This window comes from Streptomyces sp. NPDC043854, assembly GCF_056436005.1.
Genome location: NZ_JBWKDK010000031.1, coordinates 1 through 56,458, shown reverse-complemented (window position 1 = coordinate 56,458; position 56,458 = coordinate 1). Strand labels below are relative to the sequence as shown.

General features: G+C 71.1%; 50 protein-coding genes and 7 pseudogenes (1 of these 57 cut by a window edge). 24 read left to right on the top strand and 33 right to left on the bottom strand.

The window, feature by feature from the left end; genetic code table 11:
• Together AC068A_RS25420 and AC068A_RS25415 are read right to left on the bottom strand one after the other, a co-directional pair.
• Window positions 1-706 carry the 5' portion of a hypothetical protein gene (locus AC068A_RS25420; RefSeq protein WP_478588507.1) on the bottom strand. Its footprint begins 101 nt before the window's first position, so the window shows 706 of its 807 coding nt (coding positions 1-706); it begins with the start codon at window positions 704-706; the stop codon falls past the left edge of the window.
• Window positions 707-813: 107 nt separating this feature from the next.
• Window positions 814-1,032, bottom strand: a complete 219-nt coding sequence (locus AC068A_RS25415; RefSeq protein WP_478588505.1) for a hypothetical protein — start codon at window positions 1,030-1,032, stop codon at window positions 814-816.
• A 676-nt stretch (window positions 1,033-1,708) separates the two neighbouring features.
• Between AC068A_RS25415 and AC068A_RS25410 the strand changes: the two genes are divergently transcribed.
• A complete protein-coding gene (locus AC068A_RS25410) occupies window positions 1,709-2,488 on the top strand; it encodes a class I SAM-dependent methyltransferase (protein ID WP_478588503.1) in 780 nt (259 codons plus the stop codon).
• Between the two features lie 136 nt (window positions 2,489-2,624).
• A complete protein-coding gene (locus tag AC068A_RS25405; RefSeq protein WP_478588501.1) occupies window positions 2,625-3,242 on the top strand; it encodes a DUF7691 family protein in 618 nt (205 codons plus the stop codon).
• Window positions 3,243-3,394: 152 nt separating this feature from the next.
• Here AC068A_RS25405 and AC068A_RS25400 read toward each other — a convergent pair whose 3' ends face one another.
• The 3 genes from AC068A_RS25400 to AC068A_RS25390 all read right to left on the bottom strand — a co-directional run bounded on the left by AC068A_RS25400 (window position 3,395) and on the right by AC068A_RS25390 (window position 5,184).
• Window positions 3,395-3,769, bottom strand: coding sequence for a PIN domain-containing protein (locus tag AC068A_RS25400; protein ID WP_478588499.1), 375 nt, complete (start codon window positions 3,767-3,769; stop codon window positions 3,395-3,397).
• A complete protein-coding gene (locus AC068A_RS25395) occupies window positions 3,766-4,026 on the bottom strand; it encodes a hypothetical protein (RefSeq protein WP_478588497.1) in 261 nt (86 codons plus the stop codon). Before AC068A_RS25395 ends, AC068A_RS25400 begins: the two co-directional genes overlap by 4 nt.
• Window positions 4,027-4,221: 195 nt before the next feature.
• Window positions 4,222-5,184, bottom strand: coding sequence for a TetR/AcrR family transcriptional regulator C-terminal domain-containing protein (locus tag AC068A_RS25390; protein WP_478588495.1), 963 nt, complete (start codon window positions 5,182-5,184; stop codon window positions 4,222-4,224).
• A gap of 166 nt (window positions 5,185-5,350) precedes the next feature.
• Here AC068A_RS25390 and AC068A_RS25385 point away from each other — a divergent pair, with 166 nt between their 5' ends.
• On the top strand, window positions 5,351-6,460 hold the full coding sequence (locus AC068A_RS25385; RefSeq protein WP_478588493.1) for an FAD-dependent monooxygenase: 1,110 nt from the start codon (window positions 5,351-5,353) through the stop codon (window positions 6,458-6,460).
• Window positions 6,461-6,668: 208 nt separating this feature from the next.
• Window positions 6,669-7,289: a hypothetical protein gene (locus tag AC068A_RS25380; RefSeq protein ID WP_478588491.1), complete on the top strand. Its 621-nt coding sequence runs from the start codon at window positions 6,669-6,671 to the stop codon at window positions 7,287-7,289.
• A 258-nt stretch (window positions 7,290-7,547) separates the two neighbouring features.
• Here the strand turns inward: AC068A_RS25380 and AC068A_RS25375 are convergent, their stop codons facing one another.
• The gene (locus AC068A_RS25375; RefSeq protein ID WP_478588489.1) at window positions 7,548-8,921 is read right to left on the bottom strand and encodes an FAD-dependent oxidoreductase; all 1,374 of its coding nucleotides are present in this window, start codon (window positions 8,919-8,921) and stop codon (window positions 7,548-7,550) included.
• Between the two features lie 180 nt (window positions 8,922-9,101).
• On the opposite strand from AC068A_RS25375, the gene AC068A_RS25370 reads away from it, so the two are divergent.
• On the top strand, window positions 9,102-9,572 hold the full coding sequence (locus AC068A_RS25370; protein ID WP_478588487.1) for a hypothetical protein: 471 nt from the start codon (window positions 9,102-9,104) through the stop codon (window positions 9,570-9,572).
• Window positions 9,573-9,746: 174 nt separating this feature from the next.
• Here AC068A_RS25370 and AC068A_RS25365 read toward each other — a convergent pair whose 3' ends face one another.
• From AC068A_RS25365 to AC068A_RS25350, 4 genes and pseudogenes are all read right to left on the bottom strand, one after another.
• Entirely contained in the window at window positions 9,747-12,440 is a 2,694-nt protein-coding gene (locus AC068A_RS25365) for an ATP-binding protein (RefSeq protein WP_478588485.1), read from the bottom strand.
• Window positions 12,441-12,799: 359 nt separating this feature from the next.
• Window positions 12,800-13,609, bottom strand: coding sequence for a maleylpyruvate isomerase family mycothiol-dependent enzyme (locus AC068A_RS25360; RefSeq protein WP_478588483.1), 810 nt, complete (start codon window positions 13,607-13,609; stop codon window positions 12,800-12,802).
• Window positions 13,610-13,873: 264 nt separating this feature from the next.
• Complete coding sequence (locus AC068A_RS25355; RefSeq protein ID WP_478588481.1) at window positions 13,874-14,620, bottom strand: nucleotidyltransferase domain-containing protein; 747 nt, start codon at window positions 14,618-14,620, stop codon at window positions 13,874-13,876.
• Window positions 14,621-14,699: 79 nt separating this feature from the next.
• Window positions 14,700-14,852, bottom strand: a pseudogene (locus AC068A_RS25350) (FAD-dependent monooxygenase); the annotation flags it as partial.
• A gap of 93 nt (window positions 14,853-14,945) precedes the next feature.
• Here AC068A_RS25350 and AC068A_RS25345 point away from each other — a divergent pair.
• From AC068A_RS25345 to AC068A_RS25335, 3 genes and pseudogenes are all read left to right on the top strand, one after another.
• Complete coding sequence (locus AC068A_RS25345) at window positions 14,946-15,548, top strand: hypothetical protein (RefSeq protein WP_478588480.1); 603 nt, start codon at window positions 14,946-14,948, stop codon at window positions 15,546-15,548.
• Between the two features lie 58 nt (window positions 15,549-15,606).
• Window positions 15,607-15,777 (top strand): annotated as a pseudogene (locus AC068A_RS25340) (IS1380 family transposase); the annotation flags it as partial.
• A gap of 949 nt (window positions 15,778-16,726) precedes the next feature.
• Window positions 16,727-17,014: pseudogene (locus AC068A_RS25335) on the top strand (amidase); the annotation flags it as partial.
• Between the two features lie 225 nt (window positions 17,015-17,239).
• Here the strand turns inward: AC068A_RS25335 and AC068A_RS25330 are convergent.
• Entirely contained in the window at window positions 17,240-17,512 is a 273-nt protein-coding gene (locus AC068A_RS25330) for a hypothetical protein (RefSeq protein WP_478588478.1), read from the bottom strand.
• Entirely contained in the window at window positions 17,512-17,739 is a 228-nt protein-coding gene (locus AC068A_RS25325) for a hypothetical protein (RefSeq protein WP_478588476.1), read from the bottom strand. Before AC068A_RS25325 ends, AC068A_RS25330 begins: the two co-directional genes overlap by 1 nt.
• 234 nt (window positions 17,740-17,973) lie before the next feature.
• Between AC068A_RS25325 and AC068A_RS25320 the strand changes: the two genes are divergently transcribed.
• Window positions 17,974-18,402 (top strand): hypothetical protein, encoded by a 429-nt coding sequence (locus tag AC068A_RS25320; protein ID WP_478588474.1) that lies wholly within the window; start codon window positions 17,974-17,976, stop codon window positions 18,400-18,402.
• Window positions 18,403-19,032: 630 nt separating this feature from the next.
• Window positions 19,033-20,436, top strand: coding sequence for a UDP-N-acetylmuramoyl-tripeptide--D-alanyl-D-alanine ligase (locus AC068A_RS25315; protein WP_478588472.1), 1,404 nt, complete (start codon window positions 19,033-19,035; stop codon window positions 20,434-20,436).
• Here AC068A_RS25315 and AC068A_RS25310 read toward each other — a convergent pair.
• Both AC068A_RS25310 and AC068A_RS25305 read right to left on the bottom strand, forming a co-directional pair.
• The gene (locus AC068A_RS25310) at window positions 20,433-21,749 is read right to left on the bottom strand and encodes an MFS transporter (protein ID WP_478588470.1); all 1,317 of its coding nucleotides are present in this window, start codon (window positions 21,747-21,749) and stop codon (window positions 20,433-20,435) included. The two genes, AC068A_RS25315 and AC068A_RS25310, sit on opposite strands and share 4 nt — an antisense overlap.
• Entirely contained in the window at window positions 21,746-22,285 is a 540-nt protein-coding gene (locus AC068A_RS25305; protein WP_478588468.1) for an ArsR/SmtB family transcription factor, read from the bottom strand. The genes AC068A_RS25310 and AC068A_RS25305 overlap by 4 nt, the downstream gene beginning before the upstream one ends.
• A 98-nt stretch (window positions 22,286-22,383) precedes the next feature.
• On the opposite strand from AC068A_RS25305, the gene AC068A_RS25300 reads away from it, so the two are divergent.
• Complete coding sequence (locus tag AC068A_RS25300) at window positions 22,384-23,928, top strand: hypothetical protein (RefSeq protein WP_478588466.1); 1,545 nt, start codon at window positions 22,384-22,386, stop codon at window positions 23,926-23,928.
• A gap of 364 nt (window positions 23,929-24,292) precedes the next feature.
• The gene (locus AC068A_RS25295; RefSeq protein ID WP_478588464.1) at window positions 24,293-24,733 is read left to right on the top strand and encodes a VOC family protein; all 441 of its coding nucleotides are present in this window, start codon (window positions 24,293-24,295) and stop codon (window positions 24,731-24,733) included.
• On the opposite strand, the gene AC068A_RS25290 is transcribed toward AC068A_RS25295, so the two are convergent.
• Window positions 24,715-24,915, bottom strand: a complete 201-nt coding sequence (locus AC068A_RS25290; protein WP_478588462.1) for a transposase — start codon at window positions 24,913-24,915, stop codon at window positions 24,715-24,717. The genes AC068A_RS25295 and AC068A_RS25290 overlap by 19 nt on opposite strands.
• Before the next feature lie 51 nt (window positions 24,916-24,966).
• Here AC068A_RS25290 and AC068A_RS25285 point away from each other — a divergent pair.
• Window positions 24,967-25,161: pseudogene (locus AC068A_RS25285) on the top strand (IS110 family transposase); the annotation flags it as partial.
• Between the two features lie 193 nt (window positions 25,162-25,354).
• Window positions 25,355-26,413, top strand: a complete 1,059-nt coding sequence (gene tsaD / locus AC068A_RS25280; protein WP_478588554.1) for a tRNA (adenosine(37)-N6)-threonylcarbamoyltransferase complex transferase subunit TsaD — start codon at window positions 25,355-25,357, stop codon at window positions 26,411-26,413.
• A 114-nt stretch (window positions 26,414-26,527) separates the two neighbouring features.
• On the opposite strand, the pseudogene AC068A_RS25275 reads toward tsaD, so the two are convergent.
• The 3 genes and pseudogenes from AC068A_RS25275 to AC068A_RS25265 form a co-directional block, all read right to left on the bottom strand.
• A pseudogene (locus tag AC068A_RS25275) lies at window positions 26,528-26,662 on the bottom strand (IS630 family transposase); the annotation flags it as partial.
• A gap of 27 nt (window positions 26,663-26,689) precedes the next feature.
• Window positions 26,690-27,460 carry a hypothetical protein gene (locus tag AC068A_RS25270; RefSeq protein ID WP_478588460.1) on the bottom strand — a complete coding sequence of 257 codons (771 nt, stop codon included), beginning with the start codon at window positions 27,458-27,460 and terminating at the stop codon, window positions 26,690-26,692.
• Window positions 27,461-27,619: 159 nt separating this feature from the next.
• Window positions 27,620-27,844, bottom strand: coding sequence for a DoxX family protein (locus AC068A_RS25265; RefSeq protein ID WP_478588458.1), 225 nt, complete (start codon window positions 27,842-27,844; stop codon window positions 27,620-27,622).
• A gap of 96 nt (window positions 27,845-27,940) precedes the next feature.
• On the opposite strand from AC068A_RS25265, the gene AC068A_RS25260 reads away from it, so the two are divergent.
• Window positions 27,941-28,315: a TetR-like C-terminal domain-containing protein gene (locus AC068A_RS25260; protein ID WP_478588456.1), complete on the top strand. Its 375-nt coding sequence runs from the start codon at window positions 27,941-27,943 to the stop codon at window positions 28,313-28,315.
• Window positions 28,316-28,456: 141 nt separating this feature from the next.
• Here the strand turns inward: AC068A_RS25260 and AC068A_RS25255 are convergent, their stop codons facing one another.
• Window positions 28,457-29,968, bottom strand: coding sequence for an alpha/beta hydrolase family protein (locus AC068A_RS25255; RefSeq protein ID WP_478588454.1), 1,512 nt, complete (start codon window positions 29,966-29,968; stop codon window positions 28,457-28,459).
• Window positions 29,969-30,227: 259 nt separating this feature from the next.
• Here AC068A_RS25255 and AC068A_RS25250 point away from each other — a divergent pair, with 259 nt between their 5' ends.
• Both AC068A_RS25250 and AC068A_RS25245 read left to right on the top strand, forming a co-directional pair.
• A complete protein-coding gene (locus AC068A_RS25250) occupies window positions 30,228-31,382 on the top strand; it encodes a sensor histidine kinase (RefSeq protein ID WP_478588452.1) in 1,155 nt (384 codons plus the stop codon).
• Window positions 31,379-32,041 carry a response regulator gene (locus AC068A_RS25245; protein ID WP_478588450.1) on the top strand — a complete coding sequence of 221 codons (663 nt, stop codon included), beginning with the start codon at window positions 31,379-31,381 and terminating at the stop codon, window positions 32,039-32,041. The genes AC068A_RS25250 and AC068A_RS25245 overlap by 4 nt, the downstream gene beginning before the upstream one ends.
• A 24-nt stretch (window positions 32,042-32,065) precedes the next feature.
• Here the strand turns inward: AC068A_RS25245 and AC068A_RS25240 are convergent.
• Window positions 32,066-32,326, bottom strand: a pseudogene (locus AC068A_RS25240) (transposase); the annotation flags it as partial.
• Window positions 32,327-33,067: 741 nt separating this feature from the next.
• Here AC068A_RS25240 and AC068A_RS25235 point away from each other — a divergent pair.
• On the top strand, window positions 33,068-37,996 hold the full coding sequence (locus AC068A_RS25235; protein ID WP_478588448.1) for a tetratricopeptide repeat protein: 4,929 nt from the start codon (window positions 33,068-33,070) through the stop codon (window positions 37,994-37,996).
• A gap of 109 nt (window positions 37,997-38,105) precedes the next feature.
• Here the strand turns inward: AC068A_RS25235 and AC068A_RS25230 are convergent, their stop codons facing one another.
• Window positions 38,106-38,795: a DUF6338 family protein gene (locus AC068A_RS25230; RefSeq protein ID WP_478588447.1), complete on the bottom strand. Its 690-nt coding sequence runs from the start codon at window positions 38,793-38,795 to the stop codon at window positions 38,106-38,108.
• 521 nt (window positions 38,796-39,316) lie between these two features.
• Window positions 39,317-40,984 carry a putative glycoside hydrolase gene (locus tag AC068A_RS25225; RefSeq protein WP_478588445.1) on the bottom strand — a complete coding sequence of 556 codons (1,668 nt, stop codon included), beginning with the start codon at window positions 40,982-40,984 and terminating at the stop codon, window positions 39,317-39,319.
• A gap of 163 nt (window positions 40,985-41,147) precedes the next feature.
• Between AC068A_RS25225 and AC068A_RS25220 the strand changes: the two genes are divergently transcribed.
• Window positions 41,148-42,167, top strand: a complete 1,020-nt coding sequence (locus AC068A_RS25220) for a polysaccharide deacetylase family protein (protein WP_478588443.1) — start codon at window positions 41,148-41,150, stop codon at window positions 42,165-42,167.
• Window positions 42,168-42,787: 620 nt separating this feature from the next.
• On the opposite strand, the gene AC068A_RS25215 is transcribed toward AC068A_RS25220, so the two are convergent.
• A complete protein-coding gene (locus AC068A_RS25215) occupies window positions 42,788-43,081 on the bottom strand; it encodes a hypothetical protein (RefSeq protein ID WP_478588441.1) in 294 nt (97 codons plus the stop codon).
• Between the two features lie 194 nt (window positions 43,082-43,275).
• On the opposite strand from AC068A_RS25215, the gene AC068A_RS25210 reads away from it, so the two are divergent.
• Both AC068A_RS25210 and AC068A_RS25205 read left to right on the top strand, forming a co-directional pair.
• Complete coding sequence (locus AC068A_RS25210) at window positions 43,276-43,761, top strand: hypothetical protein (RefSeq protein ID WP_478588439.1); 486 nt, start codon at window positions 43,276-43,278, stop codon at window positions 43,759-43,761.
• A 98-nt stretch (window positions 43,762-43,859) separates the two neighbouring features.
• Window positions 43,860-47,030 (top strand): NACHT domain-containing protein, encoded by a 3,171-nt coding sequence (locus tag AC068A_RS25205; RefSeq protein ID WP_478588437.1) that lies wholly within the window; start codon window positions 43,860-43,862, stop codon window positions 47,028-47,030.
• 66 nt (window positions 47,031-47,096) lie between these two features.
• Here AC068A_RS25205 and AC068A_RS25200 read toward each other — a convergent pair whose 3' ends face one another.
• Window positions 47,097-47,585 carry a zinc finger domain-containing protein gene (locus tag AC068A_RS25200; protein WP_478588435.1) on the bottom strand — a complete coding sequence of 163 codons (489 nt, stop codon included), beginning with the start codon at window positions 47,583-47,585 and terminating at the stop codon, window positions 47,097-47,099.
• A 114-nt stretch (window positions 47,586-47,699) separates the two neighbouring features.
• On the opposite strand from AC068A_RS25200, the gene AC068A_RS25195 reads away from it, so the two are divergent.
• Complete coding sequence (locus AC068A_RS25195; protein ID WP_478588433.1) at window positions 47,700-48,668, top strand: ankyrin repeat domain-containing protein; 969 nt, start codon at window positions 47,700-47,702, stop codon at window positions 48,666-48,668.
• A 155-nt stretch (window positions 48,669-48,823) separates the two neighbouring features.
• On the opposite strand, the gene AC068A_RS25190 is transcribed toward AC068A_RS25195, so the two are convergent.
• Complete coding sequence (locus AC068A_RS25190; protein WP_478588431.1) at window positions 48,824-48,955, bottom strand: hypothetical protein; 132 nt, start codon at window positions 48,953-48,955, stop codon at window positions 48,824-48,826.
• On the opposite strand from AC068A_RS25190, the gene AC068A_RS25185 reads away from it, so the two are divergent.
• Together AC068A_RS25185 and AC068A_RS25180 are read left to right on the top strand one after the other, a co-directional pair.
• Window positions 48,924-50,549, top strand: coding sequence for an alpha/beta fold hydrolase (locus tag AC068A_RS25185; RefSeq protein WP_478588429.1), 1,626 nt, complete (start codon window positions 48,924-48,926; stop codon window positions 50,547-50,549). The two genes, AC068A_RS25190 and AC068A_RS25185, sit on opposite strands and share 32 nt — an antisense overlap.
• A 127-nt stretch (window positions 50,550-50,676) precedes the next feature.
• Window positions 50,677-50,844: pseudogene (locus AC068A_RS25180) on the top strand (recombinase family protein); the annotation flags it as partial.
• Window positions 50,845-51,020: 176 nt separating this feature from the next.
• On the opposite strand, the gene AC068A_RS25175 reads toward AC068A_RS25180, so the two are convergent.
• The 8 genes from AC068A_RS25175 to AC068A_RS25140 all read right to left on the bottom strand — a co-directional run bounded on the left by AC068A_RS25175 (window position 51,021) and on the right by AC068A_RS25140 (window position 56,260).
• A complete protein-coding gene (locus AC068A_RS25175; RefSeq protein WP_478588427.1) occupies window positions 51,021-51,215 on the bottom strand; it encodes a hypothetical protein in 195 nt (64 codons plus the stop codon).
• Between the two features lie 324 nt (window positions 51,216-51,539).
• Window positions 51,540-51,872 (bottom strand): DUF3703 domain-containing protein, encoded by a 333-nt coding sequence (locus tag AC068A_RS25170; protein WP_478588425.1) that lies wholly within the window; start codon window positions 51,870-51,872, stop codon window positions 51,540-51,542.
• Between the two features lie 29 nt (window positions 51,873-51,901).
• On the bottom strand, window positions 51,902-52,612 hold the full coding sequence (locus AC068A_RS25165; protein WP_478588423.1) for a cation efflux transmembrane domain-containing protein: 711 nt from the start codon (window positions 52,610-52,612) through the stop codon (window positions 51,902-51,904).
• Window positions 52,612-52,947 (bottom strand): ArsR/SmtB family transcription factor, encoded by a 336-nt coding sequence (locus AC068A_RS25160; RefSeq protein ID WP_478588421.1) that lies wholly within the window; start codon window positions 52,945-52,947, stop codon window positions 52,612-52,614. The genes AC068A_RS25165 and AC068A_RS25160 overlap by 1 nt, the downstream gene beginning before the upstream one ends.
• A 1,048-nt stretch (window positions 52,948-53,995) precedes the next feature.
• Window positions 53,996-54,295 (bottom strand): hypothetical protein, encoded by a 300-nt coding sequence (locus AC068A_RS25155; protein ID WP_478588419.1) that lies wholly within the window; start codon window positions 54,293-54,295, stop codon window positions 53,996-53,998.
• Between the two features lie 12 nt (window positions 54,296-54,307).
• The gene (locus tag AC068A_RS25150) at window positions 54,308-55,111 is read right to left on the bottom strand and encodes a DUF6042 family protein (RefSeq protein ID WP_478588417.1); all 804 of its coding nucleotides are present in this window, start codon (window positions 55,109-55,111) and stop codon (window positions 54,308-54,310) included.
• A 259-nt stretch (window positions 55,112-55,370) separates the two neighbouring features.
• Window positions 55,371-55,811 carry a DUF2267 domain-containing protein gene (locus AC068A_RS25145; protein WP_478588416.1) on the bottom strand — a complete coding sequence of 147 codons (441 nt, stop codon included), beginning with the start codon at window positions 55,809-55,811 and terminating at the stop codon, window positions 55,371-55,373.
• 53 nt (window positions 55,812-55,864) lie between these two features.
• Entirely contained in the window at window positions 55,865-56,260 is a 396-nt protein-coding gene (locus tag AC068A_RS25140; protein ID WP_478588414.1) for a DUF2267 domain-containing protein, read from the bottom strand.
• Window positions 56,261-56,458 lie beyond the last annotated feature (198 nt).

The following is a 56,458-nucleotide window of genomic DNA, read 5'->3' as shown; positions in this document are numbered from 1 at the left end:
ACCACCGGTAGCCGGACGCGGTGGTGGAGGAGCTCTCCAGCTGTACGAGCACGGCGACGGGATTGCCCTGCCGGGTGAACTGTGCGGCGAGTCGGCTGTCGCCGAGGAAGCCGCTGATCTGCGCCTGTGTCTGGGGGACCCGGCCCACCGCCTTGACGCGGCCGCGCAGCACGCCGAACCGCTGCTGGGGTACGGACTGGACGCCCAGATCGACCGGGGCGCCCACGGGGATGGCCCCGCCGCTCCCGCCCGGCACGTAGAGCACGGCCACCAAGGGGTCGTCGGGGTTCTTCACGCGTTCCACCGTGGCCACGTCCGCGCCGGTGGTGACGACCGAACCGGTCTTGGCGAGGAGTGCCGTCACCCGGCCTCCGGCCACCATGCGGATGACCTGGCTGCCGCGTTCCGTGCCGACTTCGAGCAGCGGCGCGCCCGGAGACAGCAACTGGCCTTCTTCGGCGAGGACTCCGGTGACCTGTCCGGCAACCGGGCTCTGCAGGAGATAACTGCCTTCGGCGTGCGTGAGGATACCGGGTGCGCTCAGCTTGGAGGACACGGATCCGGTGAATGCCCAGAAGCTCGCGGCGGCCATGACGAGGACCGTGACGCCGAGGACGAGCCGGCCCTGCGGTCGTGCGAGGCGTACGGGCAGATCGAGTTCTTCGGGCGATTGCAGCTTGGAAAGCGCCTTTTGGCGAAACTGCACGGACTATTCCTTCGACTGCATTCGTTCGTACGGCTGCATTCGCAGCATGGGCAGCCATGAACCCCGGAACGAAGGCGTTCCGGGGCCATGGGCGACAGAGGTCGTGCTCAGATGCCGGCGACGCCGACCTGCACGCCGACGATGCCGGTGACCTGGCCGGGCAGGGCCGTCGCGGCCTGGACGGTGTCCAGGGAGGTCGCCGTTCCCAGCACGGTGCTGACGTCGCCGAGCAGGGCGCCGGCGAGGCCACCGCGGATGCTGACGCCGCCGGAAACGGCGTCCAGCTCGGCGTCGGCGATCTCACGGGTCTCGATGTCGTTACGCATTATGTGCGCACACCCTTCATTGTTCTGACTGTTCCTCATACGGAATGGCCCGACGCGGTCCGGGAACCGTGGCGGTGGGCAAATGTAAGCACGCGAACGCGTGGCCCAGCCAACCGTGTTGACGCCTCGTGACGTGGGAGGAAGCCCATTCAATGGACAGTCCTTCAGGATCATCCACCGGATCAATCCGAATCCTTCACGAGATCGAGTAACAGAAATGGGGGGTCCGCCGGACTCGCGGAACATAGTCGGACACATACGGACCGAGCGCACGGCGTGCGACCGGCCTGCCGGGGGGCAGCGCGAGCCCGGCGCGCCCGCCACTCGCGCATGTGAAGATTCACTGAACCCTTGGCCTCCCTGTTTCGCTTCGGGTCGCCGAGCTGGTCGGATCTCGGTGAAGCGGTGGTTCGATTGCTCGTCGCTGGGTGGGCATGGCGTGACCCGACGCGCGGGTCGGGTCCTGCGCCGGGACCGTCAGGTCGTCCGGGACGTTCGGTTGAACGGACGCCCCGTCGGCCGGCTCCGGGGCCGGTGGCGACGTACCGCTGAACGTTGCTGGCACCGCCCCTGCCGAGGTGGCGGGGTACTGGGCAGCCCAGCCAGCCGTCCAGTAGGCGCTGGCACGCCTGGCGGCGGGGTAGCCGGCCGCCGGCAGCGCCGGTAGCGTCACCGCATGGACCAGGATGAACGGCTCCTTCACGCCTCGTCGTTCGGCACAGCGGCCGTCGCCTACGCCGAGCACCGTCCGGACTACGCGCAGACCGCGGTGCGCTGGGCACTTGAGCCCGCGCCCGGCCCGCGCGTGCTCGACCTCGGCGCCGGAACCGGCAAGCTGACCGCCACGCTGGCCGCGCTGGGTGCCGAGGTCATTGCGGTCGAGCCCGACCCGGCGATGCTGACCGAGCTGCGCCGCTCGCTGCCGGCTGTCCGTGCCCTGTCGGGTAGCGCGGAGGCGATACCGCTGCCGGACGCGTCCGTCGATGCCGTGCTGGCCGGAAACGCCATGCACTGGTTCGACATGTCCGTCGCGGGGCCCGAGATCGCGAGGGTCCTCGCACCCGGCGGCATCCTGGCCGGCCTGTGGAACGTCATGGACGACCAGGTCGAGTGGGTTGCCGGGCTCGCGCGGGTCGGCGGGAGCGCGGCCATCGGCCCGCGTGACACACCCGCCGGCTGGCGCGCCGAGACGGCGGACATGCACGTTCCAAAGACCGGTGTGGCCGCCCGGTTCGGCTCGCCGGAGCAGGCCGAGTTCCCGCACGGGCAGCGCCGCACCGCCGACTCTCTCGTCGCCACCATCGCGACGCGCGCGGGGGTGCTGGTCATGCCGGAACAGGAACGAGAGGCCACGCTGGGCCGGATCCGCGCATTCCTTGCGAGCAGGCCGGAGACCGCCCGCGGCGAGTTCACTCTCCCGATGCTGACCGGCGTGCTGCGCGTCCGGCGACTGTGAAGCACCACGTCCACACCCGAGCCTGACGACGCACGGCCGCCCCGCCGTGGTGACCGCGGCTGAGTGCCGCCCCCGCGCTGTTCGCCGCCGGAGTAGGCGATCATGAACTTCGATATACATACGGAGGAATGGGGCCATGGGGAACCTGGAGATGAGCACCGGCGACATGCGGGCCGTGATCCGGCTGCTGACGGCGGTGGAGCGGACGCCCGAGCAGGACCGCGTCCTCGGCATCGCGCGGGAGCGGTGTGCGCAGGTCGACGCCCGCTTCGAAGACGAGGGCATCACGCTGGGTGTGCCGGTCACCCGGGCACTGGAGGAACTGCTGGAAGGCAGTCCCAGCGCGGACCTGGAGCCCGGCTACACGTATGCCTTCCAGGCGCTGGTGGCGGTGAACTTCTCCGACACCTATGACCTCGGCTACTGGCGGCGGCCGTCCTGGTTCCACACCGTCGACGAGGAGATGACCCGCAACGGGGTCCCGGCCGACCTCGCGCCCGCCGCGCTGTTGTTCGGCGGCCCGCCGATCCGGCTCCCGCATCCGGGCGACGCGGTCCCGTGGATGGGCACCTTCCCGGCTTCCCGGGCCGCCGAGGTGGTCGAGGCGTACGAGGCGGTCCTCGACCGGCTCGACCCTGAAGTACGCGAGACGGCGGAAGTGCTGCTGGAGCCCATGCGGGTCGAGGCCGATGAGTGGGAGGCGACGAAGAAGGCGGGCCGGACCGAGGACACCGTCTTCTTCTGGCTCCACTGAGCGGCAGGGGCTGCCTTTCCCCGCCTCTCACCCCCGGCGGCCGTGCCGGCAGGTCGTCCTCCGGGTCGTGCATGCCCGCACCCGGGCCCGGGGAAAGGACCCCTCCCTGACTTCCAGCCTCAACCACGAAGAAGGGTGGAGGAGGAAGGACGTCAGGTGGGGTTGAGCGGGTAGACGCCGGTCCCCTCGTATACCTCGGGAGCCAACGAGAGCACGGTGACGGGCTCCCCCGACTTTGCGGCCTGCCAGGCGATGGCCGCAGGGTGCGTGACCGGCCAGTCCGTGCCGGGCCAGGATGCGGCGTCCAGGGCGTGCGCCGCGGTGAAGGGCACGGTCTCGGCGAAGCGCAGGCGCGCGGCGTGAGAGCCGGCACCGGGTGTCACCCGCTCGGCAGCGAGGATGGACAGGGCCGGGATCAGGACCCTGCCGGTGCCTCGGGAAGACTCGATGTAGAGGCCGGTGAAGAACGGGTCGGCCTGGTGGAGGGCGATAAGCGCGGTGTGGTCGAAGACGGCTGTCAGGTTCACGCGGCGGCGCCGCCCTGATGGGCACGGACCTTGTCCCAGGCGGACTGCCCCGCCTGCTGCACCTGCTCGGTGTACTCCAGCCCGAGCTCCGCTGCGGCCTGCAGCGCTCGCTGCTCCTGCTCGGCCTGGGTCAGCCGGCTCTGCGCGAGCTCCTCCAGGAGCTCGGTGATCGTCGTACCGCGCTCCTGCGCGAGGAGGCGCAGCCGGTCCCGGGTCGCCTCGGTCGCCTTGATGCTCGTGGGCTTGCTCCTGTCCATGGAGCCGATTCTACCGCCGGTAGAACAGTTCTGTCAGGGTTCCGGTCGGCTGCACTGCCGTCGGCCGGAGCGGCCGGAGCGGCCGGAGCGGTTGGATCCGGGCAACCGGTCCGATGATCTTGCTGTCGTCGGCCGGCTCCAGCCGCACGTGACGCAGTGAGGAGGCAGGCTGCGTACTCCGGGGCGTGAGCGTGTCTACGTGACGGCTTCCCGGCCTTCGACGATGGAGGTCAGGCCGTCGAGGAGGGCCGTGAGGCCGAATTCGAAGAGGGCGTCGAGGCGCAGGTCATAGCCGTTCTCGAAGGCTCCGACCACCTTGGTGAAGGTCGGGAAGCGGCCGGATTCCACCAGTTCCCGGAGGGCGGGGGCGCGGCTGTCCATCCACTGGTCCTCCGACTGGCCCGTGGCCGCCTCGGCGTGCGCTTCCCTCTCCAGGTGCGCGGCCAGGCCCTGGACATGGCTGTAGAGCAGGACGTGGATGTCGAACAGCCTGGTGGGATCGAGTCCGTGGCCGTCGAGGGCCCGCAGCACCCACTCGCCGTGGACCATCAGGTTGGGCACGAGCAGAGGGCGGGCGAGAGAGCCGATCTGGGCCAGCCAGGGGTGCTTGCGGTAGAGAGTCCACAGGGTCCGAGCACCCAGTTCGATGCGGGAACGCCACTCTTCGGGGGCGTTGGCGGGGTAGGACTCCTCGCCGAATGCGGTGTCGGCCATGAGCAGGATGAGGTCGTCCTTGCTGGGCACGTACCGGTAGGGCGACATGGCGGCGACGCCGAGCCGTGCCGCAACGCCGCGCATGGAGAGCGCCGACAGTCCTTCGGTGTCGGCGATGTCGATGGCCGTGCGGACGATCCGGTCGAGGCTCAGTTCCTGCTCGGGGTCCGGGACGGGTGACGGGCGCCTGCGGGCCGGCGCGGCGGGGGCCGTTCCGGCGACGACCGTGCCGATCCGGGGCCGGGCCTCGACAAGCCCCTCCAGACGCAGGGTGGTCAGGGCCTTGGTGGCGGTGGCGAGCGCGACGCCCCATTCCCCGGCGATCTGCCGGGTCGAGGGAACCCGGTCTCCGGGGGCAAGTTCACCGTCCGCGATGCGCCGCCGGATCGCGGCGACGATGCGCAGATAGGGCGGATCGCCGACTGCACCTGTGGTCTTCGTCACGTGCTGCCGCCTTCCTGTCCTGTACTAGTGCAGAGGGTAGCAGCGCAAACGCTGGACGGAAGCCGTCTGGCCTAGTACAGATCCGGTATTTGGCCAGTTGGAGGGAGTGCGCGTACGTCGTACGTTCAGTGCGCGTACACCGTAAAAAGCACTGGGGGAACTTCTCATGCAGACCGTACTCATCTCCGGCGGCGGAATCGCCGGGCCCGTCCTCGCCTACTGGCTGCGCCGCCACGGCTTCGCGCCCACCGTCGTCGAACGCGCCCCGGGCCGACGCCCCGGCGGCCAGGCGGTGGACATCCGCGGCGTCGCGCTCGAAGTCGTGGAGCGGATGGGCCTGCTGGAGCAGGCAAGCCGCGTACGGACCCGGATGCGCGGCATGTCGATCCTCGACCCCGACGGCCACGAGGTCGACCGCTCCACCGAGGCGACCTTCAGCAGCGGCCGGCTCGACAGCGAAGACATCGAGGTGCTGCGCGAGGACCTGGTACGGATGGTGTACGAGCACACGCGCGCCGGTGTCGAGTACCTCTTCGGCGACAGCATCACCGCACTCGACGAGGACGAGACCGGCGTGCGCGTCGACTTCGCGCAAGGGCCGTCCCGCACCTTCGACCTCGTGGTCGGGGCCGACGGCCTCCACTCCACCGTACGGCGCCTGGCCTTCGGTCCGGAGGAGCGTTTCGCCCACCACCTGGGCAGCTACCTCTCGGTGTTCAGCGCGGACAACTTCCTCGCCCTGGACGCCTGGCAGATGTGGCTGCGGGACGGCGACACGGGCTTCGGCATCATGCCCGTACGCGGCAACACCGAACTCAGGATCGCCTTCGGCTTCGAGTCCGCCCCCCTCGCCCACGACCTCCGCGACAGGGGCGCCCTGCGGCAGCTCGTCGTGGACAAGCTCGCGTCGATGCGGTGGGAAGGGGCCCGCCTGGCCGAGGCCGCCCGTACGGCGCCCGACTTCTACTGTGACGCCATGGCCCAGATCCGCATGGACCAGTGGTCGCGGGGCCGGGTGACCCTGCTCGGAGACGCCGGCTACTGCCCCTCCCCCCTCTCGGGGCAGGGCACCAGCCTGGCGCTCGTCGGCGCCCACGTGCTGGCCGACTGCCTCGCCCGAGCCAACGGCGACCACCGCATCGCATATGCCCGCTACGAGCGGCGGATGCGTCCCTTCGTCACCCTCAACCAGGCCCTGGCCACCGAGAATCCCGGCGGACCCGCCTCGGAGGAATCCGTCGCGCACGCCAAGGTGGCACTGTCACTGGACAGCTGATCCCCTGCCGCGCGACCCGTACGGCCGAGAAAACTCCGGGAATTCACCTGTATGCAGGCAGCTCATTCGGAGTATCCGGCGGTGATTGTTGATCTGATCGCATGATCTGCCGGAGGAATTCGGTGGGGCTACTGGAAACTGCCGATCGGTCACAAAGAATGGAGGGGCTTCCGGGGAATTCCCGGGCCGAATCGACAAGGAGCGTTGAATGCGCCCTGAAGGCAAGGTCGTATCGCCGCCCGCGCGGCGTTCATGGTGGTCCACACGGCTGGCAACCGGCGGCGTCACCGCGCTGGCCGCCGTCTCGCTGGTAGGCGCCCTGGGTGGCGTACCTGCCCAGGCGCAGGACCTCGGACCGAACTCGCACCCCGCGTCGGCCGTCCTGTCCACCGACTGGGCGGACCCCGAGCCCCACCACGACAAGGGGAAGGACAAGGAAAAGGGCAAGGACAAGGACAGTCCTCCGATCTCTGTGGGCGTGTGCTTCGAAATCGACACCGTTCGCCAGGAAGCGGCCGGCGGCGGGGCCTTCTACGGGGCGACCAGTGGCGGGAGGGCCTTCGTCGGAGACGAACTCACTCCCCTCGGAGTCATCGACTGGGACGACCTCTCCGATGAGCTAGGAGACGTGCCCGTCGGCGCCTGCGGAGTGTCCATTGACGTCGGCCCCACCGATGGCCAGGATGAGGGTGACATTGTCATCGACGTGATCACCACGTCCAGGACCGTGCACACCATCACCTGCACGCGCACTGGGTCGGAGATCATCTCCTGCGGCACCTGGGTGGAGCGCGACGCGCCGACGCCCGGCGCCACGCCGGAGCCGTAAGCCGGAGGCGGATGCCTACCGCGAGACGGTCCATCGCACCCGGCGACGCCTGCGGCACGCTGCTGATCCGTATGGCTCGCCCCGGACGCCGTGTGCCGCCTCCCGGTCGAGGGCGCCGACGCCGCACCGCTCTCCTGGGGAGAGCTGTCAAGGAAGTGTGCCAACGCGCCCTCGGGGCCCTGCCGCCCGCCGGTCTACCGGCGGGCGGCAGTTCGTTTGCCGGCACCGGGCGTCGAAGGTGAGGTACCAGGCAGACGCTCAGCCTGGAATGAGTGCATCCCACTGATCGCGAGTCGGGCCGTCCTGCTCCGGCGAGAAGTCCGGGTGGGCAGCCAGCCAGTCGGTGACGGCTCGGTCCACTTCCTCGGTGCCGTAGGCGTCGTCGGCCGGTTGCAGGAGATGGCGTACCCGGGCGCGGGCTCTCATGACGACGGGATCGTCAAAGGCGCAAGCGGCCAGGGCAGCAGCCCGCCGATCCGAGGACGGTGAGCTCTCCGCGAGGCGTTGCTCGTTGCCGCGGTCGGCCGCCACCTGGGCGTCGAACCACGGGCGGAGGGCCTCTGCCGTCCAGGTGTGGTAGCCCATGGGGTCCGCGGCGACCTGGTCGACATGGGTGGCGAGGTGCTGGGCGGCACGCAGGCCGAGGGCCACGCCATGGCCCAGGGTGGGATTGGTGTGGACGAGGCTGTCCCCGGCGTTGACCAGGCCCGTGACGACAGGTCCGTCATCGTCGGCGAAGGAAGTCCAGCGGTTGTCCAGGCCGGCCATCGCCAGGACGGCTGTCTGTGCTTCGGGGGCCAGGTCGAGCCAGGCGGCGGTCGCGGGGAAGCGGCGGGCGACGGCCTCGAACACCGCAGGGTCGGTGAGCGCGCCGCGGGTCGGATCACCCGTGGAGAGCACCAGGCTCACCGCGAAGGTGTCGTTGTCGGAAGGAAAGACGCCGGCGAGCGCGAACGGTGCGGCCGAGCCGGTCTTCACCCGTCCGGGGTCACGCGGGCCGTCGGCACGCACGCGGTACCAGCGGCACAGATACGCGATCCCGGTGCGGTGGCTGTCGACCACGGGCGGGCGGCAGCCGGCCGCGGTCAGCCAGTCGGGGACCGGCGAGCGGCGACCGGAGGCGTCGATCACGAGGTCCGCCCGGTGCGTTTCCGCGCCCACCTGTACGCCGGTGACCCGGGCAGGGCGGCCCTCCCCGAAGGTGAGGGCGCGCACCCGGCAGCCTCGCCGCGCCTCGACGGTGGGCTCCCGCCGCACGGCCGCGGTCAGGGCGGCCTCCAACACGATGCGGCGGGTGCGCAGGGTCACCAAGTCCTCATCGCCGGCCCGATGCGGCGGATGCTCACCGAACCAGTCGAAGTCGTGGTATTCCCGGGCTCCGCGTGCCAGCAGGTCCGTGTAGACATCAGGGGTCTCGGTGCGCAACACGGTGCGGACAGGCGCGAGAAACGAGTGGGGATGGTTGGCCTGCGGGACTCGGGGCCTGTCCCAGTGGAGGAAGTCCCGGTCCAGGTCCTCTCCGGCCGACCGCGCGTCCTGCTCGAACAACGTCGCCGTATGGCCCCGTCGGCCGAGCATGAGCGCCGTCCCCAGCCCGCTGATACCCCCACCGATCACCGCAACCCGCGCCATCGATCTCCCCTTCGCGTCGTGTTGCGGAATGAGCCTACTGCCAGACGATCTTCAGTTCGAAAGCAGCGTCGCGGGACCGGCGAGGCCGGGCCGCCCTCGGCTTCCTGCTGCTTGCCCCGGCCGCCGCTGCCCTAGCCTGACCACCCGCCCGACCCCAACCCGGAGAGGACCCAACGCCCCATGTCCATGTGGCCTTCGATCGTTGCCGTGATAGGCACCCTGGCCGGCGTCCTGACCGCCGGACTCCTCCAGCACCGCGCCGCCGCCACCGCCCGCGCCGAGCAGCGCGCCGACACCCACCGCCAGGACCAGCTCGGCGCCGTCACCGACTTCGCCGCCGCCCTGGACGCGCACCGATCTGCCATGTTCCACCGGGAGCGCCTGGCCCTGACCGAGGCCGGCACCGAGCACCGGCTGGAGGCCCAGACGAAGTCGCACGACACCCGTACGGCGATCACCGCGCCCCACGTCCGCCTCCAGGTCCTGGTCCCCGAGTTGGCCGGCCCCGCCCAGCAGGCCGCCGATGCCACGTACGCCCTGCGCAACGCCACCAGCGACGCCGAGCTGGCCGCCTTGCGGCGTGCGGCCAAGGAAGCGACCGTGGCCTTCATCGCCGCGGCCGCCGCACTGCTGAGCCCCGACCACCGCTGACAGCCGTGGTCGTCGAAGCACCCGCGAAGCCCGAGGGCGGCGGCCCGGTCGCCGAACAGGTCGCCGTACGCGTGCTCGGGTACGCCTTCATGGTGCACAGGCACCGGGCGGGCACCGAGGTCCTGCAGCTGGGCGGGTGTCTTCGTCGCAGGGGCGGCACCCTGCGGTGCCGGGTCAGCCGGCCGGCACGCCCGCCTGCCGGCCCGTCTGGCCCCCGCCGAGGATCGCCCGGTTGAGCGGTACGTTCCGCAGGAACCGGTCGCGGTCCGCCGGGCTGCCGATCAGGTCCGCCTTGCGGGCCACCACCTCCCGGGCCTGCTGGGCCAGCTCCTCCGCCTCGGCCGCGCCGTCCGTCGCCCGCAGGACGACCGCCGCGTGGTGGAGCACCTCCTCCGTGCGCAGCGCCGGCAGGTCGCCCACCTCCTCCAGGACCGCGATCGCCTGCCGGGCCAGCCGGGAGGCCGCCGCGGTGTCCCCTTGCATCAAGTGGATGCGGCTGCGCAGGGAGAGGGCCGCGACCTCGCTGCGGACCATCCCGGTCTGCGACGTCTCGCGGACCGTCTCGTCAGTGAGCCGCCCCGCCAGGTCCAGCTCGGCCGCGTCGCCGTCCGCCAGGGCCACCACGACCTCCGCGTACAGGTTGCGGACGATGGGGACCAGGTCCACCAGCCAGGTCTGCTCCGTCTCGCGCCAGGCCTCCTCGGCCAGCACCCGGCTGCGCGACCTCTCCGCGGGATCACGGGAGTCCCGGCTGAGGAGCAGAGCGAGGAGGGCGGTGTTGTACGCGTGCCAGCCGCTCGGCCCGCCCTGCGCCTCGTCGAAGTCGCGTGCCTCGCACAGGGCCGCGGCCGCCTCGCCCTCCGAGCCCATGGCGACGTACAGCTGGGCCAGGTAGTTGAGGGCGATCGGCAGGTTGGCGTTCAGCGGGTCGCTGCGCAGCTGTTCGACGCACCGGGTCAGCCGGCTCCGGGCCTGGTCGAGGTAGCCCGCGTCGAAGAGGTTGACGCCGAGCTGCAACTCGCTGCTCAGGTTGCGGACCTGCCGTACGGGGTCGTTGCCTTCGCGCAGGGCGGGATCGTCCTCGAGCAGTCTCTCTGCCTGGAGCTGCACCTGCAGGCCGGCGGCCAGATCCTGCTTGGTCAGCTGGCCTCCGTACGTGGACAGGGCGGCGAACAGGACGACGGGGTCGGCGCACTCCCGGGCGAGCTCCACGGCTTCGCGGAGCTTGTCGAGGGAGGGCCACAGCCCCCGGGTGTGGAGGAGGACCCGGCCGTGGAGCAAGGCGGTCCGGGCCGTCAGCTCCGCGTCGCCGCTGCGGCGGGCCGCTTCCTCCGCCTCGCGCGCCTGCCCCTCCAACTCCCGGGCCTGCGCCGTGCCGGGCCGGCACTGCCAGCGGGCTTCGGTGAGGGAGAGCAGCAGCTCGATGGCGCGGGCGAGCCGCAGGTCACGGTCGACGGCCGTCGGGGGCAGTCGGCGGATGCTCTCGACGGCCTGCCGGCTCAGGGCCTCCGCTTCGGAGAACGACATGCCGCTCACCGCCAGCTTTCGGGCGAGCGCGAACTGTGTCCGCGCGGCGTCGTCCCACCGCTGGGCGAGGTGGTGGTGGCGGGCGATTTCCAGCTGTACCGGTATCGGCAGGTCATCGCGGTCGGTCCCCTCTCCGGTCAGTGCGGCGGCGATCCTTGCGTGCGTTTCCCGAGCCTGGCCGGCGCTCTGCTCGTCAAGCACGGCCATGTGCAGCAGGGCGTTCTCGAAGCGGTAATAGTCGGCCGACGGGTCCTGGGCCCAGGGGAGCGGCGGCACCGCCCGGATCAGGCCCTGTCGGCGGCTCGCTTGGTGCAGCCGTCTGGCCACCAGGCCGGGCGGCTGCCCGCTCGCCCCGGCCACGACGGCGGAGTCGAAGGTCTCCCCCTGCGTGGCCCCGGTGACGAGCAGCTCCAGGGTCTCCGGGTCCAGCCCGTCCAGGCGGCGGCGGATCAGGGGACCCACCGCGTCCGGAAGCGGGCCCCGGAGGTCGCCGTCCGCGCCGAGCATGCCCAGGCACTGGGTGACGAACACCGGGTGGCCCTTGGTCAGTTCACTCAGCCGGGCCGGTAGCGACGGGGCCACCGGGCCCGGGTGGTGCTGCCGCACCAGGTCGGCGACCGCCTCCTGGGGCAGGCCCGTGAGTGTGCGCGTGCTGCACCACCCGTGGAGCTCCCACTGCGCGAGCACGTCGCAGACGGCCCCGGAGTCCGCCCCCGGATCGGTGCGGTGGCCGAGGAGCAGGCCGAGGGCGAGTTCCTGCTGCTGGAGCCGTTCCACGAGGTGCTCGAGAACCAGCAGGCTACTCGGGTCCAGCCACTGGACGTCGTCCAGGACGATGACGGTCGGGCCGCACGCGGTTGCCGCCTCCTCGAGCGCGTTGGCCACCGTGCGGGCAACGCCTTGCATCAGCGGCGCCATGCTGTCCGGCTGGGCGGCGGGAGAGTCGATGGTGGTCTGGACGATCTGGGCGGCGGCCTTCAACAGCGGCCCCAACGCCGGTACCAGGGAAACAAGTTCGGGCGCGGCCTGCCGGGTGGACCGGCCGAGGCGACGGAGCAGGGACCAGCGGGGCGGCGGCCGCAGCGCAGCCAGGACGTCGATCACCGGCCCGTAGGCGTTGTTCGTACCGATCCGGTCGATGCAGCGGGCCTGAACGAAGTGGCATTTCGGGCCCTCGTGCGGCGCCCGTCCGTTCCGTGTCACCTCCCGGAGCAGCGCGGACTTGCCCATGCCCTGCTCGCCCCGGACGACGAGCACACCGCCCTCCCCGCCGGCCACCGCCCGCAGGAACGCGTCGGACGCCTCGATGTGCTCGGTTCGGTCGACAAAGACGGCCGCCACCGCTCCCCCTCGCGTGCCGGACCGCCCGTGCAGGACGGTCATCAGCCGTTCACCCCCCAGTGCCCAACCGCATCACCTTAGCGTCGGCGCGGTCCCGGCGAGGTGCATTCCGCCGGGTCCACCGCGGGGCGCGATCGCAGGAGAGGCGGCGGTGTCCGGGGTGATCGGGGCGGTGAGCTGGGCGCGTACGAGTTGCCGAGGGCCACCACACCCCCCTGGGGCAGGCGTTCGCCGAGGGCCAGCCGCTTTGACGCCGGGGCGGTCTGTTCCCTCAGCGGCCCCACCAGGCCACAACGGCGTGGCTGTAGCCGTTGGCCGGAGGCGTGCCTCGGGCCAACGAGGTGGCGTGTCGTCACGCCTTACTCCTCCGGCTCCCAGGCGCGGAGCAGGTCGAACAGACCTGCGTCTCCGCCGATCTGCAGGGAGCCCGCCGGGATACGGTCGTACATGAAGAGGACCAGCTCACCGGCCGTGCCGCGGACGGAGACGTCGGCCGTGTCCGGGCCCTCCTCGGCAGAGGTGGCGGGCGTCGTGCCGGGCGCGGGGAGACGGGTGGAGCGTGCGCCGTCGCCGTCGACGGTGAGGCGCCAGGAGTGGCCCTCGGTGGCGTGGAAGTCGAAGGCCGCGGGCTTGTGCGGCCAGGCGCTCGGCGTCGCGACGCAGGTGGACAGGAACTCGTCCATACCGTCGAGTGCCGTCTCTTCCGGCAGCGGCTGCGGTGCGCCCAGGGTGATCTGGGTGTCGTAGGTGTGCACAGCGGTCTCCTGGACCCGGTGCCGGGCGACGCCACCCGAGTTCTGCGGTGACTGCGACGCACCCCACCACGTCCAGCAGCCGCGATCCGGGCCCGCCTCCCGAAGCGCGTTCAGCAGCAGCTGCGTCGAATCGGCCAGCCAGGTCAGCAGGGCTTCACGCTCCCGCGGCGCAGCCACGGCCGCGCGCGCGGCCGTCGCCTCGGCCGGGGGAGCGTCGGCGGGCCCCGCGCCGACGATGGCGGCCCAGAAGCGGTCCCCGCCACCCAGGTGCTGGATCAGATCGAACAGCGTCCATTCGGGGCAGGTCGGCACCTGCACGTCGAGGCTGGGCGCGGAGGCGACCGCGGCGCGGAAGGCGGTCGACCGTTCGTCGATCAGTCGCAGGAGGACGGCGAACTCAAGGGTTGTTGTCACACCGACTCTCTATCATCGCGCTCTGATGATCGGACAGTGATTTTTCACAGCTGCGGCGTCGGCCGCGTGCGGGCCCGGCCCGGGATGAGTCGCGGTGGCCGGGCTCGGCAGCGGTGATCTCCGCCGCCGCCCGGGCGTCACTGCGCGCCCCATGGACCCCGCCACCCTCGGCAAGCGACTCACCGCCGCCGGCGGCGCCGCCCTCAACGGCCGGACCGCCACACTGCGACGCCGTCGACACGGCACGGCGGCATCGACCGCCCGTCAACGCCCGCTGCCGGCGGCAACCGATTCGATGACGCCCCGCCAGGCTCTCTGATATCCCTCGCGAAGCGGGCCACCGACGAGGCAGAGGATCTGCGAGGCCGCATCGATCAAAGGCGCCGGGTCTCCCGACTCGGCCAGACGGAGGTGTCCTTCGAGCAGGGCGGCCCCACGCTCTCCATCCGCCTCCAGAAGGCGTCGTGGCAGCCACTTCCCGCCGCCGACCCACGCGCGGTGGTGATCGAAGAGCAGATCTGCGGCAGCGTTGAGAACGAACCCGGCCACGGCCAGGCGCTCAATCGGGTCGGCGGCATCGCCGAGATCGTCCAGAGCGTCCGTCAGCCCGTATCGCTTCGTCTCGACCGTCTCGGGCTCCAGCGGCGGCGCGCCTTTGCAGAGGTCCGCTTCGGCCAGCGCCCGGGCACGTCCTGCCTCCCCGTCTTTGTCGACCAGGACGAGACCGGTGGCATACATGCTCTGCAGGACCGCGCGACGCGCGGCGACGTCCGCGGCGAAGAGATCCACGAGACCGGCACGGGTATGGATGAAGAGCTCCACGACCCGCCCCTCGAACCGGAGCGTCTCCCGGCAGGTCTCGCCGCCGTCCTCGATGAGCACCGCGATGTCCAGGTCACTGCCGGCGGTCGCCCGCCCCACGGCTGTGGACCCGGCCAGGACCACGGCAAGCGCATCAGGGAAACGGTCACGCGCGAGACGTCGCGCCAGGTGAATCGGGTCCAGAGCCATGCCCGTCAGGGTTTCACGCACCTCGGTCAGTGGCGACGGACTTTCCGCGCGTACCGCCTGACCGCTACAGACCGTGACGGCGGAACTCGTCCGTCAGGTCTGCCGCCTGCAAAGCCAGTTGGCCGTTGTAGTCGTGGATGTCGAGCATCCCGCCCTGCGACCGCGCCGTCGGTGAGGCCTCCGCCTCGTAGACCGTGGCCGGGATGCCGTGGACGTGCAGGGTGCGGGCCAGGGTGAGGCCGCCAGAGCAGGCCGAAGTACGGCTTCTCGGCGTCGAGCCGTATCTCGGTCGCCGGGAAGGGGCGGGCCTGGCAGGGTGTCCGTCATGAGCTCTGAGCCCGCGCACCCCCACCCGGTCCGCCACCGCGACTACGGCACGTGGCTCGTCCGGTTCACCGGCCGGGTGCTCGTGGTCTGCCCGAGGTGCGGTGGCCGCGCGCTCATCGTGCCTCTGCCCGGCGTCGCGGCGCCGAAGTACTTCAGCACCCTGCTCTTCCAGCCCCGCCGCCTCGCCTGCGCCGGCTGCGGCGCGGTCGTCGACTGGACGGCCGAGGAGCGGGGCGCCGGCTTGGTCGGCGCGGTGCCCGGCGGCACCGAGGACCCCTTCTTCCGGCGTCCGCTCTGGCTTCAGACCCGCTGTGCGGGACGAGTTCTGTGGGCCTATGACGAGGAGCACGTGGACGCCCTCGACGCCTACGTGGGCGCCCGGCTGCGCGAGCGTCACGCCTCCCCGACGATGGCGATGTTCGCCCGGCTGCCGACCTGGATGAAGTCCGCCAAGCGTCGTGACGAGGTGCTGGCCGGCCTGGCAACCCTCCGAGCCCTTGCCCGGCTCTCGGCCCCCGCGGACCGTTCCGACGCAGCCCACGAACGTGGCGACCGGCCGCGCCACCACGGCAGCATGCTCTTCCGCGGAGGCCCGTACTAGCCTCGGGCTTTCACGCGGGCGGGTGTGTCCGAGGTGTGATCGGAAATGCGAAGAGTGCCTCGAGACCGTCCACAAGACCGGCCTGGACAGCGCGATATCGGCGGCGCTCGCGCCCTGGCGGCGTCCTCGGGCGGTGCACGATCCGGGCAAGACCCTGCTGGACGTGGCCCTGGCAGTCGCGCTCGGCGGGGACCGCCTGGCCGACACGCCTGGCCGACACGCCTGGCCGACCCCGCCCCGGGCGGTGTCGCTCAGGGGATGGCGGGAACCCTGCTCATCTCGTACAGGTCCCCTGCGTCCGGGTTGCCGATGTGCTGGTAGAGCGTGATCCGCTTGTTTGTGCCGCCGACCTTCCAGGGGTCGTCCGAGCAGCCCCGGATGTTGACCTCGACCCCTTGGTCCCAGGTGTCCCTTTCGGGCCTCAACGTCCACGTGCCCTGGCCCATGCACTTCTCGGTGGCCTTGCCCTGGTCACCGTAGAACCGGTGGTCGACTTCGGAGGCGGTCACCGTGCCGTTCGGTGTGAACGTCAGTGTCCCGCCCCGTCCGTCGGACCAGACGCCGGTCAGGGCCGCCGCGGTGAGCCGCGGCGGCCGGTACGCCTCGACCAGACCGGCGGAAAAGGCGACGCCACCGAGGACTGCGGTCGCCGCCACCGCGCCCGTACCCCACACCGCAACCGACCGGACGAGTCGCCGCCCCGGCAGCCGCGCGATCAGAACAGGCACGACGAGCACTGCCGCGGCGGGCAGCCACGCCTTGACGGCGGTGACCGGCTCCACTTCGCCGGCCAGCACGGCGATGGCAAGCGGGAGGGATGCGGCCCCGACAGTGACCGGTGGTGCCCACCACCACACCTCGCGGCTGCTGAACCGGCGCCCCAGCCTGTGGCTCAGCGAGATGGTGGGCAGCACGACGAAGAGCGCCACCATGCCTGCGACGCCGGGTGCGACCACCAGCAGTCCGGGTAGGAGGAAGAGCAGCGCGAGCCCGAAGCTGCCGTGATTGGGCCACTCCTGAGTCTGCAGGTACAGCATGTACACGACAGCGGCAAGCGCCGCCTCCTGGACCAGCACCACGATGGCGACCAAAGTCATACGGCTGTCGGGCCATTCGTGTCGCGTCTTCGTCACGGCCATCACCACCTCCCCCGGCGCATCCTGCCACCAACCTTGAACATGTTCAATCGGGGGCGGCGACGTTGTCTGCGGGCGTTCACCGAGGTCTGGGCCGAGCAGGCCCTGGCCCAGGCAGCCCACGTGGACGCGCAGATCGCCCGCGGTGCCCGGCTGCCGCTCGCAGGTGTGCCGATCGGCGTCAAGGCCGGCGAAGGCCCGGACTCCTACCAGAACACCCGCCTGGTGGCGGCCGGGTGCGTTCCGGTCGGTGCCACGTCGGTGCCGCGCACCGGCCGGGGTTGGCAGACGTACGGGCGCACCGACCGGGGACCCACCGTGAATCCGCTCAACCCGGCTTGGTCTCCGGGAGGTTCCTCCGCGGGCTCGGCGGCCGCGGTTGGGCACGGGGCACAGGAACGCGAGCCAGGCCGCGCCGGCCCCGTCTTCTGCCGTCGGCCCCTGCCGGAGTACGGACGAGTCGCCGGAGCAGGTCACTACGGTGCGCAGTGCGGTGAGCGGGCGGTTGCCGGAGAGCTGCTGGACGACGGTCGGCACCGTGGGCTCCCTCTCGGGTCAGACCTCGATGTAGGCCACGACCACCACGGTGCGCAGTGCGGTGACGAAGTACAGGACGCGTACGGCTTCGAGTTCGTCGGCGTACTGGCGCAGCCGGGGGCCGGCGGTGTCGCCGGGGATGGGGTCGCCGGCGTCGGGGTCGACGGAGATGACGACCAGGGCGCGGTCCAGGGCGTGGAGCTCGGCTTCGCTGGTGATGTTCTCCAGCTGCTTGGCGGCGGCGTCGGAGAAGGCGATGCGGGCGCGGCGGGGTCCGTGCGGGGCGGGCATCAGGCGACGGCCGGGCGCTGGGCGGCGAGGCGGGCCAGGTGGGCCTCGCGCAGCTCCTCCCACGGGGTGCAGTCCTCCACCGCGGGCAGGCCGTTGGTGGCGATGTCCTCGAGGGCGGCGGCGAACTGGTCGGCGTTGGCCCGGGTCTTGGCCGCGAAGGCGCGCAGGCCGTCGGCGGCCGCGGGCTCCAGCTGCTGCCGGGCGGCGGGGGCTGGCTGTTCGTTCATCGCAGGCTCCAGAGGGCAGAACTGGGGTGTCTCCCCACGGTATCGCCGCCGCCAGGGCCCGGGGACCACTCGCGGAAAGCCACGGTGCGTTGACGGGCAGATCGAATGTTCCGTTTGTCTGCTTGGGGCGGCTCGAACAGTCATCGTTGCCAGGCCTTTGGGTGTCCGGCTACTCAAGGGGAGGTGAGTACGTGCACTCTGCCCCGGGACCCGGGCGGCCCGGATGCTGGGGCCATGCGCCAGAAATCACTGGGACTCGCTCCCTGCCTGCTCTTCCTCATACCGGTGGCGGCATGGGCCGCCTGGCTGGGCTGGGACCAGCATCGTGACGTCCACCCCGACGGCTCGCAAACCGGCCCGTACGAGGCGTGGCAGGTGATCGGGTTGGTGCTGACCCTGCTGGCATCGGTGTACTGGGCCGCGTCGCGGGGTCGTATCGCGGATGCGGTGCTCGCCACCACGACTGGTCTGACCGCCGCCGCCTACTACGACTGGTCGGATGACGCCAGCGGCCTCTTCATGGTTGGCGTGGGCATGGTCATGATGGCAAGCCTCGTGGCGACCTCCGCCCTCTCCGTGCTGATCGCCTCCGTGACACGGGCCGAACGGCGAAGCGGCCCAAGATCGACACCGCTGCAGCCCGGCCCGGATACCGCTGCGTGAGTCAAGTCCCGTCGCCGTACACCACTGCTGCAACAACCGGCGACCCACCATTCCCGTGGTGTCGGTGAGGAATGCCGCGAGGTCGGCGGTCGCCTCGGGGGCCGCGGTGGCGAGGCGAACCGCGAACACCAGCTCGTCGAAGTCCCTGCCCGGGGCGAGGCGGGCGAGCGCGGACAGAAGCCCGGCGGCGGCAAGGACGGGCCTCGGCAAGAGGCTCGCGGCTATCTGATACGCGTTGTGATCGTCGTACCGGACCACGTCCCCCTGGTGTACGGAGTCCTTGCGGCCGTGGCCTTGGCGGCGGTGCCGCTCGGCGGGCGCGTCACCGCGCGGGCCCGCTGCTGATCCGCCGGCCTTCGGACGTGCGGTCGGCGCGGTGATGTACGCGGTGAGCAGCCAGGCGGCGCCGCCAGGGCGCAGGCGGCCTGGCGGCGGGGGTGTGGAGGAGCACGCGGAGGCGGTCAGGCGCCCGGCACCTCGCTACGACCCGGATCACCGGAGCCCGCGGCGACCCAGGCCGAGCACTGCTGGTTTCGCACGTGCCGGCCTGCGGAGGCGTTACGGTCGAAGGACTGAGCCGGGCGGCGCTCTGCCGTGCCGGGCAAGTCCTGCTGATTCGGAGTGGGTTACGTGATCCCCCTTTCGCTTGAAGCCGTCGCGGCCGCCGTCGGCGGCCGTCTGTGCGACGTGCCGGACCCGGCTGTGTTGGTGACCGCGCCGGCGGCCGTCGACTCGCGCGCGGTCGAGGCGGGTGGCCTCTTTGCTGCGCTGGCCGGTGAGCACGCCGACGGGCACGCCTTCGCAGCTGATGCGGTGGAGGCCGGGGCGGTGGCGGTCCTCGCCGCCCGCCCCGTCGGTGTTCCGGCCGTGGTCGTCGACGACGTGCTGGACGCGCTCGCCGCGCTGGCCCGCACCGTGCTGGCCGAGGTGCCGGAAGCGATGGTGATCGGGCTGACCGGCTCGGCGGGCAAGACCAGCACGAAGGATCTGATCGCGCAGGTGCTCCCCGAGCTCGGGCCGACGATCGCCACGGTGAAGTCGTTCAACGGCGAGATCGGGATGCCGCTGGCCGTCACCCGCCTGCACCGGGGCGTGAAGTACATCGTGCTGGAGATGGGCGCCCGCGGCATCGGCCACATCTCCCACCTGACACGCATCGCCCCGCCGACGGTCGGCCTGGTCCTGAACGTGGGGACCGCGCACGTCGGCGAGTTCGGCGGCCGGGAGCAGATCGCGCAGGCCAAGGGCGAGCTCGTCGAAGCCCTCCCCGCCAAGGGGCTGGCCATCCTCAACGCCGACGATCCGCTGGTGGCCGCCATGGCCCCGCGGACCCGCGCCCAGGTCCTGACGTTCGGCACCGTGCAGGACGCCGACGTACGGGCGGTGGACGTGAGGCTCGACTCGGCAGGCCGGGCCTCGTTCACCCTCGTCGCCGCCGGCCGCGACGCGCGGGTCTGCCTGACCCTTCACGGCGCGCACCATGTAGCCAACGCACTGGCCGCTGCGGCCGTCGCGATCGGGCTGGGCGCCGACGTGGAGAAGACGGCCGACGCGCTCTCCCGCGCGGTGCTGGTGGCGTCCGGACGCATGGAGGTCACCGACCGGCCCGACCGCGTACGGGTCATCAACGACGCGTTCAACGCGAACCCCGATTCGATGAAGGCAGCACTCACCGCCCTGGAGGCCATGAACAGCGGACGGCGGACCATCGCCGTCCTGGGAGAGATGAAGGAACTCGGCGCCGACGGCGGCGACGGACACCGGCAGGTCGGCCGCCTCGTCGCCGCCGCCGGCGTGAACGTGCTGATCGCAGTCGGCGGCGCCGACGCGCAGGCGATGGCCGACGCCGCCCAGGAGAACGACCCGAGCCTGAAGGCGGTCAGCGCCCGCGACCGGGACCACGCCCTGACCCTGGCCCGCGACCTGATCGAGCCGGGGGACATCGTCCTGGTGAAGGGCTCCCACAGCGTCGGGCTGGAGCACACCGCCGAACGGCTGGCCCGGCCCGACACCATGGTCAGCGACCGCTACTAGACGGCGGCGGAGACGGCCGCGTGCTCGATGTCCTCTGCGGACACCACGCCGGCCGAAGTCGGCGGGCGATCGGGATCATCAGCCGGGGCGGCGGCACGCAGCGCCGCCTCAACCCGGCGGTTGCTGGTCATGGTCGACGTGACGGCAGTCATGGTGAGGAGGAGGCCGGCGGCGGTGTAGAGCGGGGTGCGTACGTCGTAGGTGGTGGCCAGCCAACCGCCGAGGAAAGCGCCGAACGGGGCGGCGCACATGGCGAGCATGCGGGAGGTGGAGGCGACCCGGCCCATCAGGTGGGCGGGGACGATCGCCTGTCGGAGGGAGGGGCCGAGCACCATCGTGGCGCCCATGCCCGCTCCGCACACGGCGAGCGCGAGGCCGGCGACGTACGGGTTCGGGGCGACGGCAAGGCCCAGGATGGCGAGTCCCTCGACTGCGGCCGTGCAGGTGAGCGCGGCGCCGGTGCCGAGTCGTCGGCCGAGGAAGGAGGCGATGCCCGCGCCGAGCAGACCGCCGGTGGCCTCCGCCGTGAGGAGCAGGCCGAAGCCGAAGGTGTCGATGCCGAGACGATCGTGCGCGAAGAGGGCGAGTACGGTCTCCACGGCGAGGAAGGCGATGTTCCCGAGCGCCGGACGCAGCGCGAGCCCGAGCAGCAACTGATCCCGGAATACGTACGAGGCGCCGGCCCGCGCCTGCCGCAGCAGCGACTCACGGGCCTGCGGTACGGGCCGGGGTGCGGCAGGCAGCGACCGTACGAGCAGTGCGGAGAGCGCGAACGACACCGCGTCGGCGAGCAGCGGAACCGCCCGCCCGAGCGCGAGCAGGGCACTGCCCGCGGGCGGCCCCGCGAAGCCGGACGCGGCGGTCTGGGTGCCGCGCAGGCGGGAGTTGGCGCGCTCCAGGAGTACGGGGTCGCGGCCGAGCAGATCCGGCAAATAGGCCGTGGCGGCCGTGTCGAAGAAGAGTCCGCCGAGGCCGAGCAGGAAGGCGACGGCCGCGAGCAGTGGAATGCTCAAGCCGTCGAGCGCGGCCGCGGCCGCCGGTATCGCGAGCAGCACCGCACGCGCCGCGTCCGTGACCCACATCGTGCGCCGGCGGTCCCAGCGGTCCACCAGCGCACCGCCGAGCACCCCGAAGAGCAGCCACGGCAGCGTTCCGGCGGCCGTGACGACGGCGAGCGCCATCGGATCCCGCGTCAACGTCAACGCGAGCAGCGGCAGCGCGGCATGCGACACCCCGTCACCGAGCGAGGACACCGTCTGCGCAGTCCACAGCCGTCCGAACCCGGTCGGCAACTTCCGGACGCCTGAGGTCACTTGGCGTCCCCTTCGGCCTGCTCGCGCGGTGCCGGGTGGAACAGTGCGAAGACGAGTGACGCGTCCGGCAGCGACGGATCGGACAGCTCCCGGTACTCGTCCGCCAGTGCCTGCAGCCGCGCCCCCAGCTCCGCGAACTGCTCCTCGGTGAGCCGCAGATGCGCCATCCGTACGTGCCGCTCGCCATCCACCGGCGCTGCCTCCAGGTCCGCCACCGCATGCCGCATCAGCACATCCGGCCCTCCCTCGCCCGGATCCGGCAGCACGATCGCCCGCGCGGCCATGGCGTAGTACCGCTCGTTGACCCCCCGGACCTTCCGCGTTCGTACCACCTTCACCAGGCCGGCCCGTTCGAGCAGCCGTACGTGGTAGCTGGAACTCCCCTTCGCAAGGCCCACTCGCTCGGCGATCTGCGTAATCGTCGCGGGCTCGAAGCGGAGCACGGCCATGATCCGGTGACGCGTGAGATTGGAAACGGCGCGTAGCTGCTCGTCAGTAGTGACGTGGAACGTCTCGGGAAGATCATCGGTAGGCATGCCCCCAATGGTCAACACTTCTTGACCATTTGGCAAGGGGGTTGTTCGGGCTTCCGGAAACCGGCAGTTCGACGACGGTCCGGGCAGGATGTCTTCCTGTGAACCATGTGCTGTGCGGGCTCGCTGCCAATGCGGCCCTTCCCTCCGAGCTGGTCAACCGGCTGATCGCCATCGCGGACGCGGACATCGCCGAGGGCCTCGCCGGTCGTGCGGACCTCAGCCATGAGCAGGCGGTTGCCCTGGCTTCGCGGATTGGGGAGAGCGCTGTGCGGCTTGCGTACGAGGGCCTACTGACCGCCGCTGACGTCGATCCCGCCGCGCAGCCGCACGCCGCGCTCGCCTTGCTCGACGAGCGTTCCGGCGACCTGGAGTGGGCACGGCTCTTCGCGGCGGATCCGGATATCGGGCGCCGGGAGAAGCTGGCCGCCTGCCCCGGACTTCCGCCCGGTGTGAGGGAGACGCTCGCCGCCGACCCGGACGTACGGGTCGTTGCGGAGCTCGCGTTGTGGACGACGGCGGACATGGCCGCCCGGCTTGCGCGGCATCCGCATGCCGAGGTGCGCCGCGCGGTGGCGGCCAACGAGGCGACGCCACCGGATGTGCTGGCGATGCTGATCACCGGCGAGGGGCTGCCTCCGGCAGAGCGGTGCCTGGTCTGCGACGGCGAGGAGACGCCATTCGTGCACGATCCGCAGTGTCCGCGGCTCGACTGCGATCTGCGGTCCGGTGCCTCGTGTGCCGGATCCCACGAGTCCACCGTCCTCGACATGGTGGAGCTGGCGCTGCGGAACCCATGCACGCCTGTCGAAGACGTCGTCCGATTCGTCGACCACCCTTCAACGCTGTTGCGTTGCGGACTCGCTGCCCGCCCGGACCTGCCGCCGGAGGTGCGGGGAAGGCTCGCTGGTGACCCGGTGCCAGGTGTCCGGGCCGACCTCGCCGGGAATCCGGCGATCGACGACGCCCTGATCCGCACACTGGCCATCGACCGTGGCCACGACGTGCAGCGCACCCTCGCGCACAATCCCCGCGTGCCGCTCGACGTGCTGTCCCGCCTGGCCGGCGCTGTCAAGATCGGGCCAACCCTGCTGCCGCGCATTGCCGCGGCTTCTCCCGCCGAGGTCGAGGAGCTGGCCACGTCGTCGAATCCGGCTCTGCGGATGCTCTTGGCCGAGCGACGCGATCTGCCGGCCGAGATCCGTGACGCGCTGGCCGCCGACCCTGACGTGAAGGTGGTCAAGTCCATCGCGCCTCACCCGGGCCTTTCGGAGGCTCAGCTGCGCACCATGGTCGAACGGCACGGGGTTCAGGTCGTCGCCAAGGTGGCGGGCAACCCGGACGCACCGCCGGCGCTGCTGGAGGACCTGACCAGACACGTACCGCCGGCGCAGAAGGCGTTTCGCGAGGTCGCCCGGCATCGCAATGCGACGGGCCCGGCACTGCTCGCCTGCTTGGCAGACAGGCGGGCACGGCCCATAGCTGCCGGGCACCCGGCCCTGCCGCCGCCGGCCATAGTCGAGCTGCTCGCCGACGACGACTGGCAAGTGGTGGAAGCGGCGGCTGCCAACCCGTCGCTACCGTTGGCCGTGATGTCGGAGCTGGTGCCCGAGCTGGTGCCCGAGCCGAGCGGGGCATGGAAGTAGCGCAGTGCGCCGGCAAGCCATGCGGGCCACTCCACAGAAACACCGGTCCGCTGGAGCAGATCCCACAAGCCCTACCGGTGAATCCGGCCACGGAAGTCTGCAGAGCTGTACTGGGTCGAACGGCCGGGGATGCCTGACTCATTGCGGCGGCTGACGGCCGTCCAGGCGGCGTGGATGTACGCGCGCCTGCTCTCCGGAGGCAGGACCGACGGGCGGTCGCCCCGCCACGGTCCGGGTCCGGGCGACCGGACACCGGCTGCCTCTTGGCGTGTATCGAAAGGGCTGCCAGGCGCCCGAGCCGTATGCGCGGAGAGCGAGCGCAACTCGGTGGCGTCCGGAGCGGAAATCAGCAAGGCTCGCGTGCATGGTCTCGGTATTGCAGAACGTGGCGATCGACTGTGCGGATGCCTACGAGCTGGCCCGGTTCTGGAGCAGGGTGACCGGCCGTCCGCTGCATCCGGAGGACAAACCGGGTGATGCGGAGGTACAGGTGCTGCTGGCGGAGGGCCCGGTGCTGTACTTCAACCAGGTGCCCGAGGCCAAGACGATCAAGAACCGGATCCATCTGTGTTTGCGCCCAGAGACCTCGCGTGAGCAGGAGGTTGAACGGCTGCTGGGTCTCGGTGCCACCCTTGTCACCGATCGCCGGAATCCCGATGGCTCTGGCTGGGCGGTCCTTGCCGATCCCGAAGGCAACGAATTCTGCGTTCTGCGCAGCGAGTCCGACCGGGCCGCCATGACTTCCCGCCCTGCAGGCCGTGGAGTCGACATTGAGATCCCAGGTGATCAGGGAGATCCCAGGTGATCAGGCCCTTGGCCCTTGGCGTCGGCCCGGGCCTGCAGCCCGGTGAAGACCCGCTGCCAGGCGCCGTCCCGCTGCCGGCGGCGGAACAGGTCGTACACCCGGCCCCAGGGCCCGTACCGCTCCGGGACATCCCGCCACGGCGTCCCGGTCCGGGTCCGCCACCACCGTATGCCGTCGATCAACTGCCGCGGTGAGGGTCCGTACGAGCCCTTCTATGCGGGGCCGTAGTCCAGCGTCGGCTCCGGCGGGTCCTCTACACCTCCGCGCTGTTCAGCATCCGACGGTGCGAGGAATCCCGCCGGTTCTACGACCGCAAACGCGCCGGGGGCAAACGCCACACCCAGGCCGTCCTCGCCCTCGCCCGCCGCCGCGTCAACGCGGCGAGAAGGCCGCCACCGCCGCCGGGATCGAGGGCCGCTCCACCATGACCCGCGACCAGTTCGCCGACGCCCTCGCGCACATCGGCCGCAGTCGGCGCACGTCGTAGGAGGCGCATTCGTGGGCGGCAGGTCCTGGCCCGTGCGGTGCCGCGCGACGGCCGTGGTCCGCCGAGCCGGTACCTTATTGCACATCTATTGCAATAGCAGATGATGTGTGAGAGGGGTCAGTGTGGGTGCTCCGGTGGTGCTCGGGATCGAGTCGTCGTGTGACGAGACGGGCGCGGGGATCGTGTCCGGGGGCCGACTGCTGGCCCACGTGGTGGCGTCGAGCATGGACGAGCACGCCCGCTTCGGCGGCGTGGTGCCGGAGATCGCCGCCCGCGCCCACCTGCAGGCGTTCAACCCCGTCGTGCGCGAGGCACTCGACCAGGCGGGCCTGCGGCTCTCCCAGATCGACGCGGTGGCGGTGACCACCGGGCCGGGGCTATCGGGTGCACTGCAGGTGGGTCTGGCCGGGGCGAAGACGCTGGCGTACGCGGCCGGGGTGCCGCTGTACGGGGTGCACCACCTGGCCGGGCACGTGGCGGCCGACACCCTGGAGCACGGGCCGCTGCCCAACCCGTGCATGGTGCTGATCGTCTCGGGCGGGCACACCTCGCTGCTGCTCGTACGGGACCTGGTGCGCGATCCGATCCTGCACCTGGGCGACACCGTCGACGACGCGGCCGGCGAGTGCTTCGACAAGGTCGCCCGCGTCTTCGGCCTGCCGTATCCGGGCGGGCCGGCCATCGACCGCGCCGCCCGCGCCGGCAACCCGTGCGCAGTGGCCTTCCCGCGTCCGCTGACAGGTGCGAAGGACGATCCGTACGCGTTCTCCTTCTCCGGCATGAAGACCGCCGCCGCGCGCTGGGCCGAGCGGCACCGCCTGGACGGGGAGGAGATCCCGGTGGCCGACGGCGCCGCCTCGCTCCAGGAGGCCGTCGCGGACGTGCTGACCCGCAAGGCGCTGGCGGCCTGCCGCGCGTACGAGGTGCGCACGCTCGTCGTGGTCGGCGGGGTCGCGGCGAACTCGCGGGTGCGGGCCCTGGCCGAGGAGCGCTGCGCGGCCGCCGGGGTGGAGCTGCGGGTGCCGCCGCTGACGCTGTGCACGGACAACGGAGCGATGATCGCCGCCGTCGGCGACCTCCTCGTACAAGCCGGAGCCGACCCGGCGCAGCTGGACATGTCCATCGACCCGTCCGCACCCCTGGAATACGCCGCCCTGCACCCGGCGGCGCGGCCGGCCGCGGTCGTCGCGTGAGCGCAATAGCGGTGCGCCGGGTGAGGGCCGGGGCGCTTTTGGCCCGCGGCGAGGACGTGCGGCGGGTGTACGCGGAGCCGTTCGCGGGCCCGCCATGGAACCAGGGGCGCCGGTAAGAACCTGCGCGGATGACAGCACCATCTGTCCCCGCCGCCGGGTCACCACCGAACCGGTGCCTCTACGGATGATCCGCAGCAGGCGCTGCCCCTCGTCACCATCGATCTCGCGAACGCGTACCCGCTCTGCCATCCGCGCATGATCTCGCCCAGTGCACGGTCATGCGGGTATCCCCGGCGGCGCATAGTGGCGCACGTAGTCACGCATCTGAGGCTCGAGTCCGGACAGGTCACCGCCGTTGAGGGCATGCCAGAGACGGTTCTCGATCCAGAACCGATGGGCGAACTCCTCGAACGAAGGTGCGCACCAGAGGATTGCGGCCCTTTGCTCCTCCGGATCGTCGAGATTGGTCTCCGTCTCTTCCCCATCGCGCCGCGCCTCGTACTCGTATTCGTAGTCGAGATAGGAGTGCACCACGAACGCCTCACCCGAAGGACGGAGGTAGAGGTACCAGATGACGCAGTCCTGTTGATCGCGCAGGAATCGCACGAGGAAGGCACCAGGCTCGACCGGACTGGGCAGGGGCTCTGAGATATCGGTCCAGCAGCAGGTCACCGAGACCTCATCCAGCGAGAAGTGCAGCTTCGCGTCGGCCTGGAAGGAGACGAAGTCCCGAGGCAGCGTCAAGCCCTCGGCCGCAAGGTTCTCTGCCAAGCGATTGAGCGCCGTGACCTGTTCGGGAACAGGTTCGCCGGTACCGCCGAGCCATTGAAAGGCTCCCGTGAACTCGGTGGTGTCCAGAGGTGGCAGGCTCTCGTAGGGGTAGTACTCGTAGGTGCCGCCGCAGGGTCGGTATTCACCCAGGTCGGTGGCACACCAAGCAGAGTCGAAGCCGACCGAGGACACGTCAGACCCTGATCGTTCACCAGCCATCGGCCCTCCATTGATCACCGTGAGCGGAGTTGTTGGCGTCAGCATCGCACTGCCCACTGACACTCCCTGCGACGGGTGGGCCAGGCTGGCTCTCCCTGGCGATCGGGGCAACGGTGTTCTCCGGACGCGACCCTGGTCATCCCCTTGCAGGTAACCCTTCGCAGCGAAGGTTGAGGATTGTCGCCGAGGTTGGCGACCGCTAGCGGCGGGTACTCTTCAGCGACCACCCGCCGGCACGGAGCCGGCCCCTCGCGGAGGACCGCTCGCCGCGCCGCCGGACCCCGCCGGGGCGGATCCGCCCTTCGCCGCCCACAGCGCGGTGGCGATGTAGAGCAGTTGCTCGGGGATCCGGAACCACAAGGGCGTGGCCGGGTCGCCGTTGAGCGGGACGTCCTCGGCGGCGGCGTAGATGTTGGCGGGGAAGACCAGGACGAAGAACACCGCCAGGCTGATCCCGGCCGTCTGGCGGGTTGAGGCCCGGACGAGCCCGGCGTCTCACACGCCGCCTTCAAGCACCACTTCGGCGGCAAGCCCGGCGTGCTCACCGCACTGGCGGCGGAGGGCTACAACCTGCTCGCCGACGCCCTGACCGCGGCTGGTGACGACCTCGTCGAGGCCGGCGTGGCGTACGTACGGTTCGCGGCCAGCCACCCGGCGCACTTCGAGGTGATGTTCCAACCCGGCCTGTACCACGCCGACGACCCCAGCCTCTGCGCCGCGAAGGAGCGGGCCGGCCTGGCGCTCACGGCGGTGCTCTCGACCTCGGCCGGCGAAGCCAACGAGCTGGCCGCCTGGTCAATCGTCCACGGCTTCGCCAGCCTGTGGCTGAGCGGTGCACTGCCGGCAGGTCTCGGCGACGACGCGGGAGACGCCGCACGGCCGGTCATCTCACTGCTGGCGCTCACCCCGTGAGCGCGGCCTGCGGCAGCCGAATCCCCGACCCGCCCCGCCTGCGACCCACGCGGGGCAGTCGCAGGTAGCCGACGGGAAACCAAGAATGCGAGGCCCGGTGTCATAGATACCCGACACCTTCTTACGCGCGTGTTCGGCCAATCACGGGGTCAGCCCCGCAGTTCCCCGAGCCCCTGATGGTGAGACCGTGTAGACCTTCCCGTAGGCCCGGAGGGTTTCGGCCGGGTCGCCGGGGCGGCCTCGCAGGACGGCGTCCAGGAAGGCGAGGGTGGCTCCGGCGACGACGCGCGGGCTCTCGGTGCGGCCCAGGGTGCCGACGATCGAGGGCACCGGCGGCAGGTAGAGCGGGCCGTCCATGAAGGTGAGGTGCCCGGCGCCGGGGACGGCAAGCCGGTGGCTCGTCGCGGTGCTGTGCTCGAGGGCGTCGGTGAGGCGGGGCAGGTAGCGCGGGTCGGTGCCGGCGGTGATCTCCTGGGTGAGCGCGAGCGCCGGCTGCTCGAGGGCGGGCGCGGTGGGGCCGTGGGGGTATCCGTCCAGGTCGACGACGGCGTCGAACCGGCGGTCCTGCCGGGCCGCCTGCAGGGCGGCGGCACCGCCCAGGGAGTGGCCGGCCACCGCGGCGCGGCCGGTGTCCAGGCGTCCGGTCAGCGGGTCGGCGGTCTCGCCCCGGTCCAGCCGTTCCAGCTGGGTGAGGACGAAGCCGAGGTCGGCGGCCCGGACGGCGGTCCAGCCCGCCGCCAGCTCCTCGTCCCGGTCCCGGTCCCCGCTGGAGGCGGTCGTGGCGCGGATCGTGCGGCCGTCGGCGAGGACGACGACGGCGGAGTCGTACGGGTGGTCGAGGGCGGCGACCAGGTAGCCGTGGCCGGCCAGCTCCTCCGCCCAGGCGGTGTTCTGGGTCCGCACCCCGCCCGACCCCGGGGAGAACAGGACGACCGGGAACCGTTCTCCCCCACCGGCCACCGGGGCGTCGACGACCGCACGGCTGCGAGCCCGCGGGACGCCGTCGACCAGGAAGCCGGGCAGGCCGACCCCGCCGGCGAGGGCCTCGGCGACGGTGCGCGCCTCCCGCTCCGTGCGTCCCAGGTACTGGGCCCGCTGGGTGCCGGCGGGGCTCTTCTGCGCGGGGTACCAGAGCTGGGCCACGACCGTGCGCCGGTCGTCCGGATCGGCGGTGAAGCTCTCGGGGCGCAGCGGGTCGGCCCACTGCACCACCCGGGTGCCGACCGCGAAGCCGCCCGACGGCTCGGGGAACTCGGGCACGGGGAAGGCCCAGGCCGCCACCGGGCCCATGGCGATCAGGCCGGCGCAGGCCAGCGATCCCGGCAGGGCCAGCCACCAGCGGGCCCGCCACGCCGGTCGGCCGGTACGGCGTCGCAGCAGGGGCGGGAGGGCGAACGCCGACGCCAGGGCGGCGCCGGCCAGGACCGGCAGCAGCTGCCAGCGGATCCCCACCACGCCCAGCACGGTCGCGGACGCCACGAGCACCGCCCCCGCCCCGATCGTGACGGGCCGGCGGGCGGCCGGGGGAAGCCAGCGCGCCGCCACCAGCGCGAGGGCACCCAGCAGGACGAGGACTTCCGGAAGGGACATCGACAGCCCCGTGATGGTTTCGGTCACCCGGCCATGCTCGACGCCGGGTCCGCGCCGCCGCATCGGTCCCGGGTCGCCGCCGGTTGCCACTCCGGTCGCAACCCGGGCGGGCCGCGGTGCGACCGGAGTGGCAACCGGTCACGCCCGTCCGGCGGCCGCTCTGCGACCGTGGGAGGTGGTGGGCATCCTCCTGCGGCCGTACGCCGGCAGGGTGCGGTCGGACGGTGGGCTCATGCGCGCCGCCGCCCCCGCGGCCTAGGCTCCGGCTGAACGCGCTGACGGTCCCGGTCGGGCCGCCACGACGACCGATCGACGGGGAGGTGTGACGGTGCCCCACCGGGACCGGGTACCGCCCCTGGTGTGGGACGCGGCGCTGCCGATCCTTCTCCTCCTCAACGTCGTGACCGCCTACCCGGCGCGGGAGCTGCCGGTGGCCGCGGCGCTCACCGCCGCCCTGGCGCTCCCCCTGCTGTGGCGGCGCCGGGCCCCGCTCGCGGTGTTCGGCGCCGTGGCGGCCGCGGCCTTCGTCCAGTGGCTGATGGACGTCCAACTGCCCGCGGACATCGCCCTGCTGGTGGCCCTCTACACGGCGGCCGCGCACACAGGCCGGCGCGGCACGCTCCTCGCCGGTGCCGTCGTGGAGGGCGGAGCCGTGCTGGCCTGCCTGCGCTGGACACCGGACGGCGCGTTCCTGACCCCCTTCGTCGCGCTCTCCGCGACGGTCGTCGCCGCCGCCGTCCTCGGGGTGAACGTGCGGACCAGCCGGGCCTACCTCGCCGCCGTGCAGGAACGGGCCGAACGGCTGGCGCTGCACCAGGAGCAGCAGGCACGGCTGGCCGTCGCCGAGGAGCGGGCCCGGATCACCCGCGAGATGCACGACATCGTCACCCACAACCTGTCCGTCATGGTCGCGCTCACCGACGCCGCCGTCTACGCCCAGCACAGGTCCCCGGACCGGGCCACCGCCGCGATGCTGCAGATTTCCGAGACGGGCCGGCAGGCGCTGACCGACATGCGGCGCTCGCTGGGCGTCCTGCGGACCGGCGAGCGGGACGCGGAGCGCCACCCGCCGCCCGGCATCGCCCAGCTGGAGGCCCTCGCCGACCAGATGGGCGCCGCCGGGCTGCCGACCCGCCTGGAGATCCGCGGCGGCCACACCCACGTCCCCGCCACCGCACAACTCACCGTCTACCGTCTGGTGCAGGAAGCCTTGACCAACACCCTCAAGCACACACCCGCCGGCACCCGCGCGACGGTCCTGGTCGAGTGCTCGGCCCAGGCCGTCGGCGTGGACGTCACCGACAGCGGCCCCCGCCCGGCGCGGCCCGCCGCCGCACCGCCCGGCCACGGCATCCCCGGCATGCGCGAGCGCGCGGCCGCCTACGGGGGAACGCTGCAGGCCGGACCGCTTCCGGGCGGCGGCTGGGGCGTCCGAACCCGACTCCTCCTGGGCGGCGGCGGGGCGGCCTCCGCATGACGATCCGCATCCTGATCGCCGACGACGAGGCGCTGCTCCGGATGGCCTTCGGCACGGTCCTGGAGGCCCAGCCCGACATGACACCGGTCGGCGAGGCCGCGGACGGCGCCCAGGCAGTCCGCCTCGCCCGGGAGCTGCGGCCCGATGTCGTCCTCATGGACGTCCGGATGCCCGGGACGGACGGGATCGAGGCGACCCGACAGGTCGTCGAGGTCGCCCCGCAGAGCAGAGTGCTGATCCTGACCACCTTCGACCTGGACGCGTACGCCTTCGCCGGTCTCGCCGCCGGAGCCTCGGGCTTCCTGCTGAAGAACACCAGGCCGGAGGAGCTGCTCACCGCGATCCGCAACGTCGCGGCGGGCGACGCGGTGCTCTCCCCGCGGATCACCCGGCGCCTGCTGGAGGACTTCCGTCTGCACCTGCCCGACGGCGGCGCGGCCGTCCGCGACGAGCGGCTGGACCGGCTGAGCGCCCGTGAGCGCGAGGTGCTCGTCGAGGTCGGCCGCGGCCTGTCCAACGCCGAGATCGCGGCCGCGCTGTACCTCGCGGAGGCGACCGTGAAGTCCCATCTGGGGCGGATCCTGCACAAGCTCGAACTCCGCGACCGGATCCAGGCCGTGGTCTTCGCCCACGACAACCGCCTGGTCCGCCCGGCCTGAGAAAGGTGTTGGGTAATCGGGTGATCACTCGTTCTCGAGGTCGCCGGCGAGGCGGCGGGCTGCTTCGGTCTCGATGGGGCCGCGCGGTTCGATCTCCTCGCCGGCGAGGCGGGCGGCCATGAGGCGGATCATGGCGACTTTGATCACCGCTTCGGCGTGCGCGGTCTTGCTCTCATAGTCCCGTGCCAACCGTCTGCACCGTCCCAGCCGGGAGAATGTCCGCTCGACCACCACCCGCCTGCGGGGCAGCACGTGGAAGCCTTTCACCTCCGCATTGCGCGGCACCGCGATATCGGCGTTCGATGGGGAAGCCAAGGGGATGCCCCTCATACGAGGGACCTGACCAGGCTCCTGAGCCTGCGGTGGCGGGTCCCGCCTCGCCGAGGTCGCGGCGCCGTCGCCCCTGGCGGCGGGAGTCGCGGGCCCACGGGAGCGGCTGGTCGACCTGATGATGGACGGCAGCCCGGACCTGCTGAACAAGGCCGGACTGCGGCACTGGAGGAGTCACGCGATCGTGCAAGTCCTCCTGGAACCGCGCTCAAACCGGCATGAAGGCCCTGATCCTGAACGTTACCGACCGCAGCCGACGGGAGTGTCCGCAACGGGCCACCGGGCGGCATAGGTTGGGTGCCCGGCGAGTCCGTCGAGCAGATCCGCCCCGACCTGTGGATCGTGGAAGACGATCACGTGGTGCGGGAAGCTTCGAGGTCCTCCATGGGCCCACTGGCTGTTCCGGTCGGTGAACGCCTCCGCGATGTCGAACGCCGACGGGTCGTTGGAGCTGAACAGCGTTCGCCCGGCGGCGGAGCACAGTGTGCAGCATGTCGTCGGTGATGACCGGGGGCCGGCCGCCGTGCTCGGCGAGTGCGGCCCGGCCGCCCTTCGGTTCGGGGCACGTACGCCGGCGTCGGCGGCGGTGCCGGTGGTTTGCTGGTCGGTGCAGCCGAGACGAGCAGGGCCGGGGCGCAGGCCGGCCCATCCATGGATTCTCCGCCCGGGAAGGCGCCCGGTCCGTAAGCTTTTGGAATGCAGGACGATGTGGTCGTCGGTCTGGTGCCAGCTTGGACTCGGCAGGAGTCGCTGGCATTCCTGGCACCGGTGACCAAAATTCTGGAACTTCGCGACGCGGACGCGCTGGCCGCCGAACTCGCGGATTCGCCTCCCGCCCTCCGGCTGGCCCGGGCCTACCTGGAACGGCACCCGCTTTCGCTCGGCGACTATCTCCGGCGGGTCCGCACGGGCCTGAAGCGTCCGAACCGCCTGCTGACCGGGATCGTCTACCGCGACCGCGCGACCAGAGCGGTGATGCGCGCGGCCGTGCCCGCCCAGGTGAGACCAGTGGCGGCGGCACTGTCGGCCATGAAGGGCGAGCTGCGGGCCCGGCCCGGCGCGTACGGGCTGATGAGCTTGCTGGCGTTCCTCGCCCCCGCGCGGCTCGACCTGCGGCTGCTGTTCGGCCACGACGCGGACCTGGGCTTCCTGCCGCCACCGCTCCGCGATCCGGACGTGCGCGCCACGGCCGGCGCCGCCCTGGCCGAGTACGGGCTGATCAAGATCGCGTCAGACGGGTCCGAGCTCAGAATGCAATCCGTGGTGCAGGCCGCGGCCCGCACCCTGGTGGTGAGGCCTTACTGGGCCAGTGCGGCGCTGCTCCTGTGCGCCGAGGCACTCAACGAGACCGGCCTCCCCGCCGACGCCGACCGGCTCGCGAGCCACGCCGAGCACGCCGTCGCGCACGTGCGCGAGATGAAACGGCTCCAGCCGCTCTGCGCCCGGGTTCTGCGGGACCTGGGCATGACCGCGGGCAGGCGGGGACGGACCGAGCAGGCGAAACGGCTGCTGAAGGACTCCCTGGAGATCCATCTCGCGATCCGGCGCGGCGACCGTGCCGACCTGGCCGAGGCGTACTACCAGTACGGCCATGCCCTCTCGGAGAGCGGCGACCTGGCCGGAGGACGTGCCCGGATCGACCGGGCGATCGCCCTGGCGACGGCCGTCCGCGGACCAGACCACCCGGAAGTCGCGCGCTACAGGCACGACCTGTCGACGCTCCTCCGTGAACTCGGCGAGCCCGCAGCCGCCAAGGCGGAGCTGCTGGCCGCCCTGGAGATCGGGGAGAGGCGCCTTGAAGCGGGCAGCCCAGACCTCGCGGTCGGCCGCCAGTCGCTGGGCGTGTTCCTGCACGAGGAAGGAGATCTGCAGGGCGCCCGGCGCGAAATGGAACAGGCTTTGGCCCAGCTGCTGGCCTCAGTGGGGGAGAACGACCACAGGGTGTCCGCCTGCCGGTCCACGCTCTCCCGGGTGTTGCGCGATCTAGGTGAGCTCGAGGAGGCACGGAACCAGCTGGCCGCGGCGGTGGCCGCAGGAGAGACCATCGATGGCCCGGCTCATCCTCACGTGCTCGCGGACCGCAGGGACCTGGAACGGGTCGAGCGCGAGCTCGGCGGGAACGCCGAAGAGGAGGAGCCGGCCGCCGTCGAGGAGACGACACCTTTCCCTCCGCTGGATCCGTCCCACCTGATCCTCTCAGCGGACGGCGTCTGCGACCCCGCCGCCCCAGTGGCATGGACCTGGAAGCTGACACGGGCCGACGGAACCGTGCTTGCTGAGCACGAGGTCCGGCTCGACCCCGCAGACGCGTCCTTCGCCGCCTTCTCCGACCTGCACACCTGGCTGCGCTGGCGGACCTCACCGGACCGGCGCCGCAGCGACGAGCTCAGGCTGATGGAGGGGCTCGGCCGGTGGACGGGCGCGGAGGTCCTCGGCCCCGTCGGCACGATCCTCGGCGAGCACCGCGCCGCCCCCACCGTCGTGCGCGTCCAGGTTCCCGAGGGCGCCTCCTGGCTCCTGGACAGACCATGGGAGCTGGCCCATCTCGGCGACGGCGTCCGTCTCGCGGAACAACCGGTGAGCCTGGTCTTCGAGACCGCGGCGGCAGCCACGGACAAGAGGATGCCGTCGACGGCCCTGCGGATCCTCGCGGTATTCAGCCTGCCGTCCAACGCCGACGCGCTGGCACTACGCCGCGAGCTGATGACCGTCGAGCGGATCGTCAAAGAGGTCTCGGACGGCGGTCGTGCCATCGAGCTTCACGTCCTGCACTACGGAGTGACGCGAGACCGCCTGCAGGAACGGCTCCCCGACCTCGAAGGCTGGGACATCGTGCACCTGGCCGGGCACGGACGCCCCGGAGAGCTGTTCACCGACGACGGCCACGGCCGGAGCGAGACCGTGACGGCCGACGAGATCACCGGGATGCTGACCCCGTCGGCACGGCGACTGAAGCTGATTGTGCTGTCATGGTGCGGTTCCGGCGGGGGTGCCACGGCCGACTGGGACGACGAGGAGGACATCGAGCCGGCGCCCGCGCTGCCGATCCGGCTGGCCGCAGCGATGAGCTGCGCGGTCCTGGCCATGCGCTACCCCCTCGCCGACGAGTTCGCCGTCGAGTTCACGCGGGAGTTCTATCTGCGCCTGCTATCCGGCAGCGCGGCGTCCACCGCCGTCCGTGGGGCAATGACCGACTTGAGGCGGCGGAGCGACGCCGCAGGACGGGCCTGGCGTCCGCTGTGGTCGGCGACACCGGTACTACTCAGCGCAGGAACGGCCGACCTGATGCCGATCACACCCCCGCCCGGCCCGAGGCCGAGCCCGCCGGGCGTCTCAGGAGAGCTCCCGGAGCGGCCGGAGGCGTTCGTTGGCCGGGCCGCGCTGATCAGCCGTCTGGCGGCGACCGGCCCGGTGCTGCTGACCGGGATGCCGGGCATCGGCAAGACCACGACCGCCCTGAAGTTCGCACACGCCTATGCGGACACCTACGACCGCATCCTCTGGTGCGAAGGAGGAGTCCCCGAAGTAACCGACGACCTCGACGAGCGGACCCTGCTCGTCATGGACGGCATGGACGGCATGGACGGCGCCTGGCACGACGAGCGGTGGCGCGAGCACGCGGAACGCACTGGCGGACCCAAGGTCGTGTTCACCTCGCGGCTCGTCCCGGCGGACCCGCCCCGGAGCCTAAAGATCGAGCCGGTCCACCCGCTCTCGCCGGTGGACGCCGCACTGCTCGCCCGTGAAGTCCCAGGAGCGGACGCCTCGCTGGTGCGCGGCGGTGAGGGGCACCCCCTGCTGCTGGCCGGGCAGACTGGTCACAGGGCCCTGATCGCCGCTTGGGCGGAGGACGCGGCAGCCTCCTTGCCGGAGGAGGCCCGGATCCTGTTCCGGTTCCTGTGTTCGCTGGAAGAGGCGGACCGCGAGGCAGGGCCCATCGTCACCTCCATCTGGGAGGACGTGTGGGAGGCGTTCGGCGGGCAAGGCGAGGCGCCCCATCTGGATCCCACGCTCGATGCCTTGACCCGTTCCGGCCTGGCGGAGGTCGTCCGCGATCCGGCGGTCGAGAACGCCGTCCGCTCCGTCCTGATGCATCCGATCACGGTCGCGGTAGGCCGCGGCCTGCTCACGGGCGAGGAGTACGAAGCGGTGACCGGTGTCGTCGCTGCGTTCTGGTGGTTCTGCATCCAGGAAAGCCGTCGCGAGGAGAACAGCCACATGGCCGTCTTCTACGCCGGCCGTGCCGTCCCGTACCTGCTGGCCCTTGAGCGCCCACGCGAGACGCTCGAGGCGCTCAGCGTGATCACCGGGCGCGATATGTCGGCCGAGACGGTCAACGCCGTCCACGCGTGGCTCGCCGAGCTGGACGAGCTCGCCCGGGGCACTGACGTCGAGCCGGATGTACGCAAGCTCCGGACCGACCTGCTGGTCCGGAGCCGGAACGTCTCGATCGAAGCCGAGCTGCGTGCGTCCTTCGGCAACGCGGTCGAGGCCGGGGACCACCAGGCCGCGGCGCTCAGCGGCGGCCACCTGGCCAATGTGCTGATCTTGATGGGCCGTGCGGAGGAGGCCCTGCAAGTCGCCGAACGGGCGGAGGAGCACGCACGTCGCGCGGGGCGGGATCCGTGGCGGCGGCTGACCGCGCAGATACAGGTGCTGCAGGCCCTGGTGGCCGCGGGACGCCACGAGGAGGCCCTTCCGCGCGTGCGGCGGCTGTCGCGCCGACTCAGGAAGCTGGGCGAGGACGAGTCGGGGGAACACGACCGATGGCACGTCTCTGAAGTCCTGCTGAACGCGGGCTTGCGGGCGGCGATGAAGCTCCGCCGGTGGGAGGAGGCCCTGGAGTTCGGCGACGGCATCCTCGTGAGCATGGCGCGGCGCGGCGCACCCGAACTGGAGATCGCCCAGGTCGAGTACAACAACGCGTTCTTGTTGCGAGAGTTCGGCCAGCCGGCCCGCGCCCGCGAGGTCCTACGCCGCTGCCAGATCGTCTTCGAGCGGGAGCGGGACCTGGCCCGGCTTGCCGGCGTCCGGCAGTCGGTGGCCGAGCTCGAGGCGCGCGAGGGCCGGTACACCGAGGCGGCCGAGCTGCTCCGGGACGCCCTGCGCCTGCTCTACAGCGTCCGCGACACCCTCGACCCGGCTGCGATCAGGGACGCCCACGCGACCCTGGCGGCGCATCTGACGAACGGCGGCACGATCGGCGCCGAGGCGTTCCACCAGCTGCTCGCCGTATCGATCACCGACCGGCTGACCGGGTCGCTCCGGCTCGAGGAGACCATCGACCGGCTGCGCTGGGTGGCGACCCGCTACGACGACCTGCCCGCCTCGCTCGACGACCTCATCGAGGCGGTCGACGAGGTGCCGGGAGTGCGCTTCGCGGCGCTGCTCGCCATGCTGCCCGGCGGGAGGACAGCCGCCGAGCACGTCCTCACAGAGCTCCGCCCGGTGGTGCGCTACGCGACAGAGGCCCTGATGTTCGACCTCTTCGAAGCGGCCGGACTCACAGTGAAGAGCATCGACCTGAATGCCGTCCCGGAGGAGCGAGGGCTAGGCGGACGCCTCGTCGACCGGTTCGGCCCCCTCGTCCGGAGGCGGAGGCGGAGGCGGAGGCGGAGGCGGTGACCGGCGGGCCGGGCGCTTGGGCGGCAGCGGCTTGCGCATCGGAGCAGCCGCCTGCCAGCCGCGGTGGGCGTCGTCGTCCCAGTCGGGCTCCCAGTCCTCGGAAGGATCGTCAGGCCGGGTCATCGGGATCCTCCTCGTCGTTCCTGCCGTCGAAGAACTCGATCGACACGATGGAGCTTCCATTCAACCAAACGCCCCTGCTGCCGGGATAAGGCTCGGTGAACCAGTCGTCCTCGCCCGTCCACTGCTGCTGCAGGTACAGGTCCCGGTGTGCGGGGTCGGACGAGGCGAACGACCGGTCGGCGTACAGCCCGTAGACGACCCGGTCCTCGGTGAGCCTGACCCGGACGTAGGCCGGGAACGCCCGGCTGAAGACCCAATCCCAGGCTTCGGGGACCCTGGTCACCGAGGACAGGCCGATCCGGACCAGCAGCCGGTGCAGCCAGGCGGGGCGGCGGACATCGGCCAGGAACGACAGCCCGGCTCCCAGGGCCACCGGGACGACCACCAGGACGATCATCGTCCAGGCCGCGATCTGGCCGACGTACCTTCCCGCACCGTGCTGGACGATGTCGGAGGCGAGCGGGGCCGTCCACCACAACATCATGAGGTGCACCACGATGGATCCGACGGCCACATTGGCGATGAACGCCCGTTCGCTGACGGCCGGGCCCTGCCGGCCGCGGTCCATGGTCGTGCCCAGCAGGTAGCCCGGCATGAGGAACAGGACGGTCGAGCCGATCCCGGCCAGGAGGAACGCGATGACGTTCTTGGCCAACTCGGTTGTCTCCGGCGCCATGGGCCTCCTCCGCTTGTGCTCCCGCACAGTGATGATCTCAGCGCGGCGGCCTTCGCGTATGGACTTCGGCCACTTGGTTCATGTCCCGAGCTCGGTGGGAGGCCGCCTGGTGGGGCCTGGAGTGTTGTGGTGGTCCGCACCGGAGGGAAGGACTCGGGTGACGGTGACTTCGTCGGCGTACTGCGGTGCGAACGGATGCTGCGCCTCCATGCCCTTGAGGAACACCCGTCGCCCGTCCTCGAGGAGCAGACGGGAGGCCACCCCGGGAGTGAACCCACCCGTCTTCCCCTCGGCCTGAACCACCACAGTCCCCAGACGGGACTCGACGTGCGCGCGGACACCGGAAGGTAAGGACACCCACTCCGGCCGGACGGAAGTAGCAGCCATCGACGCCCCTCTGGAAGTCGGGGTGCCGGTACGGTAGCGCTCCGCCCAGGCCGAGCCTGCCACCGATTCGCCCAGGCGGTGTCAGCCGATGCGGCCGATGACCACGATGGCGGCGACAGGTACGGCCGGCCCCGTCAGCGCGTGGCGATCTGCGGGAGTGCCGCGCCCTGGTAGCGGGCGCCGGCGTTCCAGAGGATGAAGGAGTTCATCTTGTTTGCTGCCGCAGCCTTGATCTGTTCGGCCACCTCAGCCGGCCCGTAGGTGCTGCCCATCGAGAAATCCTGCAGCCACGGGATGATTTCGGTCTGCGTGCCCTTCGCCTGGCGGGCGAAGTCGGCGAGCGAACGCTGCACGATCGCGTACGGGGCGGTGTCCGGCTGTGCGACGCCGTACTCTCCCGGCCCCCAGTGGGACGGGTAGACCATTGGTGCGATGTAGTCGGTGACCTTGACCAGGGAACCGATGTCCTGTGCGATCTCGGTGGGGCGGGTCGCGGCGATACCGAAGACCGAGACGCCAAGGTACTTGGCGTGGGGACGCAGCGCGGTCCGGGTCTCTGCGACGAACGAGGTGACGGACTGCTCGGGCGTGGTGGTACCGATGCCCGGGAAGCGCATGTCCGTCAGTGGGCCGTCCGGTCGGCGCACGTAGTCGTAGAGGATGTCGTCGAAGCCGAGCCGAGCTGCTTCGACGGCGAGGTCCTGGTTGTACTTGCGGACCGTGGGGTTGGCGAAGTTCGTGAAGGACAGGGCTCCGTAGTGCCCGCCGTCGTAGGGTTCTCCGTCCGGGGTCAGCACGAGCTGGTCTTGCTTGCCGGACTTCCAGGAGGCCGAGGCGAGCTTGGGGTCGCGGAAGGCCACGATGCGGCCGATGGCCTGGGCGCCGGCGGCGTGGATCTCGGCGATCGCCTTGCGGGCGTCGTAGTAGCCCTTGGCCGCGCCGATCTGGCGGGCCAGCGGCACCCGGGACGCGTACCCGACCTCGCCGTCCTCGTCCTTCACGTCCAGCTCGACGGCGTTGAGCTTGCCGCTGCGGACCAGGGCGAGGATGTCGCCGCGCAGCGTGTCGTCGCCCCAGCCCACGGCTGTGATGTGCGCGGCCCGGATCATGGGGCGGCGCCCCCGGGCGGACACGTCCTTGGTGGTGGTGTTTCCGGCGCGGTCCACCGCGGTGACCGTGACGAGGGGTGTGCCCTTCGGCACCGTGACCTTGAAGGCCCCGGCCTTGTCGACAGGGACCCTTTTGCCATTGACGCTCACTCTGGCGTCGGTGGAGGCATTGCCGGCAATGGTCACGGGGGCGGCGTTCTTGATCTCGGGGTCGGCCACCTTCAGCTCGGGAGCAGTGGCATCGACAGTGAAGCCCACGATCTTGCGGTACGAGGCGAAGGGGAGGCTGCTGCCGCCGGCCACCACCAGGGTGTGCCGGCCTTCCTTGAGATGCGGAAGGACGAGTTTCAGGCGGGCGCCATCGGCTGTGACGGGGACCGCCGCACCGTCCAGGGTGACGCGCAGCTTGTCCCTACCGCCGGCCGCGTCGGCGGCGAGGTAGGCACTGACCCGTGCGGCCGCGCGCCCATCGAGGACCACGCCGTCGCTCACCCCCTGGATGCCCGGACCCGGCGCGAGGAACGTCCAGGCTCCGACGCCCGCTCCGGCCAGCGCGACCGCTCCGGTCGTCGCTATGAGGGCGCGCCGACGGGCCGGGCGCCGGAGACGGAGGGAGGAGGCGGAATGCGATATGCGTGTGGGGAACATCGTGAGGTCCTTCGTGCCGTGGGCGTGGGCCGGATGTGCCTCCATTCATTGCCGCTCCGTGTGCCGGTCGCCTTGCTCTGCTCAGATTTCACACGAACGGCCGCGATCAGGTCCGGCGCGGCGGCTACGCCAGGCAGGGGACAGTGCGGTATGAGGGCTCCCGTCGCAGGTAGTCATGGCGCGACACATTGCCGTGGAGAGGCTTCCGATGCGCCACCCGCTCGTCCCGCTCGTCCCGCTCGGCGCCCTGGCGGGCGCCGCCCTGCTCGCCACCGGCTGTTCCACGGGGCCGTCACCGGCCGCGGGGCGACACCATGCCGCCGCGTCATCGGCGGCGGCCGGCCCCGTCGCCGCGAAGGGCCCGGCGGAAGTCGGCGCCAACGAACTCGGCCAAGTACCGGTGCTGATGTACCACCAGCTCACCGAGAATCCGGCCAGCGTCTACGACCGCACCCCGGCCGACTTCCGGGCCGAGTTGGAGCGCCTCGCTCGGGAGAACTACGTGCCGGTGACGGCACGGGACTTCCAGACGGGCCGCATCGACATCCCGGCAGGCACGCACCCTGTGGTCCTGACGTTCGACGACTCGACCAACAGTCAGGTGCGCCTCGGCCCGGACGGCACCCCGGCGACGGACACCGCAGTCGCCATTCTGGCGGAAACCGCGAAGAAGTACCCCGCCTTCAAGCCGGTGGCGACCTTCTTCGTCAACGCGGACGCCTTCTCGGCCACAGGCTCCGCCAAGGCCCTGGCCTGGCTGAAGGAGCACGGGCACGAGGTCGCCAACCACACCGCCCGCCACGAGAACCTGCGATCCCTGGACCGGGCGGGCGCCGCGAGGGCGATCTCGGCCGGCCAGGAGGCGATCGAGAGGGCCGCGCCCGGGACGCAGGTCACCTCGCTCGCCCTGCCCTTCGGCGCCATGCCCCAGCCGGCCGGGCTCGCCATGCACGGAACGGGCTACCGGTACGACGGGGTGTACCTCGTGGGGGCCAACCCGTCGCCCTCGCCGTTCGCGAAGGCTTTCACCCCCGGTGCGATCCCCCGGATCCGCTCAGCGGGACACAATGACGAGGACGCCGAGTTCGGTTCGTCGCGTTGGCTGGACAAGCTCGCTGCCGGAAAGAGCCGGTACATCTCGGACGGGGACCCGAACACCGTCGCCTTCCCGAGCGCCTTGCAGTACGAGCTGTCGCCGGCCTTCGCGAAGCGGGCGCGGCCGTACTGACCCGTGTCGGCATCGCAGGCGGTGACAGCACCCGTGTGCCCCGTGTGCCCCGTGTGCCCCTCTGTGCCCCACCTGGAGCCTGCCGGAATGTCATCGCTCTCCGGCTTTCCGAGCAGCACCACACCCTCTGCTGCCCCTCGCTGCGGCTCTGCTGCCCCTCGCTGCACTGGGGCGGCGTCCTGCCGGTCAGTCGTCGGACATGCCGCTCGCCCGGGCGATGCCCTGCACCGCCTGCTCGTCCTGCCTGCGCTGGTGCTGCTGGCCATCGAGCTTGTCCCGCAGCGCGCGCAGCCTGTCCGGGTCGTCCGCGACGTCCGGGGCACCAGGGACATCGCCGCCTTGGCGTGCTCGCCGTCGCCGAGGCGGGCGACGACGTGGTCGGCCCGGTCCTCGTGGCCGGGTTCCAACTTCTATGTGTCACGCGGCCCCGCCGGAAGGCCCCAGGGGCCTCTTTCCGACTCAAGCACCGGACAAACGCCCTCAGATCACGGTGAGCGGCTCTCCGCAGGGCCGGGGATGCGGGTGAGGAAGGCGGCGAGGTCGGCGACGGCTTCGGGGTCGGCGCCGGACCGAGGAGCGGCCGATCTTCGCCGGGTCGATGGGCGTGCGCGGGCCCTGGGTCAGGGCATGCTGGTGAGTGGCCAGGGGTTTGGGGCGTTGCGGCGGATCGCCGCGCGTATGTGGACCATGGCCAGGATGGCGCTCATGTGGGTCTTGCCCTCGGTGTACCGGACGTGATCCTTGCAGAACCAGAGGGCGTTCTCGGGATGCCCTTCATGATCGAGCGGTGGCGCTATCGCACGGAAGAATACGAGCGTGAAGGTCTCGTAGTCGTGGTCCCTGGAGGACGCGTTGCAGATCGCGCAGTACGGGGGCATCACAGCTGGTCGACTCCACTCCGCCGAACGAACCATGATCGTAAGCCTACGTTCCGGTGGCGGTCTCGTAGCCGCGGCCGATCTCGTCGGCCGCGGGGCGCGGTCTGGCCCGAGCACGGTATTCCGCGCATAGTGAGGGCTTGTCCTGACGCCATATGGCCTGTGGGTGCGCCGAGTTACGCGATACGGTACGAGCCCGGAACGGCCGGGCGCGGGGAGGGCGGACGGGGATGTTGGAGCAGGCACTGGTGGCGCTCGCCAGTATGGGTGGGGCCGCTGTGGTGCAGGCCGCGGGGACGGATGCGTGGGCCGGGCTGCGGCAGGCGCTGGCGCAGTGGTTCGGGCAGGGGGACGAACAGCGTCAGCGGGCCGAGCTGGAGCGCCTTGACCGTACCGCCGCGGAGCTCGCGGGCGCGCAGGAGAGTGGCGAGGCGGACGCGGAACGTGCGCGCGCCGGGCACGACGCGGTGTGGAGGTCCCGCATCGAGCTCCTGCTCGAGGAGCTGCGGGAGGACGAACGGCACCGTGCGGCAGAGGCGATGCGCGAGCTGTTGCGGCGGCACGCCTCGCCCGGCGCGAACGAGTCGGGCACGGGCGGGATCGCGGTACAGGGGGACCTTCGGATCCATGCCGACCGGGGATCAGTCGCGGCCGGCGTCGTGAACGGGGATGTGAATCTCTCCGTCCCTCCGGCGCCGGATCCGATCCAGGGCTGAACGGACCGGCACCGGCTGACACAAGCCCACCACACACCGCCGCAGGCGACGACGAAGCGGGCCGCCGAGGCGTCACCGTCCATGCCGACAACGGCAGCGTGGCCTTCGCCCACGCCGAGCAGGTGCATTTCCACGTCCCCGAGGCAGACGGGGACGCGCCCGACCTGGTGGTGCACGCCTACCGGATGACCGGCGACATCATCTATCAGCAGGCCGGCCCGCCGCGTTCGGATCGGGCGCCCGCACTCACCTTCCTCCTGGGTGTCATGCTCGCCGTCGCCCTGGCCTGGGACGGCGCGCAGCTGGGTTCTCAGACCGCTGACCGGTGGGCCGCCGCGGCCTGCCTCGTGCTGGGAGCCGCGGCCGGTGTCGTCCTTGTACGGGGTCGCCGCCGACGCCGGCCCCAGGATCAGCCCTTGCCGCCCAAGGAGCTGCGCAAGGCGGCCTCGTCGCTGGCGCGCACCCTCGCAGAGCACTACGCACGGGAGGAGGCCGGTGTCCGCGTCCACGACCCCGGTCCGCTGCCGGTGCGCTGGACGGCGGCCCCGCGCGGCATCGGCGACCACGCCGCGAACCTCGCGGGCGCCGGGCGGGCGGCGCCCCGGCTCGACGGCTCCTTCTCCGACGTCGTCCCGACGTACGAGGACCTGCCGTACGGCCGCCTCGTGGTCCTCGGTGAAGCGGGTGCCGGAAAGTCGGTGCTCGTCCTCCACCTGGCCGCCGGTCTGCTGGCACGGCGTACGGACCGCGATCCGGTGCCCGTCGTGTTCCCGCTCGCGTCCTGGGACCCCTTGGAGGGAACGCCGCTGTGGTGGTGGGCGGCCGGACGGCTGGCTCAGACGCACGCAGGGATCCTGGCCGGGGAAGGCTCAGGCGCCTCGGCCCGCAACACCGCTCACCAGCTCATCACGTCCGGACGCATCCTGCCCATCCTCGACGGCTTCGACGAACTCCCCACCGCCTCGCGTAGGAAGGCCCTCTCCCAGCTGTCCCAAAGCCTGCTGCCCGACGGCCGCTTCGTCCTCACCAGTCGCACCGCCGAATTCACCGACGCGTTGAACGCCACCGGGCTTCGCATGCCCAAGACGGCGGCCGTCCAGCTCCAGCCGCTCGACGTGGCCGACCTGCGCGCCTACCTGCCGCGCACCACCCGTGAGCAGGCCGACTCCACCACGAAGTGGGACCCGGTCCTGGACCGGCTCGCCGCACCCGACGCCGACGCCGACGCCGACTCCGACGCCGACTCCGACGGCTACGCGGCGCGGCACTTGCGCGAGGTTCTGCGCACCCCGCTCATGGTCTCCCTCGCCAGAGCCGTCTACAGCGACACCACCGCCCGCCCGGACGACCTCCTCGAACGGAGCGATCTCACCACCCGGGACGCGGTGCAGCGGCATCTGCTGAGTGCTTTCGTCGATGCTGCGTACCAGATGAACCCGGCAGCGGTGCCGGGCCGTCATGACCATGTGACGTCCGGTCGCGCCCGTCGGTACCTGGCCCGGCTCGCCCGCAGCCCCAGGCAGGACATCGCCTGGTGGCACCTCGAAGAGCAGGTGCCGTGGACGTTTCGTACCCTGCTGGTCTCCCTCCCCCTGGGACTGCTCCTCGCAGCGACGGTCGCCGCCACCGCCCTGCCCGCACCGGGACAGCCGGACGTCCCCGACCTCGGACTCCGCGCGGCCCTTCTCGCGCTGATCGCGGCCGTGTGCGCCGGAGCGCTCGACTGGATCGCCGAGCACGGAAGCCCCGCCCGTCCCCCGCAGCGCCTGCGCTCACCCCGCGGCGAGGTGCTCCAGGCCCTGCGAGAGCGGCCGGTGGGAGCCGTACTCTCCGTATTGTTTCCGGTGGGTGGGCTCGCCGTCTGGATCTGGGCCGTCGTACGCGGCAACGGTCTCGCCGTCCTCTTCGCCTCCTTCCTGCTGCTCGTCCCGCTGGCAGCGGTCTCACGGACACTCGCCGTCATCCGCGGGCCCGCCGACGTCCAGCGAAGCGACCCCGTCACCCTGCTGCGCCAGGACCGTCGCACCGCACTGGCCCTGGCACCTCTCTCCTTTCCCCACACGCGGACCATGCTCTCCGCGCAGAAGGTGCTGCCCGTCCCGGTAGTCGCCACCATCCTGTTCTGGGGCTTCGGGCGCGGAGAGGACGCCGTCACCCCCTGGCGCTGGGCGGCCGTGTACGGCGCGTTGGCCCTGTGGTGGTGTCTGTGGAGCTTGGCCATGTCGGCGTGGGGCCGCTACACGGTGGCGCGCTGGTGGCTCGCCTCGACGGGACGCCTTCCCCGGCAGCTCACCAGGTTCCTCGCGGACGCACACCGCCGCGGCGTGCTGCGCCAGACCGGCGGTGTCTACCGGTTCCGGCACATCGAACTGCAGCGCATGCTTGCGGCGGAAACAGATCCGCAGGACGCGGGACGCCGTACGGGCCGGGCAGGGCGTCTGTGCGCCGGAGCATTGGCCGCGTTGGCGGGCCTGACCGCCGTGGTCCTCCTGGCCAGCTCGGTGTTCACGGCCCCCGGCGCGATGGGACCGCTCCGCACCCTCGCCCCGGCCTGCGAGCTGCTCCCGCTTCGGTCCGTACGCCTCCTCATGGAGCGCCCGGCGGTCGCCGGACAGCCACGTGTCGATATCTTCTCCGACGCCAGGGGCTTCCTCGATGACGGCTTCAGCCGGCCGAAGCGCGCCGACGACCGCCGTGCCCGTGCGCGCAGCTCCTGCGTGATGACGGAGCAGTCCGCGCTGCGGCCCGACACGGAGGTCACGTTGACCGTGGCTCTCGCCGCCGGAGCAGGGATGGTCAAGAGCGCCCAGCGCGCGCAGTACGAGGTGGACAACCCGGGGCTGCTCGACGCCCGGGTACGGCGTTCGGGCGCCAACTGGTACCTGGCCACCGGTACGGAGTGGGGGTCGTCCCGTGACGGTCAGTCACGCCCAACCGAACAGCGCATCCCCGTCGGCTGGGCCCGCGGCCGCATGGGGAACGCGCTGGTGGCCGTGGACGTGGCGCTGGAGTTCGGCACCGAGCGGCAGGCCCAGCAGGCTGCGGAGACGCTCGTACGAGAAGTCCTCGAACGCATCCGCCGCACCTACGACCTTCCCGCCGGTCCGGTCCCTGAGGGAGCACCCCTCACGCGCGTCCAGCACACCGGATCTCCAAAGACTCCCGCAACGGGGTCTTCGACAAGGAGCGCACGGGCCATCTTGCAGGCCCGGTCTGGAAAGAGAGCGATCCCGCACGCATCGAGGCGCTCGACAAACTGGTGGCGATGAGAGTGCCACGCCAAGCGCAGTGCGACGAACCGGACAGTACGCAGGATACGGGCGCCGACGGCGGCCTCACCTGCACAGCGAGCCGTGGCCCTGCGGCCGGCTTCCGCATGGCCCTTCGACCGGCGTCTCGGGCGCGGCCTCCTTGAACTGGCGTGCCAGAACGAGGGCCTTCTCCAGCTCGGGCCGGACCTTGACCCGGGTGCTGATCTGCTCCTGGAAGATCTTGTGGCAGTCCGCAGCACGGAGGGCTTCGAGCTGGCTCCCCAGCTCCTGGCGGGCGGTCGACGTACGGGCGTAGCCGATGCGCACCGGCCGCTCGGTGCGGGGCGCCGGGACGAGGGCGAGCGCGGGGCCGCGCGTCCAGGCCCGGCCGGGGAGCCGGTCGGCTGGGACGGGGACGTCGAGGTGCTCGCGGAGTGCGGGGACGAGAGCGAAGCGGGGGGTGTGGTACTTCGCGGCGGTCTTCCCGCCTCGGGTACGGCACGGGCTCCCCGCCGGAGCCTCACACTTCGGACAGTCGTTTCGTTCTACCGCGTTTGCTGCTTGATCGGGCATCAGAACCGCGAACCACTGACGACAAGCAGCCATCGAACCGTTGGTCTTGATCCCCACCACACCGGGTTGCCGCCGGATACCATGGCGCCCCATCGTTCTTCACCTGGGGTGTCCATGCTTTCCCTGGCCGAATTCCTGCCGGACCGGGCGGCCGAGGAGGCTGTCGTCCGCGCGCTTGACAAGATGCGCCACGTCTTCAGCATGCAGGGACGACTGGACAAGCTGCGAAGTCCGGTGGCCGACCTCGTCGCGAGCCCGGACCCACAGGCTGTCTACGCCCACCGCGATGCAATATGCCGCGAACACTTCGTGATGCTCTACGCCGCGGAGACGGATTGCGTACCGCTGTTCCGCTTGCGGATCGAGGGCGTCGGTGATCGAACCAATCTGGAACTCTTCCTGTTGGTGGCGGGGCGGATGGGCGCAGCCCGTGTCATCCGGTACCTCGGCGAGCAGGGCGTCGACGTCAACGCCGCCGAGAACGATGGCACGCACCGACACACCGCTTTGCACTGGGCGGTGTACCAGAACCACAGTGACGCCGTGGCCGCGTTGATCGCACAACCGGAGATCGACCTCGAAGGCTTCGACGGACACGGAACGACCGCGCTCGACCTGGCCCTCTACCAGTCCCACCGCATCGAGTCGGCGAAGCTGCTTACCGCCGCCGGAGCGCATATCCATGCCGACACGGTCGTACAGGTGGCCCGGCGGCACGACCTAGCGGCGCTGGAGATCGTGCTGCGTCACGGAGCAGACCCGAACGCCTTCAGCCCGAAGACCGGCATCGCACCGCTGCACGCCGCGGCCATGGGGCTCGGGGAGGACGTGGTCCGACGACTGCTGCAGGCCGGCGCTGACCCGCTGCTGCCGACCCGGCGCAAATTCAAGGCCACAGGAGTGATCTACCCGCGCGGTGCCACCCCCATCGACTACCTCGATCTGGGTGGCCCTCACCTGGTCGGCCTGGCCGCCTCCAGGGAATCCCAACTGGCGCTGACAGATCGGGCCGCCGAGTTGCGCGACCTTCTCACGCAGGCGGTCACCGACCGTGCTTTTTCGCCCGTCGGCGAGAGCAATTGACGGAAACCCTGCAAGATCCACGCTGCGAGAACTTCGCCGCGCCACGGCTGGCAGTGCACGCAGCGAACGCCGCACTTCGGGTCAGAGAACGGAAGTCCGGAGCCTCTCAGCGGGTGACTCCGTGACGGACCGCCTTCGGCTGTACGGGTCTGCAGCTATTCGTCCTCGCCGTCCTCGCCGTCGGTGTGCGGGTCGCGTAGCTGCCGCAGGCCCGGGGCCGACGGGCGTGTGAAGGCGTAGCGGCCGAGGAAGTTGATGTGGTCGTACTGGAGGGGGGACTGGTTCACCTCCACCCGCCTGCACCGCCAGATAGCCGACGGCATCCCCAGCGCCCGGCTCGTCGAGATCCCCACCGGCCACCTGCCCATGCTCGAGCGGCCCGAGGCATGGCAGAAGCTCATCACCAACTTCCTGGCCGAGTCATGGACCGTGCTCGGGGACGACCACGTGCCGGTCGCGTCGCTGATCGAGCGCTACTTGGCCTACCTGGCCTGGGGCGAAAAGAGCAGCAGTGAAACCCTCCGAGTGGATATGGTCGGCCTCATGTCGATCGAGATACCACGATGGGCTCACCGTGACGCGCGGGGGGCATGTGAGCACCGTGCCGCGCAAAGCGGCGCCTACTGGAGGGCCTTCCACCCGCAGCAACGCACATTCGATTACCTGTGCCCAGCATGCGCATCCGGTGCCGACCTGGACCTTTCGGGAGGTCTGGTACCGGTGTCACCGGACCTTGTGGAGCGTCTTGAGCGGGAGGGTATCTGGGAGGGAGTGATCGGGTTTCCCGGCCCCGTCGATGCTCCTCAGCAGCTCGGCCTGGTGCGGCAGCCGCTCGGCGTACGCCTCAAAGGAGTTCGAGCCGTCACGCCTATAGCCGATGGACCGGGAGAGCGCTGGATCGTCGCATGCGACGACGGCCTGATCGAGCTGGACTCCGTCGGCGACGGTGCCTTGAGGCACATCGCTGCCCTTCCCGCCGACCAGCTGGCCCTGGGCGACGATGACGAACTGGTACTGGCCACCGATCAGGCGGGGCGCTTCGTCGCCCTCGCGCCAGCGGGCGGCCGCCATGGTGTGGTGATCGAAACCTCTACCGGGCGCGTCGCCATGCACCTGGACCGCGGTGACTATCGCGAGGACCTCTGCCGGTTCCCTCTGGCATTCGCCGACGTCGCAGGCCGAACGGTCCTGGTCCACGCCACCGAGTGGAACCGCCTGGACTGCTCGGACCCCTCCACCGGTACCCGTCTGACGGACCGCGACACTCCCCAGTACCGGGCCCCCGGCGAGCATGACGCGCACTACCTCGACTACTTCTTCTGCGGCCTCAGCGTCTCTCCCGGGAGCCGTCGAATCGTGTCGGACGGGTGGGTATGGCAGCCCTGGGGAGTACTGACCGTCTGGGACCTTGAGGCATGGCTGGACGGCAACCCGTGGGAGTCCGAGGACGGCCCCTCCCGCTTCACCCTCGACCCCCGGACTTGGGTGTGGGACGGGCCACTTGCCTGGCTCGACGACAACCGCCTCGCGGTGTGGGGATTCGGAGTGGACAAGCACCTGCACGACGGCGTGCGCATCTACGACGTGGAGCGCCAGGAGGAGACCGACTGGTTTCCCGGGCCGACGGCAGACCTGACCAGTGACGTGGAGCGCCAGGGGGCGACCGACTGGTTCCCCGGGCCGACGGCAGACCTGACCAGTGACGGCACACTCCTTTACGCCCTCGGACCCGACCTGGCCGTCTACGACATAGCCACCGGCCGCCGAATGCTCAGCCGTCCCGGCTTCACAGCACGCGCCCGCCATCCGCGCACCGGCCGCCTGCTGGCGATCGGCACCGACGGGGACACAGAAACGGCCCGCATCACCAAGATCGAATAGCTCTGCGAGGCGTAACGCGATCTGCGACTCACGGACGCTGCCTGACTGGAGCAGGCGAAGGACCTCTGCGGCGTCGATGCCTCCATCTCGGACCAAACGAGCATGATCGCCTTCAAGAAACCAAGGTTTGCGCCAGACCGACGCCCTCACCGCGGCCGGCTGCCGACGCATCTTCGCCGACAAGAAGTCCGGCAAGGACGACCTCCGCCCGGAGCTGAAGGCATGCCACGCCTTCCTCCAGCAGGGCGACACCCTGGTGGTGCCCTCACTCGACCGCTACGGGCGCTCACTGAGGACCGCCCGGCCCTGAGAATTGGCTACGGAACGTCGCGATGGCTACGGAGAGCTACTTGTCGGGTGGCGGCAGCTATAGAGAACAGGGCCAACAGCGGCCGCGCGCATCGCGTCCATCACCGCGGCGGTGCTCAGCCTCCGGACGATTCAGCGGGCATGGTGTGGGCCCTTCGGTGCTCAGGCAGCCGTGCCGAAGCCGGAGGCGGCCGGTTGCTGTTCGCGGAGCTGGGTGAAGTCGACGTCGAGCTTGGGGTCGTACGCCTCCGGCTGAATGCCGAGTTCGTGCGTGCTGTACTCGCCGAACCGCTTGATGTGCTCGGTCAGGTACGGCGAGATGTGGCCGCGCCGGCCCTCCGGCAGGGTGCTGGCCAAGGCCGTCGGCCGCGGGCGTGGGCGGGGCCTCATCCACGCCGTCGACTCCGCGGAGGCGCCGGCTGGGGCGCCGGTGCTCACCCTGGATCGCGCGCTGCGACCTTGTGGCCCTCCGGCAGCCGTCCGGCCAGCCGCTCCTCGTCGGTGAGCTTGACCGGCAGGCCGTAGCGCTCCAGCGTGGCCCCGGTGAGGACGAGTAGCGGGTCGGTGTCGGTGTCCTTTGCCGGGTCCGGACAGCTTCGGCTGCCCGAGCTTGGCCTCCTTGAGAGTCCAGTCGCCCCTGTGGACGGGTTTGGCGTTGACCGTTGACCGCTTCAGCTCTGGTCAGGTGCTGAGGATGGCGGCGAGGTCGTCGGGCAGTGGCATGGGCTTGGTGAGGGGGACGTTGGCTCTGCCGGTGTTGCCTTCGGGGTAGCGGCCGAGTGCTGATCCGGGGGCGGCGACGATGATGCGGACGACCTGGCCGAGGGTTTCGCGCCGGTCGCGCTGTCGCAGGGCGAGGCCGAGCATGGCGATGTGGTTGCGGGTGTGGGGCCAGGGCCAGGGCTGGGACAGGATGTGGGCCCGCTCCAGGTGGCGCCATCGGTCAGCGGGGTCCGCAGCGGTGCGGGCGGCGGTCATTTCCGCGGTGTAGGCGGTGCGGACGCCTGCGGGCATGGGGCGGGGCATCAAGGTCTCCGGTCGGGTCAGTTGCAGCAGGTGCAGCCGGGCTTGCAGCCGCATGAGTCGGTCTCGGCGACAGCTTTGGGGCCAGTGGTGGGGATGGGGCCGCAGCAGGCGTCTCCGCGCCAGGCTTCGCGGCCTTCCTTGACGGCGACGGCGGCAATGACGAGGGCGGCGATCGGGTCGGCCCAGGACCAGCCGAAGAGGCTGTTGGCGAGGAGCCCGACCAGGAGGACGGCGGAGAGGTAGGTGCAGAGGAGAGTCTGCTTGGAGTCGGCGAGGGCGGTTGCGGAGCCGAGTTCGCGTCCGGCCTTGCGCTGGGCGGCGGACAGGAACGGCATGACCGCCAGCGACAGGGCTGCGATCACGATGCCGGGGGTGGAGTGCTCGGCTTCGCCGGTGCCGGTCAGTGCCCGGATGGCGTCGACGGTGACGTATGCGGCGAGGGCGAAGAAGGAGAAGGCGATGATCCGCAGGGTGCGCTTCTCGCGGGCTTCGCGGACGTCGTGGTCGGTCGCGGAGAACTGCCAGGCGACCGCCGCGGCGGAGGAGACCTCGATGACGGAGTCGAGGCCGAAGCCGATCAGCGCGGTGGAGGAGGCCAGGGTGCCGGCGGTGAGCGCCACGATCGCCTCGATCACGTTGTAGGTGATCGTCGCGGCGACCAGCAGCCGTATTCGCTTGGTGAGGACGTCGCGGCGGGTCGGGGACGGTCCGAGGGAGATCGCGGTCATCAGCAGCAGTCCTTCGTCTCGGCGTCGACGCAGGTCTTGTCGGTCTCGACGGCGACGACCGCGGTGCGAAGGTCGTCCAGCGCGTGTCCGAGCCGTTCATCGGCGAGCTCGTAACGGGTGCGGCGGCCGTCGGGGACGGTGATGACGAGGCCGCAGTCGCGCAGGCAGGCGAGGTGGTTCGACAGCCGGGTCCGGGAGACGCCGATCTTGTCGGCGAGATCGGACGGATAGGCGGGGGCATCCCGCAGGGCCAGCAGCAGCTGGCAGCGGATGGGATCGGCGAGAGCACGGCCGAAGCGCGCAAGCACCTCGACGTCCGGGGCGATGGTCAGCACCCTTCGACAATACAAAGTTGCCTGGATTCAGGAAAGCCTGAACTCTCGGCGGTTTGTGAGACCCGATGCGTCGGCGGTCAGCGGCCGCTGAACCTGCGGCCGAGATGGGTGACCTTCCCGTCCCTCCAACGCCTCCTCGAGTCGGACGGCGCGCAGTGGCGAGGAACTGGATCTGCGCAGTGGCGAGCTTGAGCTGGCCCTTCAGCTCCTGACACCGTCGGCGGAGCCTCGCGTTCCTGGCAGTGAGCCGGTCGATCTCGCTCCGGCCGCCCGGGACGGGTTTCGCCGGGCACGGGTACAGCTCGCGCTTGTATCCCTCGCGCACCTCTTCGGCGACCGGCACGGGTGGTGATCGCCTCCACGAATGTGAGTCCTTGCCACTGATCGAGCCCGGCGGGCCGGATCACGGTCGGTCCGGCCACCGGCGGGCAGGCGCTTGGCTTTGACGGTCTGATTCGGTTCAGGCACGGATTCCGTGAAGGGCATGCTGAGGCAGTTACCGGTCTGCAGTCGGGCGGAATCCTGCTCGGTCTGCTGTTCTGGGCGGATCGCTGCGAGGGAGAATGCTGGCATGACGACTTGAAGAGCACCGGCCGGGCGACAACACTGGCGAAAGGTTGCGACCTGGGACACGGTTCTCGACAGCGATCGGCGAGTCTGCGCCGCCTGCGGAACGTCCGTCTGCTCGTATCAGTACCGCTTCCACCCGCCCGAGTCCTCCATGTTCGAGCGATGCGTCGGGTTCGCTTGGTGCTCGGGCTGCCGGGTCTACTCCGGCAACATGGTTCATGTTCCTCGCAAGCAGGTCCTGGTCGACGCACTCGCCTCTCTTCCTCCTGAGCAGCGAGAGCGGCTTCTGCGTTCGGAAACGCGACTGATCGATTTCCTGGACCGTCAGGCCCGACGCAGCAGAGGTTGAGGCCGGCGGCTGGCGGCGATCAGGAGGAGCCGCTCGTAGCAGCGGGAGCTTCGCTACGGCCCCTACCAGGACTTCTGCCGACGCATCTGGGTGGGCGCCGAGCACATGGCGTCCGAGGTCCCCGAAGGACTACGCAACCGTGCCCGGCCGGTAGCCGTTCACTCCCACCCGGTCCGGTGCCGCAGCCACACCCGTGCAGCGGCGGCGGCCTGGGGCCTGGTGAGCCCGCAGGAACGGCACTCCGGGCGGCGCCGGCCGCCGCGCGGACCTCTCCCAGTAGCCGGCAAGCCCTGCAGTGAACGCGGTGAGCACGGCGTCGTCCGGCCGCGGCAGTCCCTCCAGGGCCTTCTCGGCTTCCGTCGGGGTGTGCAGACCCTCAAGCCCGGCGGCGAACCCGCTCGGTTGGAGCTCGGCTGTCCCATCGGCCACGAGCCGAGGGGGTCACTCCAGGTCGCTGGGTAGCGTCACCGCGAGTTTGCCGTCTTCGGTCATACCGTGGATACTGATCCGCTCTTTGTCGAACCGCTCCCAGTCGCACTGGATGCGGAAGACCTTGTGCGAAGGCGCGTCGGAGACGTCGAGAGTCGTCGTGAAGTCACCGGCGTCCGTCAGGAGACGAACCGCCTCGCGTGCGTCTTGAGGGTCTCCCTCGATGAGCCGGGCGAGGCGGTCCAGGCTGGTCACGATCTCTTTGCGGCGCAGCCCGTCGGGCTCGAACAGCTCAATGATGCGATAGGAGAAACCCTCGTACGCACTGTCGATCAGCATTTGCCGCTGAACAGCGGCCTCCTCTTCATCAAGAGGGAACACATCCGCGGGCACGGGCGCCGGCACCTTGGGAAAAATCCGTGGCGCGCCGGCCGCATCGGGGACTTCGTAGACGACCCCTGCGGCCAGCAGCAGGTCCAGTACATCGGCGTGGGTACGCAGAGGCGGCCGCCCGTGGTGAGCCGCGTACAGTGCAGCCGTCTCGATGAGCTTCGGCTGCCGGGCTTGCTCATCCTCATCGAGGTCGTCAGGGTCCTCCCAGCAGGAGGCTTCCAAGTCACCTTGGGGATTCTCGCTGTTGCGGAGTCCCAGCTTGAGGTCCTCCCGCGTGGCACCGTTTTCGGCGATGCCCACCCCCAAGAGCAGGAACAGGATCGAGTACGGCCGCATCCGCGACCACCCACTCCGCATTACCTGCTGCAGGTAGTGCTCGCGATCCTGCTCCGTCCAGCGTGCGGGCGGCGTCAAGGCGACCACGTGACTCTCCTTCACAAAACAGACAGGGAAAGCGAAGCATGCCAGCAAACACCGATATGCATGGGTAGGTTCCCACAAATCAGTGACGTACCCCGGCAGTTGATCCGGTCGCCAGGCCGACCCCTCCCCACACAACCTGGCTGGACGGCCCACAGGGTGCACTACGCCGCGTCCCCTCATCGGCTCGGCGGGCTGTCCGGGCGGGACGGCGCCGGCTCGAAGTGGCCAGGTCGGCCAGAACCTGGGGGCCTTGCACGGGTTACGAGAGGTGGCCTGCGGTGAGGTCGATCTGTCCGAAGAGGATGGCGTAGCCGCCGGGCAGGGCTCTGAGGATGCCGGCCAGGAGGTCGGGGCCGGCCAGGCGGGCCACGACCGCAAGGACGGCACCGGTGTCCCAGCGGGCGACGGCCGGGCTGACTCCCGTGCGTGCGGCGAGGTCCTTGACGAAGCCCCATCCCGTGAGCTGGTCGAACTCGGGGATCTGGGTGGTGAAGGTGAGGGCGGCTTCCGTGGGGAGCCGGGCGGCCAGGCCGACGCGTTCAGGGCCGGTCAGGCGGCGGCCGAGAGCGGCCAGGACACGGTGGACGGCTTCGGCCGCGCGATCGGTGTCGGGGTAGGCACCTTCGTACTGCACGGCCTGCAGCATCTGCTCGTAGGTCATGTCCGGGGCCGGCCGATGGAGGACGGGCTGGTCGAACACAGGGCAGGCCTTTCATGTCGAGGAAGACTGGGGAGGCCCTCGCCGGTGGGGGGTCAGACAGGGCGTGGGCGGCCGAAGAGCAGGTCGTAGTCGGGAGGCAGTTGCAGGAGGATCCGCTGGAGAAGGTCGTCGTCGAGGGCGTCGGCGACGACGCTGAGGACGGCGCTGACGTCCCAGGCGGCAGTCTGCTCCGTCGCGCCGTCGATCCAGGCGGCAGTGGCGCGTATGAACCGCTGCGCATCGAGGGGTTCGGCAGCGGGCAGCGGGTTGAGGAGGATCAGCGCGTACGCCTCGGGCAGGCCCGCGGCGACGCGGGCGCGGTCCTCCCCGACGAGGTGGGCGCCGAGCAGGGCGAGGACGACCCTCGCGGCGCGGTCGGCTTCCTGCCGGGTGGTGTACTCGCCGCGCTCTTGCACGCGTTCGAGGAAGGCATCCTGGCGCAAGGTCATGGCGCATCGCCTTTCGGCGCTCTGTTGCCCCGCGCGTGTGCCTGGTGCGGTCCGCGCGGGAACAGCGGACGGGCGGCGGGGGGGGGGGGGGGGGGGGGGGGGGGTTCCCCCCCCCCCCCCCCCCCCCCCCCCCCCCCCCCGGGGGGGGGGGGAGGGGGGTGCGGTGGGGCCCGGGGGGTTTTGTGTTTGTTTTTTGGT

Bases quoted from the DNA above. Each gene is read 5' to 3' on its own strand.
- AC068A_RS25415 (WP_478588505.1), bottom strand. From the start codon at position 1,032: ATGCGTAACGACATCGAGACCCGTGAGATCGCCGACGCCGAGCTGGAC.
- AC068A_RS25410 (WP_478588503.1), top strand. From the start codon at position 1,709: ATGGACCAGGATGAACGGCTCCTTCACGCCTCGTCGTTCGGCACAGCG.
- AC068A_RS25405 (WP_478588501.1), top strand. From the start codon at position 2,625: ATGGGGAACCTGGAGATGAGCACCGGCGACATGCGGGCCGTGATCCGG.
- AC068A_RS25395 (WP_478588497.1), bottom strand. From the start codon at position 4,026: ATGGACAGGAGCAAGCCCACGAGCATCAAGGCGACCGAGGCGACCCGG.
- AC068A_RS25385 (WP_478588493.1), top strand. From the start codon at position 5,351: ATGCAGACCGTACTCATCTCCGGCGGCGGAATCGCCGGGCCCGTCCTC.
- AC068A_RS25380 (WP_478588491.1), top strand. From the start codon at position 6,669: ATGCGCCCTGAAGGCAAGGTCGTATCGCCGCCCGCGCGGCGTTCATGG.
- AC068A_RS25375 (WP_478588489.1), bottom strand. From the start codon at position 8,921: ATGGCGCGGGTTGCGGTGATCGGTGGGGGTATCAGCGGGCTGGGGACG.
- AC068A_RS25370 (WP_478588487.1), top strand. From the start codon at position 9,102: ATGTCCATGTGGCCTTCGATCGTTGCCGTGATAGGCACCCTGGCCGGC.
- AC068A_RS25355 (WP_478588481.1), bottom strand. From the start codon at position 14,620: ATGGCTCTGGACCCGATTCACCTGGCGCGACGTCTCGCGCGTGACCGT.
- AC068A_RS25345 (WP_478588480.1), top strand. From the start codon at position 14,946: ATGAGCTCTGAGCCCGCGCACCCCCACCCGGTCCGCCACCGCGACTAC.
- AC068A_RS25330 (WP_478588478.1), bottom strand. From the start codon at position 17,512: ATGCCCGCCCCGCACGGACCCCGCCGCGCCCGCATCGCCTTCTCCGAC.
- AC068A_RS25325 (WP_478588476.1), bottom strand. From the start codon at position 17,739: ATGAACGAACAGCCAGCCCCCGCCGCCCGGCAGCAGCTGGAGCCCGCG.
- AC068A_RS25320 (WP_478588474.1), top strand. From the start codon at position 17,974: ATGCGCCAGAAATCACTGGGACTCGCTCCCTGCCTGCTCTTCCTCATA.
- AC068A_RS25305 (WP_478588468.1), bottom strand. From the start codon at position 22,285: ATGCCTACCGATGATCTTCCCGAGACGTTCCACGTCACTACTGACGAG.
- AC068A_RS25295 (WP_478588464.1), top strand. From the start codon at position 24,293: ATGGTCTCGGTATTGCAGAACGTGGCGATCGACTGTGCGGATGCCTAC.
- AC068A_RS25255 (WP_478588454.1), bottom strand. From the start codon at position 29,968: ATGCGGCGGCGCGGACCCGGCGTCGAGCATGGCCGGGTGACCGAAACC.
- AC068A_RS25245 (WP_478588450.1), top strand. From the start codon at position 31,379: ATGACGATCCGCATCCTGATCGCCGACGACGAGGCGCTGCTCCGGATG.
- AC068A_RS25235 (WP_478588448.1), top strand. From the start codon at position 33,068: ATGCAGGACGATGTGGTCGTCGGTCTGGTGCCAGCTTGGACTCGGCAG.
- AC068A_RS25230 (WP_478588447.1), bottom strand. From the start codon at position 38,795: ATGGCGCCGGAGACAACCGAGTTGGCCAAGAACGTCATCGCGTTCCTC.
- AC068A_RS25225 (WP_478588445.1), bottom strand. From the start codon at position 40,984: ATGGAGGCACATCCGGCCCACGCCCACGGCACGAAGGACCTCACGATG.
- AC068A_RS25220 (WP_478588443.1), top strand. From the start codon at position 41,148: ATGCGCCACCCGCTCGTCCCGCTCGTCCCGCTCGGCGCCCTGGCGGGC.
- AC068A_RS25215 (WP_478588441.1), bottom strand. From the start codon at position 43,081: ATGGTTCGTTCGGCGGAGTGGAGTCGACCAGCTGTGATGCCCCCGTAC.
- AC068A_RS25210 (WP_478588439.1), top strand. From the start codon at position 43,276: ATGTTGGAGCAGGCACTGGTGGCGCTCGCCAGTATGGGTGGGGCCGCT.
- AC068A_RS25200 (WP_478588435.1), bottom strand. From the start codon at position 47,585: ATGCCCGATCAAGCAGCAAACGCGGTAGAACGAAACGACTGTCCGAAG.
- AC068A_RS25195 (WP_478588433.1), top strand. From the start codon at position 47,700: ATGCTTTCCCTGGCCGAATTCCTGCCGGACCGGGCGGCCGAGGAGGCT.
- AC068A_RS25185 (WP_478588429.1), top strand. From the start codon at position 48,924: ATGTGGTCGTACTGGAGGGGGGACTGGTTCACCTCCACCCGCCTGCAC.
- AC068A_RS25170 (WP_478588425.1), bottom strand. From the start codon at position 51,872: ATGCCCGCAGGCGTCCGCACCGCCTACACCGCGGAAATGACCGCCGCC.
- AC068A_RS25165 (WP_478588423.1), bottom strand. From the start codon at position 52,612: ATGACCGCGATCTCCCTCGGACCGTCCCCGACCCGCCGCGACGTCCTC.
- AC068A_RS25140 (WP_478588414.1), bottom strand. From the start codon at position 56,260: ATGACCTTGCGCCAGGATGCCTTCCTCGAACGCGTGCAAGAGCGCGGC.